Source organism: bacterium, from assembly GCA_008933615.1.
GTDB lineage: Bacteria > CLD3 > CLD3 > SB21 > SB21 > SB21.
In genome coordinates, this window is sequence record WBUR01000035.1 from 1 (window position 1) to 42,681 (window position 42,681).

At 45.1% G+C, this 42,681-nt stretch carries 42 protein-coding genes; 9 read left to right on the forward strand and 33 right to left on the reverse strand.

Annotated elements, in window-relative coordinates:
• The 4 genes from F9K33_12635 to F9K33_12650 all read right to left on the reverse strand — a co-directional run.
• On the reverse strand, positions 1–557 hold a 557-nt coding region (locus tag F9K33_12635; protein KAB2878534.1), incomplete at its 3' end, for a malate dehydrogenase.
• A gap of 206 nt (positions 558–763) precedes the next feature.
• Positions 764–1,033 (reverse strand): 50S ribosomal protein L27, encoded by a 270-nt coding sequence (locus F9K33_12640; protein ID KAB2878535.1) that lies wholly within the window; start codon positions 1,031–1,033, stop codon positions 764–766.
• A gap of 10 nt (positions 1,034–1,043) precedes the next feature.
• The gene (gene rplU, locus F9K33_12645) at positions 1,044–1,358 is read right to left on the reverse strand and encodes a 50S ribosomal protein L21 (GenBank protein KAB2878536.1); all 315 of its coding nucleotides are present in this window, start codon (positions 1,356–1,358) and stop codon (positions 1,044–1,046) included.
• A 119-nt stretch (positions 1,359–1,477) separates the two neighbouring features.
• Positions 1,478–2,584, reverse strand: a complete 1,107-nt coding sequence (locus F9K33_12650; protein ID KAB2878537.1) for a DUF2914 domain-containing protein — start codon at positions 2,582–2,584, stop codon at positions 1,478–1,480.
• Between the two features lie 220 nt (positions 2,585–2,804).
• Here F9K33_12650 and F9K33_12655 point away from each other — a divergent pair, with 220 nt between their 5' ends.
• Together F9K33_12655 and F9K33_12660 are read left to right on the forward strand one after the other, a co-directional pair.
• On the forward strand, positions 2,805–3,662 hold the full coding sequence (locus F9K33_12655; protein ID KAB2878538.1) for a hypothetical protein: 858 nt from the start codon (positions 2,805–2,807) through the stop codon (positions 3,660–3,662).
• Positions 3,663–3,739: 77 nt separating this feature from the next.
• The gene (locus tag F9K33_12660; GenBank protein ID KAB2878539.1) at positions 3,740–4,603 is read left to right on the forward strand and encodes a hypothetical protein; all 864 of its coding nucleotides are present in this window, start codon (positions 3,740–3,742) and stop codon (positions 4,601–4,603) included.
• A gap of 179 nt (positions 4,604–4,782) precedes the next feature.
• On the opposite strand, the gene F9K33_12665 is transcribed toward F9K33_12660, so the two are convergent.
• The 9 genes from F9K33_12665 to F9K33_12705 form a co-directional block, all read right to left on the reverse strand.
• Positions 4,783–5,124: a signal peptidase I gene (locus F9K33_12665; protein KAB2878540.1), complete on the reverse strand. Its 342-nt coding sequence runs from the start codon at positions 5,122–5,124 to the stop codon at positions 4,783–4,785.
• 122 nt (positions 5,125–5,246) lie between these two features.
• Positions 5,247–5,717, reverse strand: coding sequence for a hydrogenase maturation protease (locus tag F9K33_12670; protein ID KAB2878541.1), 471 nt, complete (start codon positions 5,715–5,717; stop codon positions 5,247–5,249).
• A 314-nt stretch (positions 5,718–6,031) separates the two neighbouring features.
• Entirely contained in the window at positions 6,032–6,700 is a 669-nt protein-coding gene (cybH, locus tag F9K33_12675) for a Ni/Fe-hydrogenase, b-type cytochrome subunit (GenBank protein KAB2878542.1), read from the reverse strand.
• 10 nt (positions 6,701–6,710) lie between these two features.
• Positions 6,711–8,429 (reverse strand): nickel-dependent hydrogenase large subunit, encoded by a 1,719-nt coding sequence (locus F9K33_12680; protein KAB2878543.1) that lies wholly within the window; start codon positions 8,427–8,429, stop codon positions 6,711–6,713.
• The gene (locus tag F9K33_12685; protein ID KAB2878544.1) at positions 8,429–9,541 is read right to left on the reverse strand and encodes a hydrogenase small subunit; all 1,113 of its coding nucleotides are present in this window, start codon (positions 9,539–9,541) and stop codon (positions 8,429–8,431) included. The genes F9K33_12680 and F9K33_12685 overlap by 1 nt, the downstream gene beginning before the upstream one ends.
• 208 nt (positions 9,542–9,749) lie before the next feature.
• Positions 9,750–9,980 carry a hypothetical protein gene (locus F9K33_12690; protein ID KAB2878545.1) on the reverse strand — a complete coding sequence of 77 codons (231 nt, stop codon included), beginning with the start codon at positions 9,978–9,980 and terminating at the stop codon, positions 9,750–9,752.
• Between the two features lie 672 nt (positions 9,981–10,652).
• A complete protein-coding gene (locus F9K33_12695; protein ID KAB2878546.1) occupies positions 10,653–10,970 on the reverse strand; it encodes a hypothetical protein in 318 nt (105 codons plus the stop codon).
• A 92-nt stretch (positions 10,971–11,062) separates the two neighbouring features.
• Complete coding sequence (locus tag F9K33_12700; protein KAB2878547.1) at positions 11,063–11,860, reverse strand: hypothetical protein; 798 nt, start codon at positions 11,858–11,860, stop codon at positions 11,063–11,065.
• 97 nt (positions 11,861–11,957) lie between these two features.
• Entirely contained in the window at positions 11,958–12,647 is a 690-nt protein-coding gene (locus tag F9K33_12705; GenBank protein ID KAB2878548.1) for a hypothetical protein, read from the reverse strand.
• Between the two features lie 535 nt (positions 12,648–13,182).
• Between F9K33_12705 and F9K33_12710 the strand changes: the two genes are divergently transcribed.
• Positions 13,183–13,386: a hypothetical protein gene (locus tag F9K33_12710; GenBank protein ID KAB2878549.1), complete on the forward strand. Its 204-nt coding sequence runs from the start codon at positions 13,183–13,185 to the stop codon at positions 13,384–13,386.
• Between the two features lie 87 nt (positions 13,387–13,473).
• Here F9K33_12710 and F9K33_12715 read toward each other — a convergent pair whose 3' ends face one another.
• The 12 genes from F9K33_12715 to F9K33_12770 all read right to left on the reverse strand — a co-directional run bounded on the left by F9K33_12715 (position 13,474) and on the right by F9K33_12770 (position 25,136).
• Positions 13,474–14,448 (reverse strand): sigma-54-dependent Fis family transcriptional regulator, encoded by a 975-nt coding sequence (locus F9K33_12715; GenBank protein ID KAB2878550.1) that lies wholly within the window; start codon positions 14,446–14,448, stop codon positions 13,474–13,476.
• Positions 14,449–14,674: 226 nt separating this feature from the next.
• Positions 14,675–15,724, reverse strand: coding sequence for a hydrogenase expression/formation protein HypE (gene hypE, locus F9K33_12720; GenBank protein ID KAB2878573.1), 1,050 nt, complete (start codon positions 15,722–15,724; stop codon positions 14,675–14,677).
• A gap of 172 nt (positions 15,725–15,896) precedes the next feature.
• The gene (hypD, locus tag F9K33_12725) at positions 15,897–16,994 is read right to left on the reverse strand and encodes a hydrogenase formation protein HypD (GenBank protein ID KAB2878551.1); all 1,098 of its coding nucleotides are present in this window, start codon (positions 16,992–16,994) and stop codon (positions 15,897–15,899) included.
• An 11-nt stretch (positions 16,995–17,005) separates the two neighbouring features.
• Positions 17,006–17,287, reverse strand: coding sequence for a HypC/HybG/HupF family hydrogenase formation chaperone (locus F9K33_12730; GenBank protein KAB2878552.1), 282 nt, complete (start codon positions 17,285–17,287; stop codon positions 17,006–17,008).
• 168 nt (positions 17,288–17,455) lie between these two features.
• A complete protein-coding gene (gene hypF, locus F9K33_12735; GenBank protein KAB2878553.1) occupies positions 17,456–19,768 on the reverse strand; it encodes a carbamoyltransferase HypF in 2,313 nt (770 codons plus the stop codon).
• On the reverse strand, positions 19,765–20,415 hold the full coding sequence (gene hypB / locus F9K33_12740) for a hydrogenase nickel incorporation protein HypB (GenBank protein ID KAB2878554.1): 651 nt from the start codon (positions 20,413–20,415) through the stop codon (positions 19,765–19,767). Before hypB ends, hypF begins: the two co-directional genes overlap by 4 nt.
• A gap of 9 nt (positions 20,416–20,424) precedes the next feature.
• Positions 20,425–20,784, reverse strand: coding sequence for a hydrogenase maturation nickel metallochaperone HypA (hypA, locus tag F9K33_12745; protein ID KAB2878555.1), 360 nt, complete (start codon positions 20,782–20,784; stop codon positions 20,425–20,427).
• A complete protein-coding gene (locus tag F9K33_12750; protein ID KAB2878556.1) occupies positions 20,785–21,450 on the reverse strand; it encodes a High-affinity nickel transporter in 666 nt (221 codons plus the stop codon).
• Between the two features lie 68 nt (positions 21,451–21,518).
• Positions 21,519–21,716 carry a zinc ribbon domain-containing protein gene (locus F9K33_12755; protein KAB2878557.1) on the reverse strand — a complete coding sequence of 66 codons (198 nt, stop codon included), beginning with the start codon at positions 21,714–21,716 and terminating at the stop codon, positions 21,519–21,521.
• Positions 21,717–21,821: 105 nt separating this feature from the next.
• A complete protein-coding gene (locus F9K33_12760) occupies positions 21,822–22,733 on the reverse strand; it encodes a CPBP family intramembrane metalloprotease (GenBank protein KAB2878558.1) in 912 nt (303 codons plus the stop codon).
• 154 nt (positions 22,734–22,887) lie between these two features.
• Positions 22,888–23,928, reverse strand: coding sequence for a hypothetical protein (locus F9K33_12765; GenBank protein ID KAB2878559.1), 1,041 nt, complete (start codon positions 23,926–23,928; stop codon positions 22,888–22,890).
• Positions 23,929–24,041: 113 nt separating this feature from the next.
• Entirely contained in the window at positions 24,042–25,136 is a 1,095-nt protein-coding gene (locus F9K33_12770) for a quinone-dependent dihydroorotate dehydrogenase (GenBank protein KAB2878560.1), read from the reverse strand.
• A 172-nt stretch (positions 25,137–25,308) separates the two neighbouring features.
• Here F9K33_12770 and F9K33_12775 point away from each other — a divergent pair, with 172 nt between their 5' ends.
• The 6 genes from F9K33_12775 (at position 25,309) to F9K33_12800 (ending at position 35,071) form a co-directional block, all read left to right on the forward strand.
• A complete protein-coding gene (locus F9K33_12775) occupies positions 25,309–29,484 on the forward strand; it encodes a hypothetical protein (GenBank protein ID KAB2878561.1) in 4,176 nt (1,391 codons plus the stop codon).
• Complete coding sequence (locus tag F9K33_12780; GenBank protein ID KAB2878562.1) at positions 29,484–30,260, forward strand: TatD family deoxyribonuclease; 777 nt, start codon at positions 29,484–29,486, stop codon at positions 30,258–30,260. The genes F9K33_12775 and F9K33_12780 overlap by 1 nt, the downstream gene beginning before the upstream one ends.
• A gap of 159 nt (positions 30,261–30,419) precedes the next feature.
• Positions 30,420–31,784 carry a TolC family protein gene (locus F9K33_12785; GenBank protein KAB2878563.1) on the forward strand — a complete coding sequence of 455 codons (1,365 nt, stop codon included), beginning with the start codon at positions 30,420–30,422 and terminating at the stop codon, positions 31,782–31,784.
• 40 nt (positions 31,785–31,824) lie between these two features.
• Positions 31,825–32,985 (forward strand): efflux RND transporter periplasmic adaptor subunit, encoded by a 1,161-nt coding sequence (locus F9K33_12790; GenBank protein ID KAB2878564.1) that lies wholly within the window; start codon positions 31,825–31,827, stop codon positions 32,983–32,985.
• Between the two features lie 90 nt (positions 32,986–33,075).
• Complete coding sequence (locus F9K33_12795) at positions 33,076–33,816, forward strand: ABC transporter ATP-binding protein (protein KAB2878574.1); 741 nt, start codon at positions 33,076–33,078, stop codon at positions 33,814–33,816.
• Positions 33,817–33,859: 43 nt separating this feature from the next.
• The gene (locus tag F9K33_12800) at positions 33,860–35,071 is read left to right on the forward strand and encodes an FtsX-like permease family protein (protein ID KAB2878565.1); all 1,212 of its coding nucleotides are present in this window, start codon (positions 33,860–33,862) and stop codon (positions 35,069–35,071) included.
• On the opposite strand, the gene F9K33_12805 is transcribed toward F9K33_12800, so the two are convergent.
• From F9K33_12805 to F9K33_12840, 8 genes are all read right to left on the reverse strand, one after another.
• Positions 35,062–35,355 carry a glutaredoxin family protein gene (locus F9K33_12805; protein ID KAB2878566.1) on the reverse strand — a complete coding sequence of 98 codons (294 nt, stop codon included), beginning with the start codon at positions 35,353–35,355 and terminating at the stop codon, positions 35,062–35,064. The genes F9K33_12800 and F9K33_12805 overlap by 10 nt on opposite strands.
• Before the next feature lie 7 nt (positions 35,356–35,362).
• The gene (locus tag F9K33_12810) at positions 35,363–36,754 is read right to left on the reverse strand and encodes a GWxTD domain-containing protein (protein KAB2878575.1); all 1,392 of its coding nucleotides are present in this window, start codon (positions 36,752–36,754) and stop codon (positions 35,363–35,365) included.
• Positions 36,755–37,477: 723 nt separating this feature from the next.
• Positions 37,478–37,978 carry a DUF2062 domain-containing protein gene (locus tag F9K33_12815; protein KAB2878567.1) on the reverse strand — a complete coding sequence of 167 codons (501 nt, stop codon included), beginning with the start codon at positions 37,976–37,978 and terminating at the stop codon, positions 37,478–37,480.
• 12 nt (positions 37,979–37,990) lie between these two features.
• Positions 37,991–39,253 (reverse strand): class I SAM-dependent methyltransferase, encoded by a 1,263-nt coding sequence (locus F9K33_12820; GenBank protein KAB2878568.1) that lies wholly within the window; start codon positions 39,251–39,253, stop codon positions 37,991–37,993.
• Positions 39,237–40,019 (reverse strand): DUF1365 domain-containing protein, encoded by a 783-nt coding sequence (locus F9K33_12825; GenBank protein KAB2878569.1) that lies wholly within the window; start codon positions 40,017–40,019, stop codon positions 39,237–39,239. Before F9K33_12825 ends, F9K33_12820 begins: the two co-directional genes overlap by 17 nt.
• The gene (locus tag F9K33_12830) at positions 40,010–41,275 is read right to left on the reverse strand and encodes an NAD(P)-binding protein (GenBank protein KAB2878570.1); all 1,266 of its coding nucleotides are present in this window, start codon (positions 41,273–41,275) and stop codon (positions 40,010–40,012) included. Before F9K33_12830 ends, F9K33_12825 begins: the two co-directional genes overlap by 10 nt.
• A 1-nt stretch (position 41,276) precedes the next feature.
• Positions 41,277–41,993, reverse strand: a complete 717-nt coding sequence (locus F9K33_12835; GenBank protein KAB2878571.1) for a hypothetical protein — start codon at positions 41,991–41,993, stop codon at positions 41,277–41,279.
• Between the two features lie 14 nt (positions 41,994–42,007).
• Positions 42,008–42,681 (reverse strand): methyltransferase domain-containing protein (locus F9K33_12840; GenBank protein KAB2878572.1); only part of this gene is annotated, 674 nt, incomplete at its 5' end.

Sequence of the window (42,681 nt, forward strand, 5' to 3'; positions counted from 1 at the left end):
GTGGAATAACGCGGCAGTGGAACCATGGTGTCGCCATGTCCGCCAAGTACGAATGCAGAAACATCTTTGACCGATACTCCGAGTTCCATCGCAATGAAACTGCGAAAACGCGCCGAGTCCAAAACACCAGCCATACCGATCACGCGTTCTTTGGCGAATCCGCTGACCTTCCAGGCAACATAGGTCATGACATCCAGCGGATTGGTGACCATAACGATGATCGAATTAGGTGAACGTTTAGCAATTTCCTGTGTGATACCTTGAACGATCTCGGTATTCTTCAGCAGAAGATCGTCGCGGCTCATACCGGGTTTTCGAGCCAATCCTGCGGTGATCAAAACGATATCGGATCCGGCCGTTTCATCATAGCCTTGCGTTCCGATCATATGGGAATCGAATCGTTCGACGGGGGCCGATTCATACATGTCCAAGGACTTGCCTTGCGGCATGCCCGGAACGACGTCAACTAATACGACTTCATTGGCCAATTCCTTTTCGGCTATGCGCTGTGCGGCCGTCGCGCCAACATTTCCGCCGCCTACTACTGTAATTTTCATGGGAATATCTCCTGTAACATTAAGAGGTGTAATTAATTTTTTCACGAAGGGACAAAGGGCATTATGCCAAAACCCTGGGTGATGTTGTGTTCAATAAGAGAAATATACTTTTATTTTTTTTTAAAAACAATTATAAGCGTTTTTGGGCAAAAAAAAACGGACTCAAGATTCTTGAGTCCGTTTTATGCTTTGCTGTTCCGTAATCTTTAAGCTTTTGCTTCCGGAACGGGGTACACGCTGACCTTTTTGCGTGTTTTGTCTTTGGGTTCGAACTTGACAACGCCGTCAATAAGCGAAAAGATCGTGTCATCGCTGCCGATCCCGACGTTTTTGCCGAGATGGAATTTAGTGCCGCGTTGGCGGACAATAATGTTACCGGCGAGCACTACTTCTCCGCTGTATCGTTTGACGCCGAGACGCTGGCCGTGGCTGTCACGCCCGTTCTTGGTGCTGCCTAGTCCTTTCTTATGTGCCATGGTATACTCCTTACTTTGAAATCGCGTTAACTTCAATTTCCGTAAAAGGCTGACGATGGCCTTTCTTCTTCTGGAAACCTTTTCGGCGGTATTTACGGAAGTGAATGACTTTGTCGTTCTGACCGTGGCTTAAAACGGTCGATTCTACTTTTGCACCTTTTACGGTAGGCGTGCCGATTTGGACGTCGCCATTTTCGGAAATCAAAAGGACGTTATCAAAAACGACCTTATCGCCGATTTCCGCTTCAGCAATGCGCGGGATAACGACTTTCTTTCCCGCTTCGCATTTGTACTGAAAACCTTTGATATCAACTACTGCGTACACTTTTTGCCTCCAAAACTCTGTTGGATTACAGTATTATAAATTAGGCTGCAAATATAGCGGGCGAATGCGTATAAAGCAAGGTTTTTTTTGAGTTTTTTGGAGGTATATTGTGAAGCAATTTACCGCAGAATCGTCTTCATCTTACGCTCGAGGTTGCCCTGCGCCCAAACTACATCGAAGTTCAGTTCCCCGAGCAAAATATCCTCTTCCGTTGTGATTTCAATCCGCCATTCCCCGGGCCAGATCGTCGTCTTGTAGGAAAACCCGCGATAGCCGCCTTCACGTCCGCCCTGAAGCAGGTAGCTTAGTTTTTCCTGCGAAATCCACTGCATCCGGCTTGGCTCATACCGCTGCCAGTCGTAGTAGATCGTTTTCTTCATCTCGGTTGGCGCGAAGATGGAGGTAAAACAAAACACCGTATCGCCCTGACGGTATTGATATACGCTGCTGGAATTTCGCCAAAACGCATACCATTCCGGCTTTTCAAACTGCAGCGAGTAGAGATAATCGCTTTTTGCAACGTGATGATAAATGCCGTAATGTTTCAGCGCCATCGGAACAGGGGGGATCCATCGCATAAAATAGAACACGTTGAGCAGGATATAAATGATGAGAATAACAAAAGACGATCTGAGAAATGATTTTTGCGTGACTTTTGATGTGCCGAAACAAACCACCGCCAAAACGACCAGCGTAAAAGCCAAACCCATTGCTCCACCTAAAAGAAATGTTTTCTGTCCCATTTCTTTGGTTATGATGGGGAGGAAAAAAATAAAAAACGACACGCAGGCGATAAAATACATTGCAAACTGGAGGTAAAGATAGTTAAATTTCTTTTTGTAAAATTCATTGATCAGCAGGAGAGCCATTAACCCTGCGATAAACAAAAACGATTTGAGTCCGGCGGAACTCTGGAAATAGAAATACACATGTTTACTGAAAAGCCCGCCCATAAAAAACTGGATGCCTGCCGTTATCCAATTAGCACGGCTCTCGAAAAAAGCGAAACGCAGACGGCCGCTTTCGATCAAATGCGACATGATGATCAAAATGCCCGCCAATACGACATAGGCAAGCAACTGATAGTTGTCCCGCATGACGTCAATGCGCTTAGGATTCAGATTATGCAGGATAAATCCAATAGCGAAATAGAATGGGCCGATGATGCCTTTGTGTTTTTGGTAGTATTGCCAAAGCCAACCGGCCGGCGCGAGAAACCGATGCATAGGATGTTGCTTTAGTTTTTAAATAACAGGTGATCGTACATAAAAGGCAAAAGATAAACAAGAAAATTCTTATTCAGTCCGATAAGTTGTATTGCGCCGAATGCAAAATTTGTATAAATTAATCACAGAAAATCATCGGTTACAGGGACCCCGAATGTATATACATTGTTTATACCTAATTATAATCTGGGTAACGTGTGTGAGTTTGCACGCGCAGGACATGAAGGTCGACGTGTCAACCAACCGAGACAGTCTCTCGATCGGGGAGACGCTCGTCTACTCCATAACGATAACGCACGGGCCGAAGGCAAAAATTTTAGGAGAACCCCGTGTTGATTTCAGCGAATTTGAATTAACGCAAATCAAGAAGTTAGAACCAACGGAACAAAACGGCCGGCTCATTGAAAAAACGGATTATCTTCTGACGACCTTCAATATCGACACTTATATGATCGCAGCGCCGAAAGTGCAATTTCTTTTCAATAAAGACACGCTCACGATCGAAGGCCAATCCAAACGCATCAGGGTAACCAGTTCCATTGATACCAGTTTCAAAGATATTCGCCCGGAGAAGCCGATCATTGAAGGAGAAATAAATTGGCGGCTGTTGGCGCTCTATCTGGTGTTGGCCTTAGCGTTGACCGGAGGGTTGGTTTATTTTGGAATAAAATTATACAAGAAATATCGTTATCGTAAATTACATCCTGCTCCCCGGGTTATTCCTGAAATCATTCGGTCTCCGGAGGAAATCGCACTGGAAGCATTAGACAAGCTTAAAGAAAAAGGGCTGGTTGAACAAGGGGAGTTCAAGCAATTCCACGTTGAGATATCCGATATTATCCGGGGATATGTCGAGAATAAATTTCATATTCCGGCGCTTGAGTCTACTACATCCGAACTCATAGGTGAATTTAGGAAAAAACGCGTCATTGAAGAGAACTTTGTCACGTTGCTGCGGCGATTTCTGGAAGTTTGCGATCTGGTTAAATTTGCAAAATATAAACCTTCAAACGAAGAGTGTCTGGAAGTATTTAACGAAGCACATAATTTAGTAAAGTATCGTCCGACGAAAAGTTAAAGTATGACACCATTGTTGATTTTATTTCAATACGTACGACAGTGCCGTTACTCATCCCATAATTAAGAGAGTCGATTATGACATTTGGTATTATTGTAAACGTTCAGAAAGAAAACGTGATTCCGATCCTGCCGAAATTTCTGGCATGGCTGATAGAAAAAAACTATGACTTCGTGGTGGATCAGGATGCGGAAAAAATATGTAAAGATAAAAAGCTTGCGAACAAGATCCCATTTGCAGAAGAAGAAGAATTGGCCAAGCAATCGGATTATCTTATTTCGTTCGGCGGGGACGGGACCCTGCTAATGACGGCGCGCCTGGCAGGGGATTCCGGTAAACCCATTCTTGGCGTGAATGTAGGTAAATTAGGGTTCTTGACGGAAGTAGAAACGAAGGAACTGGAACAGGCATTTGAACGCGTTAAAGCAAAGGATTATCATCTCGAACAACGCATGGTACTCGAGGCGCGTTGGGATTCCGAAGCGGCGTATGCTTTAAATGACTTTGTTCTTGTTCGCGGCGAGACAGTAAGGTTCATCAAAATCCGAACGGAGGTTGATGAGGCATTTCTCAATACATATATTGCAGATGGGTTGATTGTAGCGACGCCCACGGGTTCCACAGCCTATTCGCTTTCGGCCAACGGGCCGATATTGGCGCCAACCCTTGAAGCGATTATCATTAATCCCATCTGTCCGCACACATTGACCGCAAGACCGCTGGTGATCAATTCAGACCGAACTGTCAGGCTGACGTTGGAATCGCACGAGACCGTAAAACTAACCGCCGACGGCCATGAAGACGCGGACATTCACACTGGGACCTCAGTGACGATCAAGCAGGCCGCGCATAAAATTAACCTGATTCGATTTGGCGAACGAAATTTCTTTGAAGTTCTGCGGAATAAACTGCACTGGGGAGAAGACGTGAGGAATCAGTAACCAGTGAATAATGGATAATGTATAAGGCCAAGGGATTCCCTTCAGTATTAAACCACAGTTGTTTGTGGAGAGTGAGGAAATACATTCGCTGCTACCAGAGCCTACATAATAACAAAACAAGAAACGGGTTTTCAATTTGAAAAACCCGTTTTGTTATTGACAGTAATTGTGAGAAAATTTTAACTGCTCTTTGCCGGAGCGGTGTACGTGGCATCGCCAAAGGCCAACATCGGATAGAATACAACCCCGAGAAGAATCAATCCTACCGTGAAACCAGTACTCTTACCAAAGGACAGCGACAGGTTGTGAATAACTATTATGATAAATACAATTTGAAGAAGTGGTATGAGCATAAGCAAAAGCCACCACCAGGGCTTCCCTACAATTTCCAACAGAACGATAATGTTATAGATCGGGATAAGGCAAGCCCAGCCGGGTTTACCGGCTTTCGTGAAAATGATCCAGAGAGAAGCAATCATCAGTACGACAATCGCGAGATAAATTAATGCTATGATAACCATTTCCGTCTCCTCATTTTTATCACCTACTCATTTGGCTTTTCGGTTACGCCCCGTTATTTTTTAGTGGTATCTGGACTCCACTTTATATTTTTTAAAAACTGCTTCTTGGTTTGTAATCAAACTCACGCGACAGACGATGTTTCATCTAAGGAATGGAGAATTTCTTGAACCGATTTTGTAATTTTCGGCAAAACATTTTGTATGTCAGGTGAAAGATCAAGCTTCATCGGTTGAACCTTTTCAATGGAAACCGTGATAAGATGCACTTCAGGCATGTGGTTAAGGATTGCGGCTGACTCGACAAGGTCCTTCAGGCCGATATCGTGCGCGCTAAGGGCTTTGGGGAAATCGCTTGAAAACCGAGGCCGTATGATTCGTAAGGTTCCAGGTGGCTGTCCGTCCATCGTCGCGTCGATCATGATGATCTTTTTATAATGCTGCAGATATTCCAGCAAATGAAATCCGCCCGTTCCGCCATCCAGAAAATGAACGTTTTCAGGCCAGGTTTGTTTTTCCAGTTCACGTATAGCGTGAACCCCGGCGCCTTCATCGCCCATGAGAACATTGCCAATGCCTAATACAAGAATCTTCATAGATATTTCCACAAGGTGTGGCGCTTAGCGCGCGATGTGAAACCATGGAACCGCAATAGCGTATCGCTTGGTAAGACAGGTGTTTAAAAAGTAAGTTGTTTTGTTCGCAACCGCAATAATTAATTATTCTATGCAAAAACAGTTTGATTTATTCAAATCGATCTCCGCAGGTTCTACAAATTCACGTAGAAAGTTTTGTCTGCGTAAATCGGCGCTATCTGCGGGAAAATTTACAGTAGCTGAGTAGTTATCTCGCAGAAATTATTAAAAAAAAGGGCGAACTCTCGGTTCGCCCTATTATTTCGGCAGGATGACTACTTCTTTTCAATAAATTTCCAGCCGCCGCCCATGGAGGATAAAACGCCGCGGCCTTCGACGTAGTCATGATAAAAAACAAGATATACGTGGACCATTGAAAAAATAATAAAGAACCACATGGTCAAATGATGCCACTGGCGAACGGCAAAGTCGCCGCCCATCAGAGGAACGATCCACGCAAATAGATTAGGAAGGATAGCATCGCTCATCGCCGCATACATTCCAAAGCCGGTGATGCACTGGAACAGAAAGGCGATAAACGTTATGAAGTAGGTGAAGCTGGCGAGCGAATTATGTCCGATCGATTCGATCGGTTTGCTTTTGGCCTGGAGGATGTCGACCTTCAATACTTCCATAGCCTCCTGAAACTGTTCTTTCCTATGCAGGATGAAATTTCTCCATTGAGCGTATTTGTTGCCTGCAAAACCCCAATAGATCCTGAACATAAAATTGAAGAAGAACAGGAATGCGGCCGTGAAATGAATAAAACGCACCGTTCCAAACCAATAGCCGAAGGAAGCCTCCGAACCGCTTTGCAGAGCCGGAGGGCTGCCGATAATATATCCCGTTATGGCCAGCGCCGTCACACAGGCTCCGTTGAGCCAATGATAAAGGCGGACGGGGATCTGCCAAACGTAGACTCTGTTTAATGTTGCTGTATGCATACTTCATCTCCTAAAAGGTTTGGATTTGATGAACGTACGTACCCTTTTCATCATAGAGATGGACGGCGCATGCGATGCAAGGATCGAACGAATGAATCGTTCGTAATACCTCTAAGGGTTGTTCCGGATTCTTTATCGGCGTGCCGATCAGCGAAGATTCATACGCCGACATTTTACCTTCCGGATCCCGCGGCGAGGCATTCCATGTGCTCGGAACGACTAGCTGGTAATTATCGATCTTCTGATCTTTGATCACGATCCAATGCGCCAAAGCGCCGCGCGGCGCCTCGGTGAGACCGACGCCTTTTGCTTCTTTCGGCCAAGTGGCCGGTTCCCATTTTTCATTATTAAAGGTGCGCGTATCGCCGTTCTTGATATTGGTTAATAACTGCTGATAGAATTCCATTGACCATCCGGCAATCAGTTGCGTTTCAATTCCGCGTGCAGCCGTCCGTCCAAGCGTTGAGAATAAAGCGGCTACAGGCACATCGAGTTTCTTCAGCACAGCGCCGATGGTTTCCTGTACTTCTTTGTGTCCGGAACCGTATGCAACGAGCAGCCTTGCCAGCGGCCCGACTTCCATCGCGTTACCTTTCCATCGCGGCGTCTTCAGCCAGCTGTATTTGCTGTCCACATTCAAATAGTCGTACGGCGGTTTCGGCCCGGTATAATTGAATTTCGTTTCGCCATCCCATGGATGTTTACCCTTATCGTTGCCGTCGGAATATTCATACCATGAATGCTTGATGAACTCCTGTACCTGATCAATATTCTTTCCGTCCACTTCGTGAATTTCTGCCAGATTACGGTTGAGTATCGCGCCGCGAGGGAATTTGAATTTCGACAGATCGCCGTATCCGTTCATCGGCAGATCGCCGTACGACATATAATTTGACAATCCTCCGCCTATCGCGCCCCAATCCTTGTAGAACGAGGCCACGGCGAGCAGATCGGGGATATACACCTGTTCGACAAAAACTTTTGCATCTTCGAATAGTTTTCCGACATACGCCAGACGTTCGGCATTTAAAGCGTTTGAGTCGTCAATATTAATGGAGCACGGCGCGCCGCCGACAAGGTAATTCGGATGCGGATTTTTGCCGCCGAAGATCGTATGAACTTTTACGATCTCTTTTTGCCATTCAAGCGCTTCGAGATAATGCGCCACACCTATGAGATTCACTTCCGCCGGCAGTTTATACGCCGCATGGCCCCAGTAGCCGTTGGCAAAAATGCCGAGTTGGCCGCTGGTGACAAAAGCGGTGAGTCGTTTTTGCAGATCGGAGAAATAGGCCGGCGAACTCTTCGGCCAGTTGGAAATACTCTGCGCGATTTCCGATGTTTTTTTCGGATCGGCCTTTAATGCGCTCACGATATCCACCCAATCCAGCGCATGCAAATGATAGAAATGCACTACGTGATCCTGCAGATATTGCGCGCAGAACATAAGATTACGAATCAATTCCGCATTCGGCGGCACGGTGATTTTTAAGGCGTCTTCGACGGTTCGCACCGACGCCAGCGCGTGTACGGTGGTGCATACGCCGCACGCGCGTTCCGTAAAAGCCCACGCGTCACGCGGATCGCGGCCTTTCAGAATAAGTTCGAATCCCCGCACCATGGTGCCCGAACTGTAGGCATCCACGATTTTTCCGTCCTTCACTTCAACTTCAATACGAAGGTGTCCCTCAATGCGGGTGATGGGATCGATGACAATTCGATTTGCCATTAGGCACCTCCTTCTTTCTCTTTATGCGATTGCGCAATATGCTCTTTGATCTCTTTTCGTTTCTTGATGTTGGTCGTAACCGCATGCGCAGCCATTCCGGCTAACGTGGCGGCGCCCACGGCAACGCCGATCTTATCGGCGGTCGTTTCAATACCAAAGCCCGGGAACGAAGCCAGATGCTGATAGAACGGTCCGTTGTCCCAGAAATTAGCCTCGCTGCATCCGATACATCCGTGGCCGGACTGGATCGGATAGCTCACGCCGTTATTCCATCGCATCACGCCGCAGGCATTATAAGTAACGGGCCCGCGGCAGCCGACTTTGTACAAACAGTATCCGCGTTTTGCATTTTCATCATCAAACGATTCGACGAACAGGCCTGCGTCGTAATTTGGACGGCGGTAGCACGTGTCATGTACGCGTCTGGAATAAAACGCTTTCGGCCTGCCGAGCCCGTCGAGTTGCGGTATACGGTCAAATGCCAATAAGTGAACGATGGTTCCGGCCATGACTTCGCCGATCGGCGGACAGCCCGGAACATTGATGATCGCTTTGCCGCTAATGATTTTGTGTAATGGCGTTGCGCCGGTCGGATTCGGATTCGCTGCCTGAATACAACCGTTGGATGCGCAGCTTCCCCATGCCACGAGCGCTTTGGCGCCCTCCGCTGCCTCTTTGACGATATCGAGAGCCGTGCGGCCTCCTATACAGCAATACACGCCATTTTCTTCGGTCGGGATGGAACCCTCAACCAGCATCAGGTATTCGCCTTTGTGTTTTTTCATGGTTTCATGAAGCGCCGCTTCAGCCTGATGGCCTGCGGCCGCTTGCAGGGTCTCCGTATAATCGAGCGAAATTTTATCGAGCAGAATATCCGCCACGATCGGGTGAGAGGAACGTATAAAAGATTCGCTGCAGCAGGTGCATTCCTGGAAATGAAACCATACCACGGGAATTCGCGGTTTGGTTTCCAGAGCATGCACGACTCTGCCGAGCCCGCTGGCTTCCACTCCGATGAAAGCCGTCATCCAGCTGCAAAAGCGGATAAAATCGCGCCGAGAGTATCCTTCTTTCTGCATCTGTTCATAGATGGTGAGAGACTGGTCATTCATAGTGCCCTCGCTGTTTAGTATTAAAAAAATGTATGGAGGAATCAAAATATCAGGCAAACATTGCGAAACAGATATGATTAGGTTTCGCTCAGGTGTATATAAATTCAGCAATCGGCGTGCCGCAGATTAACAAACTGAAAAGATTCAACATAGAAAAAAACAACATTCGTCATGTACGGAAATCCGTTAAAGCTATTGCGGAATTCCGTCAGACGGGTTCTCCCCGCGTCGATGGAACAAATGGTTTAACGCTGGTTACGGAAACGGTAGCTTCTATAATGACCTTATCGCTTAGACGTGCTTCCTCATTTTCCTGAAGTACGATTTCAATGATATGGGGATCAACGCAGATTTTAGCCGCACGTTTCCCTTGTTCATCAAATGTTTCAACGACTTCGCCGGTAAACTGCAGGCTCTTTTTGGACGACTTGTCTTCCATAAGGTTGACTGTGATTGGAATTAATTACAATCAATTTATGTGCCCAAAAGTGAGCCTTGAAAAATGGAGAGATAGGTGTGGCGGCTCAGAAAAATTAACGGGAATTCGCAACTCCGGTGGCGGGAAAACGTTACGAAATGTACCGCGGAATTTCATTCCGCGACTTCGCGGATTACAAATCCGCGGTACAGAATCCCGAAGGGATTCCACCTCTATAGAAATGATTTAATGGGATTTCGTCCGACTCCGAAGGAGTCGCTGGGAATGGCTTGCAGTTTTCTTCAACCTCACCCTATCCCTCTCCTCGATCGAGGAGAGAGCACGTACTAAATGAAAAAGTACGTGCCCTTCTCCTTTGTAAGGAGAAGGGACAGGGTTGAGGTTGTATATCCACGGAGCGGAATGTCGCACCTTCGGGGCTTGAAAATTTGGTGTGACCGCAATTCTATACACATCACGCCGCGTCCCGGCTGAAATCAGCAGGAGCCTTGAATCCCGAAGGGACTCCACCTCTATAGAAATGATTTAATGGGATTTCGTCCGACTCCGAAGGAGTCGCAGGGATGATGCTCGTCTTTACTCCGTAATTTCTTCGTGTAATGAAGTTATTGTCGGATTTTGCTGATTCTTGTTCAAGCTTATAGAGTTTCATAAAGTAAGTTGAGTAGTCGCCTATTTTCTATAAACCACAAGAGACAGAATGGCGAATAGTATCATGATCACGCTTGCGCAGAACGTGAGTAAACCCCAGAGGAATTCATTTTGGGTCACGAAGACCTGGACTATACCATATCCAAGCAAAGGAAGTGCCATGATGAACAGAAGGATAGCCAGCGCCTTTAAAAAAACATCCATGCGCCGATTATGTGTATCCGAAAGCAGCCCTTGTGTGACTGTGATCAGGAGATACACGACGCCGCCGAGTACTGCGCCGAGGAACACGGTTCCGAAAATATTGCCCGCCAGGTCCTCGTTAAAATTTATTTTCAAAACAATCCAGATGAAAAAGAGGACGAGGTAAATAATAATGAGACGGGATGATGTATGAAGGAATTTATTCATTTGGTTGGTTGTTTATAAGTTTATCTTTGCCTAGAATTAACTATTTCGCCCCGGTAAAAGTTCATGCCGTTCCATGTAAAAGGAATCAGATCACCCCTCAGTTTTTTGATGTATTTGTCCGGTTCATCGAGCCACAGGCCGACCGAAAGGTCGTTCCCGTTATTTCTCAAACGGATCGGCATTTCGTACGCCGTGCCGGAAATGATTGCCTCCGCTTCCGCCGGATCACTCAGAAAATCAGACAGGGAGATCGACGGCATGACGGATGTCTTATCAATCTTTTCCATGGTGCCGTTTCGGAAAACAGAAAATTCTATTTGGTATGAGCAGAGAGGCCCGCATCCCTTTTCTACCGTTCCGATCAAAACACTGCCGTCTTCGATGTCCCAGTAACTCATGCGACGAGAGGTTTCACAATCGATACACTCAATATTCATGAGCCTTAGATTCTCGTCGATTGACGTGATCCGGAAGTGAGTTGCGACCGTTTGAAGTAGTGGAGGCATCGAAAGTTGCTTATATTCTAAAAGCATTTTTAACCCTTCTGTCATTTTTCTGAAATTGTTATTAAAAACAAAATATAATTCGATGCCCTTGAGTTCGTTTACCAATTTTCGAATCATCATCGAATCATGAGTGTCTGAGGTTTGGATAGAATGGTGAGTTGCGGTGGCCGCTTGAAGAGTCAATGCATTATATTTTTTGGTTGGTTTTTCGTCAAACCCGGCGGGCAGTCCGGTATCCTTTTGAGTAGCCCGGCTCGAAGAAATGAGGACAAAAATAATCCCTATGAGTATTATTTGCGAATTACGTTTCACGTTCTTTTTACCATACGAATAATAAAAAGCCGCCATCCTCAATACGAAATTGAGAATTGGCGGCGTAATCCTACCTATCTATATTAATGAGTAGACATTATTTTTTAGCGGCATATTTCCCAACTTCTTTTGCAACAGCCCCTTTCAGATCATCTACAACCGATTCCGGCGGAATATCTTTTGTGAATTCTTCAAAGGTACTGTAGGCCGACTTTACGGTCAGAGGTTTCGTAGCTGCTGTTGCATAAAGCGTCTTTATGGTATCGGACTTCTTTTTCCCTTTTTTCTCGATATTTTCCATGATCTTGATCTCGCACTTCATGGTCAATTTAATCGTCTTACTGCTTTGACCCAGTATTAAATCGTAGACTCCGTTTATAACGACTGAAACATACAAGCTGTAATCCGCAGCAGACCAATCGGGTTCTTTGCCAAAAACCGATGACTCTTTTGTTGGCAAACTGTCAAAAGGAACGCCGGTAAAACATGTTACACCATAACCGGTATTGAGCGATTCTATCACGTTATCAACTACAGATTTATACGCATCCGGCACGGTTTTTTGTTTAAAAAGATCCTGCGAAATAATGCTGGGCGGTCTTGTTTGTTGTCCTTTAATACCGTCCCATGTGTAAACAACATAAACTACGGGAATCGTCTTGCCTTCGGCCGCGAGTGCCGCAATTTTTTCCTTTAGAGTGGGGTCTTTGGCAAAAGATGTGCACGGCAGCATGGTATAAAACAACATGCAGCAGAATAATAAAGTAATTAAGATTCGTCTTTTCATAAAACCTCCTTATTAGTTAAGATAACAGACTCGCGTTGATTACCGGATCATAAAAATTGCATTCGTATTGTAAACCGGAATAGGATTTTTGATAATTTTAGAAACCTATTTCACTTTACAAGCAATACATTCATGTTTGTCATATTTTCTGCTGCGCGGAAATTTCCTTGCGCTCGATCTCCTTAATGAAAAATAAAAGGACTGATTCCTAGCGGGATGTTCAGATGGCGAGGTTTCTTCTCAACCTGATATAGTTATGGATACGACCGGAACCCGCTATTCAATAGAACAGTGTTCAAAGTGATGGGACTATAGATTGGTTCTAATATTGGAAGGCAAGATGTGAGCCGAATTTCATTTTTTGTAAAATAAGCGTTTACAAAACTCAGGTATTGTTCATTAGCGAAAATTCGTTATTTCTAGAGTGGAAAACCGCTTGCAGGGGGAGATATGAATGACGTTTTGATTGTTCAATAATGAAACTTCATACATCACAAATCCGTAAAATAGGTCAGTTTTTTGAAAGAAAATCCATATGGTCACGTTCCTCTTATGGTGTATCCTCCTCGTTCTTTGTTGGCCGCTGGCCATTGCTGCATTAATCGTTTATCCGTTCCTCTGGCTGATCTTTCTTCCCTTTCGAATCATCGGCATTACGCTGGACGGAGTACTGAAATTGATTTATGCTTTATTTGCACTGCCGTTTAAGATTGTCAGCGGTTCAAAGCTGAGGAACTGACAAAGTTTTTAGTGTTGCGGTAGCATTGCGTTTCGGTAAGGAGCAAATGATCTATTCCAGCGCGGAGAATTGATGCAGGCGTGAGAATCAGGAAGCGTCTATTTCAATATCGTATTTCTTCATTTTATCCCGAAACGTAGATAGGCTCATGCCGAGCGCTTTGGCGGCGATGGAACGATTACCGTCGGCTTGGCGGACTGCCTGGCGGATGAGGTTGGATTCGAGGCAGGCGGTGATCTGATCGAACGTCATGTTCCCGTCAACAAAACAACGGTTACATGCTTTCAGCAAATAATCTATCGGATTTTCTTCACGAATTTCTTTAGGTAAGTCCTGGATGCCGATTTCTTTGGTAACAAAGAGTGACATCCGTTGAATCGTGTTCCGCAATTCCCGCACATTGCCGGGCCAATGGTATTGAATCAGCGCACGCATGGCATCGGGTGAGACGGTAATCGTCTTATCGGGCGCGAACCGCTGAAGATAATGTTCGATCAACAGCGGAACGTCTTCACGCCGGTCACGTAGCGGAGGAATGGTCACCGGAACGACGTTGATCCGGTAAAAAAGATCGGCGCGGAACAGCCCGCGTTCAACCAGTTCCTTCAGATCGATCTTGGATGCCGTGATAAGGCGAACATCAATAGGAATGGATGTGTGTCCGCCGATCTTCATTAATTCACGCGACTCCAAGACGCGCAGAAGTTTGGACTGAAGATGAAGCGGAAAATCGTCAATGTCGTCGAGGAAAATACTTCCGGTATCGGCAAGTTCAAATAACCCTTTTTTCTCCGTTGATGCGCTCGTGAAGGCGCCTTTCTCATGCCCGAAGAGTTCGCTCTCCAGAAGTTCCGCCGGCAGCGCCGACAAGCCGATCTTCACAAAGGGTTGCATACTGCGCGAACTCGTGCGGTGAATGTATTCTGCAACCAGTTCTTTTCCCACACCGGTTTCTCCGATCAGCAGAATAGAACTGTCGGACGCCACCGTCTTATCGAGGTTCGCCAAGATCGAACGCATCGTATCATTTTGCGTGATCAATGTGACGGATTTACTCATCATAGTTAGACTTGTTCAGTTCTTTAACGCACAAAATAGAAGAAAATTAAAAGCATATAACAAGAGATAAATAATGAAAAAGTCGAAACACCATAGAAACGTTGGGAAGTAATACACGGATTGTCAAAAAACTTAAACATTTTTTATTTTATGTTTAGTGTTATTCATTGTATAGTCTCTTGAAACGTTCAGAGGTTATTATAATTTGACGATCCGTAGACAGTTCCATTCAGCAAATTCTCGGCAACTGTTCTCCCGACAGCATATCAACGATTCGCAGACTGCCGATGGACGTTTTCATCACTACATTTTTTGGATGTTCCGAAACTACTTTTCCGATGATCCGAGTGTCCTTTCCTAACGGATGAGCGCGCATGGCGTTCAGAACTTTCTCCGCGTCTTCCTGCGCGATTAAGGCCAGCAGTTTTCCTTCGTTGGCAATGTACAACGGGTCGAGGCCGAGAATCTCGCAGGCGCCTTTAACCTCTTCGGTGATAGAAATTTTATCTTCTTCAATATGAATACCGATATTGGCGGTCACGGCAATTTCGTTCACCGCGCTGGCAATACCGCCGCGCGTAGGATCGCGGAGAACGTGGATGTTCTTTGTAACACTAAACATCGCTTCGACCAATCCGTTGAGCGCCGCCGTATCGCTTTCAACCGTTGTTTCAAATGTCAGTCCTTCGCGCGCCGACATGATGGCGATACCATGATCGGCTATGCGGCCGTTGAGTAATATGACGTCGCCGATTTTCGCATTGAGCGGCGAAATATTTATTCCCTTATCAATAATCCCAATTCCGGAAGTATTGATAAATATCTTATCGCCTTTGCCTTTATCCACCACTTTTGTATCGCCGGTTACGATTTGAACGCCGGCTTTTTCTGCAGCACGTTTCATGGACAACACGACCTTCCAAAGATCTTCCATTGGAAAACCTTCTTCTAAAATAAAACCTGCGGACATATAAAGCGGCTTAGCGCCGCACATGGCAAGGTCATTGACGGTACCGTTGACAGCAAGATCACCGATATCGCCGCCCGGAAAGAATATCGGCTGTACTACGTACGAATCCGTTGAAAAAGCAAAACGATTTCCGCCCGCCTCAAATATTGCGCCATCATGTTCCGCATGCAATAACGGGCTGTCGAACTGCGAAAAGAACAATTTTTGTATCAATTGATGAGAGAGGGTTCCGCCGCCGCCGTGCGCGAGCAATACTTTTTCATACTCGCTGATCGGAATGGGGCAGCCTAAGCCGGAGCCGATGTCCATAGGTTCATTCATGGTTGTTCCGTTTCACAATAATTTCCAAATCTCAAAACTCAAATTCCAAATAAATATCAATTTCAAAACTCCAATTGAAGAACAATTCATGAAACTTCAGTTTGGCATTTGAAACTTATTTGGATTTTGTGATTTGTTATTTTGACCTTCACGATCCTTTCTAACCTGTTTTACTGATCTTCCCATAATGGAAATATGCCGCGCAGGCGCCCTCGGACGATACCATTGGCGCGCCGAGCGGATGTTCCGGTGTACATTCTTTTCCGAACGCGGAACAAGCAATTGGTTTTTTTAATCCCTGCAAAACCTCACCTGCTATGCATATGGAGGACTCGGGTTGAGAGATGTTTTTTACTTTAAAAATCTTCTCTGCATCGAACTCCGCGAAAGCTTCTTTTAGCTGATAGCCGCTTTTGGGGATAGTTCCAATGCCGCGCCATTTCCGGTCTACAGTATCGAATATTTCCGATAGAAGTCTTTTCGCCGGAATATTACCCTCTTTCTGAACCACGCGACTGTATTGATTTTCCACTGTATGTTTTTTTTCTTCCAATTGCTTTACTGCCAGGCATACCCCATGCAAGATATCTACCGGTTCGAATCCGGTAACGACGATCGGAATTTTGTATTTTGCCGCGAGCGGAATATATTCATCATAACCCATTACCGTACACACATGGCCCGCTGCGAGAAATCCCTGAATTTTTGTGAGAGGGGAGGACAAAAGCGCTTCGATAGCGGGCGGAACGAGCACGTGCGAACAAAGGATCGAAAAGTTTTTTATATTCCGGCGTTTTGCTTCCGCAACGGCCATCGCGTTAGGCGGCGCAGTAGTCTCAAATCCGACGGCGAAGAACACCACTTTCTTATCCGGATTTTTTTCAGCAAGGAGAACGGCGTCGAGCGGGGAGTAGAGCATTTTAACCTGAAAGCCATTGGCTTTCACGCTTAGCAGATCATTCTTGGATCCCGGAACTCTGAGCATATCGCCAAACGATGTAAATATCACGTCGTCACGGGAAGCAATCGCGATTGCTTTGTCAATCATTTCAAGCGGAGTCACGCAGACCGGACATCCGGGGCCGTGAACCAGCGTGATCGAATCGGGCAGAAGATCTTCGATACCGTATTTTAGAATCGTATGCGTCTGCCCGCCGCAAATTTCCATGATCGTCCATGGTTGCGTGGCTGTTTTTTTGATCAGTTCGGCAAAATGTTTTGCGGCTTTGGCATCGCGGTATTCGTCAATATAGCGCACGGATCACCTCGTTACGTTTTAATGGCGGTTTCGGCATTAAATTTCTTCCGTTCCTCCTCTTCCTCGATTAGTTCTCCCATTTCCGTCAGCATGCGCAAAGTTTCTTCCGCTTCTTTTTCGTCAATTTTACTTAGAGCAAAACCTACGTGCACAAGAACATAATCGCCGATCTTTGCCTCGGGCAGCCATTCGAGGCACACGTCTTTACCGACGCCGCCGAAATTAACTTTGGCCATACGAAGCGCGGCCGAATCGTCGATGGAAATTATTTTTCCGGGAACGGCAAGACACATATTTATCTCCTTCTTAATTTAAAAGACTCACCAAAAATCAAATATGAAATATCAAAACTCAAAAGTGAAAATTGGACGATGATGAAATGTTGCCCTTTAGTCTTTTTGATATGTAATTTTAATTTATGAGATTTGATTTTTTATTTGCTCCTATTAGGTAAAGTATTCCTAAACCAACGAATGTTCCATTTCAGTTTTTGACTTTCTATGCACGCTCTGAATAGCGATCGCAACTTGCCCGACTGCAATTCCTCCGTCGTTGGTCGGTATGCGCTGATGCCAGTAGACTTTGAATCCATCGGCTTTTAGGCGCTGAACCGTTTTTTCCAGCAGAACGGCATTTTGAAAACAACCGCCGCTGAGGATGACTTTTTGGTCGCCGGTCTCTTTTGCCACGGCAACGATCATTTCAGCCAAAGTATTGTGAAATTTTGCCGCTAGAATTGAGGCCGGAACTTTTCGTCTTAGTTCAATCAAAATTGCTTCGATCATCGGCTGCCAATCGAGGATTACGCGTTCTGTACGTCGGAGTTCGAAATCAAAAATTCCTGTAATCGCAGAATCTGCAGCGAATTCGAGCATCATGGCGGACTGTCCTTCATAATTTGTATGTTGGCGTAAACCGATGAGCGACGCTACGGCGTCAAATAAGCGCCCTGCGCTCGAAGTAATGGGCGAGTTGATCTTCTTTGACAACATCTGATGAATAACAATGGCTTCTTCAGATTTAAAATTACTAAGTAATCCCTGATGATCGGTGAAAAGTTGCTCGCCAAACATTTCATACAAAATTCCCACCGCGCAGCGTCGAGGTTCTTTAACCGCTTTTTCCCCGCCGGGCAATCGGAATTGCCGAAGTTGTGCAACGTGTTTAAATCCGTCGTCATTTGAAATAAAAAATTCACCGCCCCAGATCGTTCCGTCATGGCCGTATCCCGTACCGTCCCAGGAAACGCCGAGCGCTTGTCCTTCGATCTGATTTTCCAAACGGCACGCCGCTATATGCGCTTCATGATGCTGTACTTGGATGGGATATTCTGCCAAGGTTTCTGCGAATTTACTCGACAGATATTCCGGATGTTTATCACAGGCGATGGTTTTGGGTTTAACATTATACAGTTGCCGGAAATCCTGACCCACTTTGAAAAATGTGGTATAAGCTTCCTGCGTTGACAGATCGCCGATATGCTGACTTGTAAAAATATTTTTATCAATAGAAATGGCAATAGTGTTTTTTAAGTGCCCGCCAACAGCCATAACGGAAGGGCCTTCGATGCTTTCCATGTGATTAATTGTTATCGGCAACGGCGCATATCCGCGCGCGCGGCGCATGATCATTTCACGGCCCATGACAACACGAACAATAGAATCATCCACATGGCGAACAATCGGTCGGTCATGAACGAGGAAAAAATCTGCGATTTCATGTAATCGATTTACCGCTTCATCTTCGGCCGTCGCCATCGGTTCCTCTGATACATTTCCGCTGGTTGCGACGACCGGGAGTTTCAATTGGCGCAGAAGAATATGATGCAACGGTGTATAGGGAAGCATCGCGCCTAGATAAGGGTTTTCCGGGGCAACCGAAAGCGATACTTTCGAGCGACGGACATTTTCTTTTCTCCGCACTAATACGATTGGCGATTCGGCGGAATGTAACAATCGTTCCTCGAAGTTCGAAATCTCACAGTGTTGTTGAATAGATTTCATAGTGGGAAACATGACCGCGAACGGTTTTTCCTCGCGTTTTTTTCGTTCGCGTAAACGGCCGATGACCTTATCATCGTCCGCGCGGCAGATCAGTTGATAGCCTCCCAGGCCTTTCATGGCAACGATCCGGCCGTTTTTTATGGCGTCTACTATAAATTGTATCGCGGTGTCAAGGCCGGCCAGCATATTCCGATCTTTGTCCCAAACTTCTATATGCGGCCCGCAATCCGGACAAGCGATCGGCTGGGCATGAAAGCGTCGGTCTAACGGATTATCGTATTCATTCTTACATGATTCACACATTTTAAATTGTTTCATAGATGTATTCGGACGGTCATACGGCAACGATTCTATAATCGAAAACCGAGGCCCGCAGTGCGTGCAATTGATAAATGGATAAAGATACCGGCGGTTTTTCAAATCAAACATTTCCGTGAGGCATTCATCACAAACGGCCAGGTCAGGCATGATAAACGCCGATTTTTTCCCGTTTGAATCGCTTTCGCGAATCTGAAAATCGATATATCCTGCCGGATCAAGAAATGAAAATTCCATACTATAGATAATCGCATGAGGCGGCTTTTTGAATTGAATTTGTAGTACGAAACGGTCTAATATTTCTTTTTCACCTTCTGCTTCAATTAACACGCCGGTTGGTGAATTGAGCACAAAACCCGGCAAACCTACTTCATGCGCAAGTTTATAAATAAAAGGGCGAAAACCCACGCCCTGAACTGCTCCCCGGATCGTTATGTGAATACGTGTTTTCACTTTTTTATTTGTGACTCAAGCCAACTGCACCATTCGGCCATACCTTTATCTGTTGTGCATGATGTTTCAAAAATTGTCAATGACGGATTGATCGAACGAGCGTTTGTTTTCATTGTCTCAATATTGCAGGGCAAATAAGGAAGAAGATCGGTTTTGTTGATAATCAGAACGGATGCATTACGAAACATCGCAGGATATTTGAGCGGTTTGTCATCGCCTTCCGTTGTGCTGAGTACTACTACTTTTGTTGTTTCGCCCAGATCATATCCCGCAGGGCAAACGAGATTGCCTACGTTTTCAATAATTAACATCTGAGTGTCGCTTATATCCAGTTGATCGAACGCATCCCGCACGAGCGCGGCTTCAAGATGGCATGCGCCGTTGGTAACAATCTGCACAACGGGAATATCCAGCACGTTTATTCTCTGCGCATCCAGATCGGTCTGCACATCGCCTTCAATGACTGAAATTTTGACTTTGTTTTTGAGATGATATATAGTTCGTTCGACCAGGCTTGTTTTTCCTGAACCGGGAGAACTGAGCAAATTGATCGCAAAAATATTTTTTTCGCGAAGCCGATTCCTTATCGTTTGAGCAATCACGTCGTTTTTTTCCAGTACTTTTCGTTCCAAGGTAATCAGGCTCATGGTTGCTCCTTAATCGCTAATTTCGATTTCCGATACCTGCAATTCATCACCCGCAATGGTTTTGATGTCAGCGCTTCCGCAAGACGGACAGGCAAATATAAAGCCCTCGATTTCAGAAACGACTCGGCAGCCGTTACATTGTAGGGTGATGGGAATATGCTGAATATCCAATTGGGCGCCGTCAAGAGCCGTATCTTTGGTCAGCGCTTCAAAACAAAACGTAAGCGAATCCGGCAGAATATTGGTCAGTTTGCCAATCTTCAATTTTACCGCTTTTACACAATGCGTATTCCCGTCCGGTAGATTTTCCTGCACAATACCTATGATTTCCTGAGCGACCGAAAGTTCGTGCATAACGTGCGCCTTCATTTAAATAAAAAACCAAACCCCGCCGATAACGATGGAGGCGGTGCTGAATCCGATTAGCAATCGTTGATAAAATTGAATTCCATGTTGAGCGAGCCTTACGGCGATAATTCCCATAGCCGATGCAAAAGCCATCATGGCGCAAATCGTTCCTGCGCCAAACGCGGCAAGATAAATGGCCGCATCCATACGTGTGGGCAATGCCAGCGCGGGAAGAATTCCCAGAAAATGAGAACTGCCTGCAAAGCCATGAATGATGCCGACAACGAATGCCGCGTGCGAATGACGGTGGGCTTTTTCGGAATCGTGCCCGGAGATGGCATGGGTGTGTACATGAACGTGCTCCGCCCCGTCATGCGCATGATGGTGTGTGTGAATGGTTTTGGAAAGCGCTTTGTGAATGCCCCAGATGCCGATCGTGATCAGAACAAGTCCGACCAGCCGTTCGCTGTAAGATGAGATAAGGTCGATGGGAATCAGTTCACGTCCGAGTACGGCAAGCAGGCCGACGAGGCCGACGCCTGCGGTGTGGCCCAGTCCCCAACGCATACCGATAATCCATGTGGATTTTTTCCCTTCGACGGCAAGCGGTGAGATCGCGGCAAGATGATCGGGACCGGCCAATACATGTATGGAACCTGCGGCAAATCCCGCGATCGCTGAAATCATGAGTCCTCCTTATGAATCACAAAGGAGTTATTTGAAAAACCGATAACCTATCGGTTAAAAGTCTACGCTCAGGTAAAGCTCCCGCTGGAACTGCATACACTTGGTGAAGCCGCAGCTCCGTGAGAATGTTTACTTGCAAAAACAGAAATTAATTTCTCGTTATCCGCATTTCCGCATCGAGGACATTCCACGTTCTCTTTGGCAGAAAACACGAGCTGTTCGAATTTTTCATCGCACTTCTTACAGCGATATTCAAATACGGGCATGATTTACCTTTGTGTAATAACGCAGTAAAGTAACGAACTTTGATTTAGATGTCTATGACAAAAGTCATATATTCACATGATTTTATGTAATAAGCTAACTTTACCTCATCCGGATATGCGGTCTTTTGCCGAAATATTCCACAGTCCAATTATCCCGACTATTAAAAAAGCGATGCCAATGCCCACCAAAACCGGTTCAATATGTTTTTCATCGCCATACCAGATTAACGATTCCGGATCGAGATTGTTGAATACAATGACGAGGAAATTATTCATGGCGTGCATGATGATAGACGGGATGATACTGCCCGTTCGCCATACGATGACGCCAAGAAATATCGCAATAATGAAAATCTGTACGCCGCCCCAAGGATTAATGTGGATCAATGAAAAAACCAAACTTGAAATAACGACGGCCCACACGGCATTCATTTTATTTTCCATAGCTCCCTGGAACATGCCCCGAATCAGCATTTCCTCGCAAATTCCTGCAGCGAAGACCGCGGCGAGAATGAGCAACGAGCCGCTCATGAAACCGGTGATCTTGAATTCTTCCTTCATTTTTTCAAGGATTTTGTCGGACATTAATTCCGGCGACAAAGCCCCGATCGTGCTGTCGAGATAACTGTTGATCATCGGCGCGATCCAGCGGTCGATCGTGTCCGTGACCACCACCAATCCCAAAGCTAATACACATGACAAGATCAGCGTTTTTGATGAAACGGGATGAAAACGAAATATAGCTTTAATGGATTTGTTTTCCCTGCGCGTATACCAATAAGCCGGAACGACAAAACAGATGGTCCCGACCAGCAACCCTATTTTCAAAATGAGGTCTCCAACCCCCTTTCCGGTATCCATCGACGAACTCATAATACCCGCCACGGCAAAAAGCATGGTTACAATATATCCAAAAATTACGCTAGCAACCAGCAGACCGGTTGCAGTTGCGGGTAGAAACGGGGACGTGTCCGGTGTTTCCGGAGCTGTTTTACTTTGAATTTCAGTTTCTATCATTAACTCTCCTCATATATAGTTACTTTCCCTCCAGTTCATCTGCAATTCTATCCGCGTCCTACAATTTGCGGAGCGCCCTGATCATGCCACGCTATGGTCGCCGCATGTTGCAGCGAACGATTGCCTGCGTGATGTTATGTGTCGTGCACACGTTCTATTTTTTTATATTGTTTATGAAAGCACTATTAATACCCGCTTGAGACTTATCAATCAGCTCCAACCCTTCACACAATTTGGAATCATTAGTTAATAACTGGAAATCAGGAACAAATTCCAAAAACAGTGAGTCAATAATGTCGTTTTTTCTAAACTGCCGATCATTGACAAACATATTCCGCATTAGCAGAATCAGATATCTCATGATATTCTTATTAACTTTAGAAGCGGTTAATATGTAAAGTGCATTCAATTCAGCATCTAAATATTTGACTAAAAGATTATCTGAGATCAAGGGCTTAAACTCACTTCGCGTCAGTTTTTTTCTGATTCGCTTTACAAGCTTATCGTTAGCTATCCCTCGACTTAATTGGTCTATCTTTTCTTGCCTTACCTCTCCAATATCCATATCAACGATTGATACACCATTAACAACACAATGATAACTTATCATAACAACATCTAGCAGTTGCAATAGTAGATCGCGAATTGAGTGTCTTAACTTCTTTTCATCATTCGTAAGATAATAGTCAACAAGCACATTCTTGATTTGTGACTTGATCAACTTTTCATTGCCGATGATAATGCCCTCAATATTCTTTTCAAAAGTGCGGAACCTCGACTTGTCTGATTTCAAACGATTGGCATAAATGGTTGTTGCCAGAACAGCAATTGCGCCATTCATAGTGGCAGACAAAAACGCCTCCTCCATCAAGACTTTCTTTTTATAGGCATTCAAAAGAAAACTTTTGTCAAAAACCGTGTTTCGCGCATATACAAGATCCTTCGGCTTAACCAATTTGTATGAGCTTAACAACTTAATGACCGGAATTTTCCTATCGCGAATGAACGCAAGCATCCTTTTGTTATCATCACGACTGTTTTCAGAATTGGTGAAAACCTCGAGTAAACTCAACTCTGAAATATACACCTTTTGGAAGGTCTGTAATTGCAACATGCACTTTTGGCGCGATATCCTTGCGGAAGGTTTTAAGCCGCTCCAGTAGTACAGAATATTTGTATCAACTACTGCATTCATGGTCTAAACAAGCGTTGGCATATTGCATAACTATTGTATAAACGAATTACTGTACCAATTTTAGTCAATATCCGCAATAGACGGTGGGCAAAAGAAATGTCTATCACGTCTTTTCATTCTTTGCCCACAACCGCTGTAATATTTTTGAATCCGTCCCGTTTTACGAGTTCAATCAGCCTTTTATTTATTTTCTTACAAACCATTGGGCCCTCGTAGATAAAACCGGTGTAAATCTGAAGTAAAGAAGCGCCGGCTTTGATCTTTTCGAAGGCGTCATCCCCTGTGAAAATTCCTCCAACGCCGATGATAAGAATTTTACCCTGCGTCGAAGCATAAATATGACGAACGATCTCTGTAGATCTTTTCTTCAAAGGTTTTCCGCTCAGTCCACCGGCCTCTTTTGATAGATGTGGATCGGACCGCAAATTGTTTCTTTCGATCGTTGTGTTGGTGGCAACAATTCCGCTGATTTTGGTTGATTCGATAACTTGCAACACATCGTCAATCTGAGATAAATTCAGATCCGGAGCGATCTTCACGAGAATGGGTTTTGGAAGTTGTCCTGAAATTTTGCTCAGTCGGCTGTTGGATTCGGTAAGAATCTGAATGATATCGGTCAAAAACGATTTATCCTGCAGTTCGCGGAGGTTGGGCGTGTTGGGCGAACTGACATTCACTACAAAATAATCGCCATACGTCCACAACGTTTCAAATGACAACAAATAATCCTCTTTTGCTTTTTCAAGTTCGACTACCTTGGTTTTTCCAATATTGATGCCGAGGGGAATAGCGTGAAGTAAATTTTTTATTTTCCACAACTCCAGCGCCGTCGAAGTTTTCAAAGCGCCGGCATTGTTGAACCCAAACCGGTTGATCAGCGCTTGATCTTTCTTCAGTCGAAAAAGCCGGGGCCGCTCGTTACCTGATTGTTCCTGTCCCGTCACCGTGCCTATTTCAGCAAATCCAAACCCGAGATAATTCCATGCCGGTATGGCTTTGGCATATTTGTCAAAGCCTGCGGCCAGTCCGATAGGATTTGGAAAATGGCGGTTGAAGATTGACTGATTTAGAATAGGATCATTTACCTGAAATGATTTTTTAAAATAGCTAAGAAAGGCGCCGTTATGATCCAAGCGGTTCAAAATAAAATCATGTACCGATTCGGAGTCGAATTGAAATAGGAGCGGGCGGATGAGTTTTTTATACATCGGGTAATCCTGCAAGTGAAGTTTAGAAAAATAGGAAATATCTGAAGATTTCCAAGATGTTTTTATTAGCTATGGCCAGACGCAAGCGACGGAAGACGGCACTATTTATTTGAAAGTCAGGCTAAAAATGATTACTATTGTAGTTTACTAAGCTATCTCATACGATGTTGTCATGATGCAAATTTTGTCTCAAATCGCCCGCCGGGCTCTTAAAATTTTTCTATACCTTTTTATCACTCTATTCGTATTAGTGATTGTGACCCTTTTGTTTTCACAGACGGGCTTGTTCAGGAGTTTTCTTCGTAGTCAGGTTGTTTCGATTGCCAATGAACAACTTAACGCCGTATTGAGCGTCGAAGAGATCGAAGGAAACTTTTTTTCAAATTTAACACTGAAAAATGTCACATTGTCCCTGGGAGATACTTCCGTCGTTGCGTTTGAGGAACTGGGTTTGAAGTACGATGCGTTCGCTATTCTGGACGATCAGGTTTTAGTTCATGAGATCCGGCTGGTTCGACCAAAGATATACGTGGCATCGGATTCTCTGGGTAACATGAATCTGCAGCGTATTGCAAAACCCGGTGAACCCAAACCGCCCGCCCCTGTTGATTCCTTAGCGAAACCCCTGGGCGGATTTGACATTCGAATCGACGCGTTGATTATCGAGGACGGGAATATCGTTTATGATTCGGAAGCGCTTTTGGCCAACCTGTCGAAACTAAACCTTAATTTACAATTACGCGCTGCGTCTAAACTTCAAAAGATTAACATAAGCCAACTTGGTTTTCTTGTTTCCCGTATAGGCTCCAACGCCCCTGGAAAAATACAAACAGACAGTCTGCAGCTGAAGAACCTAACGCTGTTAATTGAAGCGAATATTTTTAAACCTTCACTTCATCATCAAGTTGCCCATCCCAAGGAAAAAGATTCTAATTGGATTAAAATCGATGAATTCCGTTTCTTAACAAATCGGACGGATTTATTCCTCAAAGGACAAATTGTATTACCGGACAGCGCAGATCACATCGGCATGTTTTATGACGTGAATGTCCGCGCGTTCCCGTTTCATCTCGACGATATCAGAACATTTGCGGATATCGGATTGAAAGATATTGACAAGATAGAATTGGAAGCGCACGCGCAGGGAAATGATAATCAGGTTGATCTGACCGATCTGAGCATCCGGACTCCGGCGGGAACGCTGAAGGGCACCGCCAATCTGGATTACGGCGGAGAGCCTTTGGGATACCGCGCGGACCTTAGCTTTAACGGCATCAATGCCGCCGCTTTTACCGGCCGAAAAGATTTGTATGCCAATATCAACGGGAGCATACATGCCGACGGGGTCGGGATTAAACCCGAAGATCTGATCAGCGTGGTGGAACTAAAATTATACAAGTCGCAAATTTTCGGCATTGATATAGAAAAATTTGAAATTGCGTCGGACGTTCGGGGCGGCATTGCTCAACTGAAAAAATTCGAAGGCCGGACCAGCGCGGGAAATTTTAATTGCGAGGGTTTTTATAATCTGCTGGATGAGAGTTATCATCTTGAAACGAGGTTTCGCGAAATCAATATTGCCGATGCGATCGGCGACACGTCGTTCCAGAGTTCGATCAACCTCAATATTGTCTATGACGGCAAGGGGCTAAATCCAAAAACATCCAGGAGTGTTCTGCATATTAATTCCGATTCATCGAAAATCATGGGGCGTGAGCTTGAGAACCTATCTGTGCGGGGTTCTCAAAACGGAAACCGGGTGAATATTGACGGGATCAGCGTAAAAACGCCGTTGGCCGATTTCAGCGCAAGAGGAAGCGTGGGTATGGATTCGACGTTTGATCTGAGTTACGAATTAAAGACGCGCGATTTTTCACTACTTCAAAAATATATCGGCAACGATTCATTGCTTAAAGATTCGATTGATTTGAATATTGTCTTTAAAGGGAGGACAACCGGCGGGATCAATAAATTTGAAACCAGCGGCGATATTACGTTGACTAAATTTGCTTTTTCCGATATAAAAATGGATTCCTTAAAATTTGTTTATTTTGTCAGTAATATTATTCCCTCCGATTTTGCTACTGCCTTTGATTTTAGACGCACGGACTCGACCCTGGTCGGTGACTTTTTGTTGTATTCGCATCATCTCACCATGGCCGGAACTTCCATCAAAAATTTTTCAACCTCTATCACCAAAGAAAAAGGGAAGACCCACTTTGATATATCGGCAGAAGAAGACAACATAGGCGCCTACGCGCAGGTCAAAGGAATACTGGAACTTGAAAATGAAAAAAAAGGGCGCGTTTTCCTGGAAAATCTGGTTTTGAATGTCACCGGGCGAACATTAAAAACGCGTGAAGTTAAGGTAAGGCTGGGCGGTGATCCCGTCATAGATTCGACGTACGAGAAGTGGAACGAAAACTGGCAGAATAGTAAGCCGATTGACATAGTTTTTGATATTGAAAAAAATATTTATGATTTTCGTTCTTTCAATATGGATATCGGACGAGGCTCTATTTCTGCATTCGGTACTCTGGATATTACCGGCGACCAGAACTTAGATATTAAGATTAAAGATCTCGACCTGTCGCGCGCTAATGCCTTGATCGGATCCAAAGAATCCGTCGTGGAAGGTATCCTAAATATGAACGGAAGCCTCAAGGGCAGTTTCGAAAAACCCATTCTGTTGGCGGATTGGAATATTTCTGACGGCAAGGCGTCGGAATTTGTCTACAACAATTTTCTTGGCAACATGCAATACCTGAACAGGAAAATTCAGGTCAATATGACGCTCAATCAAAATAAAGACAAGACGCTGACCATCGGCGGATATTTACCGATTGATCTTTCTTTTAAGGATGTACCGAACCGTTTTACAACCAGGCCGATGAATTTCAAGATACATTCGGAAGGTATCGACCTTCGTTTCTTACAGGCTTTTTTTGGAAAAGGACTCAGTTTAAATCGCGGAGAATTGATGATCGATCTCAAAGTTACGGGCAACAAGGAAAAACCAAGCCTGGAAGGCGAAATGAAAGTGGAAGACGCCACCGTTACATTTCCGCGCACAAGCTTAGGGCAGACTTTTCGTAACGGCCGCATGTTCGTTCGTCTGACGCCGGAAAAAATATTTTTAGATACGTTGTCACTCCAATCGGGCAAAGACGTCAACTCCAATTTATTTGCCAGCGGACAGGTTGATCTGTCGCCAATTTTGAAAAATTTTGATTTTACGAATATTGACAAGATCGGATACGATTTTGATTTGCTGTTTAATGAGTTTGTTCCGATCAATACCAAGTCGGAAACGTCATATCTGCATACGGCAAAGATCACGGGCGCGATGAAAGTTTCCGCGCCGGCATTGGCGTACACGGTGGTCAAAGGGGATATTCAGATCCGCAACTCGCAAATTTGGGTGGTCGATGCCGCCAAAGCAAGATCCGTAGCCACCGTTTCCGCTAAACCCACCAAAGCCGATGCTGCGAAAGAGATAGATTATTACAAAAACCTTGACCTCGATATTGCGATCACGTTACCTGAAAATTCTGATAACGTAATCCGCAGTAATGAAATGATGTTAGGTTTGTTCGGAGGCATTATCGTTACAAAACCTCCTGAGTCGGAAGATTTTTTTATCAGCGGTAATGTGAACACCAAAAAAGGCGGGAAGTATGCGTACCTCAGCATTGCATTCAATATCGAAAGAGGAGAAATTGTCTTCAGCGGTGCACCGGGCATTAATCCCGATCTGGATATCTTAGCTGTCAAACGGTTTACCTACAAGATTGACCAGGAAGAAATTCAGTCCGAAGCGCAGATCAAAGTAAGCGGGAAGCTGATGAAACCGGAGATAGCGGTCACGGCGGTGGAACGAGGAACGGATAGCCCGTTGCCGGACCTTACCGAGCCGGCAGATATATTATCGTACCTGGTACTGGGCGTAAAAACCAAAGACCTTGGAAAACTCGACGCAAGCCAGGCTGGAGACTTCGCAAAACAAGTCGCAATCAATCAGGTTCTCAACGTCATAGCCAACCAGGCCGGATTGTCAAAACTGGAATTCACACCTTCTGCAACCGGACAAGGCGCGACAATTGAAGTGGGCAAACGTATCAGCGAAAATATTTCCGTCAGTTTTGCCGGCGGCAGTGATCCATCCACGGGAACCAGCCTGACGCTGGAAATGTCGGTTGACAGCTGGGTCGATAGCCTACGACTGTTTAAAAAGGCGGCAAGGTCGTGGAAAAAAACAGTGGAATTCGAATACAAGCAGCCGGCGCAGACTGAAACGAATAAACAGGACGTATTCAATATTTTCTTTTACTTCAAAAAGGAATATTGATGTTCATTGATACGCATGCTCATCTCGATCATGAGCTATTTGACGAAGATCGCGATGCGATGATCCGGCGCGCATTGGACGGCGGCGTGGAAAAGATCATTACAATTGGTACGGATCCGGAATCGTGGCGGCGTGCCATTCGCTTATCGGAGGAGTATGAACAAGTTTATGCCGTTATCGGACCGCATCCGACGGACGGTTTACAATTCGAGGATTCAATGATCGATGTGATTAGCAAAATGGCCGTGCATGAAAAAGTTGTAGGTATCGGCGAGATCGGATTGGATTATTACTGGAAAGAGACTCCGCCACACATACAGCATGAAGTATTTAAGAAAATGATACGGCTGGCATGCGAACTCGATCTGCCGATGGTTATTCACAATCGTGAAGCCGATTCGGATCTGTTACGCATCGTAAAGGAAGAAAAAGACAACCATCATCTGAATAATCTGCGCGGTATTATGCATTGTTTTTCCGGCGACGAGTCTATGCTCAGAGAGTCATTAGATTTGAATTTTTATATATCCTTTGCCGGGAATGTAACCTATAAGAAGTCCCATCTGCCCGAATTGGTGTCTATGGTTCCGGATAATAGGTTATTGATCGAAACCGATGCGCCTTATTTGACGCCGGCGCCGTTTCGCGGCAAACGCAATGAACCCGGATACGTAAAATTTACAGTAAAAAAAATTTCAGAAATTCTTAATAAAGACGAGGAAATAGTAGCACGGCAAACGTGTCTTAACGCTTGCGCAATTTTTGGATTAGTGTGAATGTGTATGTGAATAAAGACGACGGTTTTGCCGAAGCATTAAACACATTCATTAAAATTAATGGTTTAAGAAATGCGAGTATGTTGTATTCAGCGGCATGATTAATGCTTCACTTCAACGGATAAAAAAATTGATTTTGATTTGTATGAAAGGAATAATATGAAAATCGGTTTGTTCTTAATAACGTTCGTTTTTTCATCGTTTAGTGTTTGTGCGCAGGATGTCGTGGAAAAAACCATAACGATTGATAACATGGACACCTTGACGCTGGACGAATGCGTGAAGATCGCGTTGGAAAATCAGCCCGCGCTCGGCGCATCGCAGGGAGCGATCATAACGGCGGAATCTGAATATACACAGGTTTTGTCCTCGCGTTTTCCTCAAATTCAATTAGAAGCGGGTGCCCACCTGACGAATTCGCCTCTGCAGTCAGGAAGTGTTTTTGGGCCCGATCAAACACTTGAGACGACAAAGAAATGGAATTTTATCCCGAGCGTGCGCATGACCATGAAGCAACCGATCTATGATTTTGGAAGAACAGAAAAAGCGTTGGATTCAAAAAGAAAACTTATCAAAGCGTCGGAAATGGCATTGGAATCCACCGAGGAAGACGTTATATTAAACGTGCATACGGCCTACTACAATTATGTTTTGGCGAAGCAGATTGTCCGCATCAATGAAGACCGGGTCAAGCAATCCAATAAACATCTCGAACGCGCCAAAGGGTTTTTTTCTGTCGGAAAAATTGCCGAATCTGAAGTTTCCAAAGCGGAACTGGAAGTGGCAAACTCGGAATTGCAATTGATCGATGCGAAGGGTAAAGCGCGGTTAGCGAAAGTATCATTGAATAGCGCGATGGGTATTACCGAAATCGATGACGATCCGACCGATTATGTAACGACGTATGACGTTACTTACGAACCATTTCATGCCAATTTGAAAGATGCTATCAATAATGCACTGGAATCCCGAAAAGAGGTGAAAGTATCCGAACTGAAAATTCAAGCATGGCGTTCGGCGCTGAGCGCAGCCAAAAGTCAGTATTTTCCAATTATTAGCGCTTCAGGCGGGACAGCACCTTACATCATTCAGACCGTTAACAATGACGGGCTGACCACTGACAAATTCAAATTGGGTTGGAATGTCGGGTTGAATTTTGCATTTCCGATTTTCCAGGGCTTGACCGTTCGGGCGGATATTGCAGAGTCGCTCGGAGGCATTCGTAGCGCTACTTCGCAATCGAATGTGACCAAACAAAGGATCGTTCAGGATGTTCAGGAAAAGTTTTTTGGCGCTAAAGTTGCGGAAGAACGATATAAGGCAAGTGAAAAAATAATTATTCAAAGCGAAAAAAACTTGAAATTGGCAGAAGGCCGGTTTGATACCGGCGTTGGCTCTGCGATTGAAGTTACTGATGCAAATTTCTCACTGGCCAATGCAAAGATCGACCGTACGACGGCGCTGTATAATTACCAGATTGAGCTGTCCCGATTTCAACGTTCGACAGGGACTATTAAGAAATAATATCAAGCATTAAATAGGATTTGAAGAGCAGGAGTTGTCCATGAAGAGGAAATGGGTTATCATTTTAGTTGCCGCCGCCGGCGTTTTGATACTGATCGGCGCAGTCTATTTCGGAACTTCCAATTCCGGAACCGTTTATAAGTACGAAGCGGTTCAGACAGGCGACATTTCGGTTATCATCACCGCCACAGGCAAAGTGAATCCGATGACACGTGTGCAGGTTGGAACACAGGTTACCGGCACGATCTCCAAAATATACGCTGATTTTAATCAGAAGGTGAGTAAGGGACAGGTTATTGCTCAGATCGACCCGACCTTTCTGAAGGCGCAGTTACTGGAGGCGGAAGCTACCATGGAAAGAGCCAGCGCCCAGGCGGATCAGATGAAAAAAACGTTGGAGCGTGCATCGGAATTGTTTGACAGAAAACTAATCTCCCAAGCTGAGAAAGACGAGGCTTCGACGAATTATGACCTGGCTGTAGCGCAGCTCAAACAGACCACCGCTGCGTATCACAGGGCGGAAGTTTCGCTGGAATATACCAATATCGTATCTCCGATTGACGGTGTGGTCATCTCACGGAATGTCGATGTCGGGCAGACCGTTGCGGCAAGTTTGCAAGCGCCTATTTTGTTTCTGATCGCTAATGATCTCTCCAAAATCCATGTGGAAGCGACTATTGACGAAGTGGATATTGGAAAAGTCAAAGTTGACCACGAAGCTGTTTTTTTCGTTGATGCTTATCCGGACGAAAAATTTCAGGGTGTCGTAAAGCAAGTTCGATTACAGCCCATAACGACGCAGAATCTTGTGAGTTACGAGGTTATTATTGATGTAACCAACAAGGAGAACAAACTGCTTCCCGGTATGACAGCTAATTTATCGATCATCGTTGACACGAAAAAGAATGTACTCAAAGTTCCAAATATGGCCTTACGATTTCAGCCGGCGTTAACTCAGGAAGAATACAAGAAATTCGTCCTTCAATACGGCGATAAATTTGACCTGAAAAATAATTCTATGGTCTGGACTACGGCAAACGGCGAAGGGCTAATGCCTATTATCGTCGAGACTGGAATCACAGACGGATTGTTTACCGAAATTAAAAATTCAACTCTCTTGCCCAACGCTGAAGTCGTTGTTGGAGTAAGCAACAGTTCAACCACTTCCGGCGCGGCTAAAGGATTTAGGTCGACAAAATAACACGGCCTGCAATACTACGGAGTAACTAGAAACATGTCGATACAAACCGAATTACATACCGGGATAGAAACCCGTCTTGACGGCAGCGCTTTGATTTCTGCAAAAAATTTGAAGAAGACGTACCGGATGGGAGACGTTGATGTGCAAGCGTTGCGGGGCGTTTCCCTGGACATTCGTTCAGGTGAATTTGTTGCTATCATGGGCGCGTCTGGATCTGGGAAATCGACTTTCATGAACATTCTCGGTTGTCTGGATGCGCCTTCGTCCGGAGAGTATTTTCTGGACGGCATTTCGGTCGCTCATATGACAAGGAAGGAACAGGCTAGTATTCGAAGCCGTAAAATCGGATTTGTTTTTCAGGGTTTTAACCTATTATCACGAACCAGCGCCCTGGAAAATGTTGAATTGCCATTGCTGTATCAGGGCCTTCCTTCGAACCGGCGCAGGGAACTTGCGTTGGAAGCGCTCAATGCCGTTGGCCTGGATAAACGCTTTGACCACAAGCCGAATGAATTATCCGGCGGTCAGCAGCAGCGCGTTGCGATCGCGCGGGCGTTGGCGACGCACCCGTCTATGATCCTGGCTGACGAGCCTACGGGAAATCTCGACAGCAAGACCAGTATTGAAATCATGGCGATTTTTCAAAAATTGAATAATAAAGGCATCACGATTATTTTGGTGACGCATGAAAATGATATTGCACAATACGGCCGGCGCAATGTGGTATTTCGGGACGGCAGGATTATCAAAGATTTCATGGTTGAAACACGCTTGAACCCTGAAGAAGAAATGAAACGCGTTTTAGCCACGTCGATTGTAGATAATGCATAACAGATAAAAATTTTCTAAAAACGGTTGATAATAGGTTCTCCGTATGAATTACATGAACATTTTCAAAGTTGCCTATAACGCGTTGAAACGCAACAAAATGCGCTCTGCATTGACCATGTTGGGAATTGTGATCGGCGTAGGTTCTATCATCGCCATGACCGGAGTGGGCGCAGGCGCGCAGCAGGAGATTGACAACCAAACCGCCGCATTCGGCACCAATATGATTACGATCCGCCCCGGCGGCGTCACGGCGGGTGGAATCCGTATTCGGTCGGCGACGGAACTGTCCGCATCGGACGGCGATGCGATTTTGCGTGAGTGCGATCTCGTTACAGCGCAAACGCCGGTAATCAGAGTTGTGACCAGCGTGGTAACGGCAGAGAGAAACTGGGGAAGCCAGATTTATGGGGTCAACACCAGCTTTACAACGATTCGCAACTGGGGGCTCAAATACGGTTCAATGTTTACCGATCAGGATTACCGGTCAGGCAATAAAATGTGCGTGCTGGGATCCACAGTCGCTTCTAATTTATTTGGCCCTTACGATCCGACCGGAGAGATTGTTAGAATTCAGAATATTCCATTTCGAATTGCCGGCGTACTGGAATCCAAAGGACAGCTGGCATCGGGACAGGACCAAGACGATATGATCATCATACCGTATACGACCTTTCAGAAGAGAATCATTGGGAATCAGGATATCGATTACATATATGTGTCCGTGCGAACCAGTCAGGACATGGCTGCGGCAATAGAAGAAATTCGACAGATCATAAGGACGGCGCACCGAATTCCGGACTACGGCGACGATGATTTTCAGATCAGAACTCAGGATCAGGTCAATGAAATTGCAAAATCCATTTCTAAAACCGTATCGCTCCTCATGATCATCGTTGCATCCATCTCTCTCGTGGTCGGGGGAATAGGGATTATGAATATCATGCTGGTCTCGGTGACGGAGCGAACCCGCGAAATCGGTATTCGAATGGCGATTGGCGCAACGGAACAGGATATTCTGCTTCAATTTCTGGTGGAAGCGATCGTATTAAGCCTTATGGGCGGTTTGATCGGATTAACGCTGGGGGTCATAACAGGGCAGATGGTCGAAACCTTCACCAGTTGGTCAGTTTCCATCAGCGCGTCATCTATATTTATTTCAATGGGGTTTGCGGCGGCTATTGGTATTTTTTTCGGATTTTATCCGGCAAGAAAAGCCGCGTCACTCAACCCGATCGAGGCATTGCGTTACGAATGACCGTTTGAGACGACCTGATTTTCTTTCTCCAACCGCATTTTCAGTAGCGCCGCATCGAGCTTATGTTTAAAAGCTTTTCTGCCGTTGATCCAGATAACAGGAATATCGTATCGGTACTTTTCGAAATACTCTTGGTTCTCTTCGATATTAATCTCAATAATCTCCAAATTAAAATACTTCTTTGCTTTTATAAGCACTTCCTTTGCTTCATCGCACAAGTGGCATTCAGGTTTTGAAAAAATATTTATTACAATTTTGTTTGAATAATTAGAGGGCTCCTTCATACAACCGCTATTCGTTAATGGTTATGGGCAATACCCGTTCAATGGACTCGTGCGCAATCATGTCGGTAACCTGCAAATATAGATCATATGTACCGGCGGGAATATCGTTCAGATTGACACCGAAATAATAACGTTCATCGCGCGCATAACTTGTGACTTCAAATGAAGAACCGATCTGCCCCTGCTTCTCAGCGAGTAGATATTTGATCGCGCCGACAATTCCAGATTTACCTCGATGCTGAATTCGTGTGCTGACTTTATACCGGCCGCGTGATTCATTATTCAGTAAAAGATTATATACTTCAAAGTACAAGTAGAGGTTGTCGCTTCTTAAAAACGTATTGGTGAAATTGGGGATGATCTTTACGTCGCGCTGTTCGGTAATATGGGATGCGACGATAACATCACTCAGCAACAATCGGTCACCCGTATAGTCCGTGATCCGGGCGTTGTCACGGGAAACAGCGCTGCGCCGGTCTCCCAAAGTCATAATCTCAAAAGAGTACCGTTGCGCGGCTGCCTTCGTTGGCAATTGATTCAGCTCGATATAGCTTATGAAGGATTGTTCCGTAATATCCTGGCGTCCAAGCCTGAGCCGCTTGCGCGATTCGTGGACAATATTTGCCCGTGAATCCAGAAAGAACAATCCGCATTCTGCTTCCACATCCATTGCAAGCACGTCAAATTCCGGTTCAATGCCCTTAATATAAGTCTGAAAATAAGCTCTGGCGCGAGTACTCCCATTTGCTCCTTTGAATTGATACAATCGGCTTTGCATCTCAAAAGTTTTTTCACGCGGCAGGGCATACAATTCCTCGTGTACGTTATAGGCGGAACGGGAAACAATAAAGGATTTCTGATCCATTAAGAATTGTCCGCTGGCATATTCATCGTCAAAATTAAATGAAAATTCCGGATAAACCCATATTTCAGCGCCGCCGAGTTTTCTCTCATCAGGCTGGGTTTTGTAGGACAGCACGGGCTTGCCGTAGCGTATGTAGATCATACCCCGGTCGGTTTTCCAACCGGCTATGTTCATTCGAGGGATGCTAAATCGTAAATTTGTATACGTCATGCGATTATAATGCTCCAAAAGCCTTTCATTAAAAGCGGTGAGATACAGAGGATCTTTATTATTCCAAAACGATTTTTGAAATTGTGCAGCTTCAGAAGGAACAACAGCGCCGTTCAGATACTGTTTTAGATCTTTGGGCAAAACGATATAACCAATATGATTAAATGCAGACAATTCCTCCTCGGACATAAAATTCATCGCCATTTGATAATATCCCTGCGATTTTTCGTACTGCGCAGAATAGTAGCAGGCCAACGCCGCGAAAGCATAGGCATCCTTGTCGCGCGGATTCATCTCGATTATCTTTTCAAACAGTCGCGACATCTTATCAAAACTGCGTATTTCATAATACAAAAGGCCGAGATGAAAAAGAGCGTCCCGATGCGACGACTGGAATTCCAGCGCTTTTTCATAGCAGTATGCGGAATACCGAAGATCGTCTTCTCCAAAATGGGCAAGTGAGATAAAATTGTCATCGCTGACAACGCTGATCATGTCCCTGTATTTTAATGCAAATCGTTCTGCAACAAGGCCTTTATAATAATACGCTTCGGCATACTGCGTATTGTAAGACTGACGAGGATTAAGGGGCGCGGACAATAATCGGTCGCAGGACTCGTTTGCCGTACGATAAAATCCTTGTTCAAACAACACTCGAATATTGGTAATTATGAAATCGATGTTATCCGGTTGATTCAGCATAGCCTTCTCAATATGTTCCTTTGCCTTCTTACGCGCCCGGACCGTGTTTTTTGAAAGGTATAATTCCGCCAATCGCTGCTGGGCAAACGAATAATAAAATGAGGACGCAGGTACTTTATTTAACGAATCAATGGTTGCGTCATAGATGTCGGTATAATGAGAACGCGGCGCGGCACACAACGATTTTTCTGTTAAGAACAGCGGGAAAAAAATAAGCAGCAATGTTCGTATACATGTTTTCATCGTCATGATGATTCAGTTAAACCGATAAAGAATATAAAGGCGCTAAGATGGTTTTTTTGCTAAGATTTGCTGTTGTAAATATAGAGCAGGAAATTTCGAAAGTCAAGCGGAGGGGGTTGGTGCGAATCGCGCGAAAACCGGCGTTAATATACGATAGAAAGCAAATGATAATATAGGCCCGACAAGCAGCCAGGCAACCACGGCCCTGGCGTTGGCCAGCCACAAAGCCTCAATGGTTCCAAGTGTATCCTTGGCCAGCATCGTGAATATCTGTTCAACGGAAAACGGCAATGGCTCGGTCTGAAACAGCCATGCGCCGAGATGGAAAAAAGGTATGAACAGAATCAGTTGCAGAGGATACGCAAAATAATTTACCAACTGAATGGCGACCTGATTGACGCGGAAGAGAAATCCGAAAGCAGTACATAAAATGGTCGTAGCGCCGATCACGGGAAATATACCAAGGCTTACGCCCAATCCTACGCTCAATGCAAGTTTATCAGGTGTAATTCCCTGTTTGAGAAGGTTGAGCAAAGGGCTAACTAGACTCTTCTTAAAAAAATTGATCAGGATCATTAACAACCGGCCTTGAATTATCCGCATAGAATGAAAAATCTAATACGCAATATTATTTGGGCGCGTATAGATCATTTGCACGACGCTAATATTACGCATATAAAAGGCTGCTTCGCAATAGCTGAAATAATAATTCCATTTGCGTATAAAACGGCTGTCGAAGCCGAGTTTTTTAACATGATCTTTGTTGCGGTTAAAATTCTCACGCCATATTGCAAGGGTTCGCGCATAGTGATGGCCCATATTCTTGAGATCTATCAAATTCAGTTCGCCGGTTCTATTGATCGCTTGATTCAGCGCAGCAATAGAAGGCAGCAACGACCCCGGGAAAATGTGTTTCTGGATCCAGTCCACATTCTTTCTAAGACTGTCATAACGGGTGTCGGGACAGGTAATCACCTGAAGTCCGAGGATACCGTCCGCCTTTAACAGCGCGTGGCATTGAGCAAAGTATGATTCCAAATATTTATGGCCTACAGCCTCAAGCATTTCAATCGAAACAATCTTATCGAATTGTCCCGTCAGCTTACGGTAATCTGTGAGCAGGATCGTGATCTTGTCCGATAATCCTTCTTTTTCAAATCGGTCCTTGGCGTATTGGAATTGTTGTTCGGAAATAGTGATCGTGGTGATCTTACAGCCGTAGTTCTTGACGACATGAACGGCAAATCCTCCCCATCCGCTTCCGATCTCCAAAACATGATCCGTCGCCTTGATCTGCAATTGACGGCAAAGCCGGTCGTATTTTTCTGATTGCGCTTCTTCTAGTGATTGATCCGGCCTGTTGAAATGGCCGCTGGAATAGGTCATGCCGGGATCAAGAAATAGTCTGAAAAAATCATTACTCAGGTCATAATGTTCGGAAATATTCCGACGGGCGATCTTAAGCGTATTCTCACGGGACCGGTGATACCAGCGGTTGATACTTTTAAGAATGTTTAGAGGCGCAAACCGGCGTCGTGAGCCTGATATGGTAGGGCTGTTGTCGATATTCAAAATGAACCAGTTGATCACCCGTGTAATGTCGTCCGTTTCCCAATCCCCGTCCACGTAAGATTCCCCGAATCCCACATCGCCGTAAAAAACACATTTGTTGAAAAAAGCCGGATTGAGAATACGAATCCGCGCTTTGTGACCGGACAACGGATCTCCGATCCTGATCAATTCTCCGTCGGTCAAAGAGATTTCCAGGTAACCCTTCTGCATTTGTTTCAGCATCCGGAGCACCAGCCATTGTTGCCACTTAAACTTATTGCCCGCAGTTCTTGAACACAGCATGTCCGTGCTAAGCGTGCCTTCCATGATATACCTCGCGTTGTAATTCCAATTGGTCGTTTTTCTTATGGTAATTCAGTTTTTTCAGAAACAGTTTTAGCGCTTGCCAATGTATCAGCGTAATGATCTGAAGCGTGATGAATGGAAATCGCAGAAAGTTTCGGATTAATGCCGCATCCGATATGGCTTTTCTTCTTCCAATTAAGGCGCTAATGAAGAATTTTTTTCCGTGCTGAAAATCATTTATCTTTATGTCCAATTCCTCGCCCGGCACGGTCAACTGAAAATCAAATTCCGTATCCATGTCGATAAAAGGAGAGACGTAAAAATATTTTGTTGTTCTTTTACTGAACGTCTTATTCTCCAATTGTTCACCGTTAAAGAAATACGGTTTGAGTTCACCAAAGGTATTGCCCACTTCGGCAACGGCGCAAACAGGATTGTTGCTGCGGTCAAAGCAGAAATAAAACGAGACCGGATTGAAAACATAGCCGAACGTAGCCAGGTTGGTCAGCAGGCCGATCCTCAATTCCGCCCCGTCAATGCCTTTGCCTGAAAGATAAGCGAGAATATTGTCTTTCACCGTAGCACCCGATACTTGCAAATGATCGCGGTCGCGAAAGCTGAAAATGTTGAACCGATTTCGGCTAAGTAAACGGAATCTTTCTGTCAGCATGTCCACCTCGTCAAGATCGATGTAGAACATGAATACACGGTATACAAACCGGTGTTGTTTAGGTTCCAGCCGGTGATGCATCACAGTGCAGTCATATAAACAAGATTTCATGACCATATTTCCTTACCGGAAAGCCGGCGGCTTAATTCGAGCGCCGAAGTAAACGCGTCTTCATGGAAACCGTACCGGAAATAACTGCCGCAAAAATAGACCGGCCCTTCGGCGTTCAACTTAGGAAGATCCTTCTGTGCTTCGACGGCGCCGACAGAAAATAAAGGATGTTCATAGTCGATCTGCTTGAGTATATTTCCTGGGTCAATATTTTCGGCGCCGTTAATGGATACAAAATAGTCCCGCTTATCGGAAACGTGCTGCAGGCTGTTCATGTAATATATTGTTGAAGGTGTCAATGAGCCCGACGTATCCGAATCCAAACGGTAATTCCACGACGCCCATGCGCGTTTTGTACTCGGCATAAAAGAGACATCCGTATGAAGTGTTGCAATATTCTTCTGATAGCGGAACTCCTTCAACAACCGAGACTCCAAATCCGTCGGCCTTTCCAGAAGTCTTAGTGCCTGATCGCCATGACAAGCAAGAATAACGGAATCGTAAATCGCCTTGTTTCCTTGCGCATCGGTTACCGCAGCTTTACCGCTTTCTTTGACAATCTTCACGGCGGCACGTTTCGTATGAATGCGATCCCTGAAAGGCGCAATAAGTTTGTCACGATAAGACCGGCTTCCGTCCACAAGAGTTTTCCACTGATGCTGCGTATTCAGTCCTAAAAAACCGTGGGTGTGAAAGAAACGTACGAGCGCCGCGACAGGGAAATGTGTCATCTTGTCCGGCGCAGTGGACCACACGGCGGAACTCATAGGAATGATATATTTGTACAGAAAATCTCTGTCGAATTGTTTCTCCGCAACGTATTCTTCAAGCGTGTAAGTACTGTATTTGTTTTCAGTCAGCACCTCCACACATTCTTTATTAAATCGGTTGATATTAGTAAGCATTTTTATGAATCCGATATTGAAAATATTTTTTCTCTGCGCGAACAGCCCGTTGAGGCCTGAACCGCTATATTCAAGGCCCGTCGGCACATGCTGGACGCTGAATGACATGGACGTGTTCTTTTCTTTAACGCCTAATTCCTTGAAAAGACGGATTAGGTTCGGATAGGTCACGTCATTGTATACCATAAATCCGGTGTCAATGTAGATCGGCTTGCCGTTCTCATCCACGGTGACCGTATTGGTGTGGCCGCCGATATAGTTTTCCTGTTCATACACTGTAAGGTCGTATTCCTTGTGCAGGAAATGTGCGCACCCCATGCCGGCTATGCCCGTACCGATGATCGCGAGAGATTTCATTCTATTTTACTGCTTGGTAGTTGAATTCCATCCTGACTTTGTGGCTTTTCCCGTCGTCGTTATAAATATTGGATATGCCGTCGTACACCACGAGTTTGCGTGACTCTGTATCGTATGTCAGATGAATCGCTTCTACGAAAAGTCGGAGAAAAAAATTATCGATATCCATGTTCAGCATCACCGCCGGCCGGTTTTCGTGCACTATGTTGCGTTTCTTATATACGCGAAATGAAAAATAATCCAATTGACTTGGCGCAACAAAATTGAATGTGAGTAATTCGCCCTTCATCAGTTTTACCCAATTCTTTTCAACAAAAAAATTGAACCCCGCGTCGATGATCGCCGGTTCAGGGACGCTCAGTATTTTTTCCTGATACGGATCGTCCGGGGAACCTCCTGTGAAAACACGTATCATAGAACCGGTGACTTCCGCTCCTTCCGCATATCCGGTGCGCAGATCGTCCAGCCTGAAATCGGGTTTTATCGGATCGCGTTCGAAATTGACATGACGTTTAACGATCGTTTCCCCTTGGGCGTTTTTGTATGTGAAATTCCATATGCCCGGCCTGTCCGGCTGATCAGTCTGTTTACGTTCTTCCGTGTAAAGCAAAACACGGGTGCCTCGGTCGAAAGCACGCGTGACCAGGGTCGTGACGGTGGAATTGTTGTTCACCGTAAAGCCGGCGGAAACCAATGCTAAAAAAATAATGAAAATCATTCGCCCGGCCATCATCAGCGCCTTTCAAAAAGATAATGACTGACGAACCATTCTTTCCCTTTGCGATAGCCCCATAATTCAGCGCACGCCATGAAAAAGATACGCCAATATACCCACCATTTTACGGCCTCAGCATCACCGTAGGTTGCTTTAAATAGATGCAAGATCTCGCTTTTGTTCCGATCCATATTCTTCAGCCACGCTTCGGAGGTTTTTGCGTAATGGATACCGGATACCCTCCAGTGCTGGCGTATTTTTAAATGGTCGGAGAAATACAGCAAGAGATGATCGCTGGGCATGATGCCGCCGGTGAAGAAATATTTGGCCATCCAATCGCTGTCATCACGAACTTCGAAAGGATATGCGAATTCACGGTGTGTAAAGATATGGACGAACAGTTGTCCTTCAGGCCTTAAGAAGCCGGCAACTTTTTCGAGCAGCTTTTGATAGTTACGCATGTGTTCGAACATTTCAACCGAAACGACCCGGTCAAATTTATCTTTAATAGTAAATTCATTCATATCTGCAGTAATGACTGTAAGATTATTCAAACCGCGTGTCCGAGATTGTTCGTCGATAAATGATTTTTGCGTTTTTGAATTGGATACCGCCGTGATAACGCTGTTCGGAAATGTTTTGGCCATGAAGAGGGCAAGCGAACCCCAACCGCAGCCGAGTTCCAGTATTC

Excerpts from the sequence above, each read along its gene's own strand:
- F9K33_12810 (KAB2878575.1), bottom strand. The coding sequence starts at position 36,754 with ATGTCGCGACTGTTTGAAAAGATAATCGAGATGAATCCGCGCGACAAG.
- F9K33_12715 (KAB2878550.1), bottom strand. The coding sequence starts at position 14,448 with ATGATGAGTAAATCCGTCACATTGATCACGCAAAATGATACGATGCGT.
- F9K33_12800 (KAB2878565.1), top strand. The coding sequence starts at position 33,860 with ATGAATTACATGAACATTTTCAAAGTTGCCTATAACGCGTTGAAACGC.
- F9K33_12730 (KAB2878552.1), bottom strand. The coding sequence starts at position 17,287 with ATGTGTCTTGCCGTTCCCGGAAAAATAATTTCCATCGACGATTCGGCC.
- F9K33_12805 (KAB2878566.1), bottom strand. The coding sequence starts at position 35,355 with ATGAAGGAGCCCTCTAATTATTCAAACAAAATTGTAATAAATATTTTT.
- cybH (KAB2878542.1), bottom strand. The coding sequence starts at position 6,700 with ATGCATACAGCAACATTAAACAGAGTCTACGTTTGGCAGATCCCCGTC.
- F9K33_12710 (KAB2878549.1), top strand. The coding sequence starts at position 13,183 with ATGGTCACGTTCCTCTTATGGTGTATCCTCCTCGTTCTTTGTTGGCCG.
- F9K33_12815 (KAB2878567.1), bottom strand. The coding sequence starts at position 37,978 with ATGCGGATAATTCAAGGCCGGTTGTTAATGATCCTGATCAATTTTTTT.
- F9K33_12780 (KAB2878562.1), top strand. The coding sequence starts at position 29,484 with ATGTTCATTGATACGCATGCTCATCTCGATCATGAGCTATTTGACGAA.
- F9K33_12790 (KAB2878564.1), top strand. The coding sequence starts at position 31,825 with ATGAAGAGGAAATGGGTTATCATTTTAGTTGCCGCCGCCGGCGTTTTG.
- F9K33_12760 (KAB2878558.1), bottom strand. The coding sequence starts at position 22,733 with ATGATAGAAACTGAAATTCAAAGTAAAACAGCTCCGGAAACACCGGAC.
- F9K33_12785 (KAB2878563.1), top strand. The coding sequence starts at position 30,420 with ATGAAAATCGGTTTGTTCTTAATAACGTTCGTTTTTTCATCGTTTAGT.
- F9K33_12665 (KAB2878540.1), bottom strand. The coding sequence starts at position 5,124 with ATGGTTATCATAGCATTAATTTATCTCGCGATTGTCGTACTGATGATT.
- F9K33_12755 (KAB2878557.1), bottom strand. The coding sequence starts at position 21,716 with ATGCCCGTATTTGAATATCGCTGTAAGAAGTGCGATGAAAAATTCGAA.
- F9K33_12765 (KAB2878559.1), bottom strand. The coding sequence starts at position 23,928 with ATGAATGCAGTAGTTGATACAAATATTCTGTACTACTGGAGCGGCTTA.
- F9K33_12705 (KAB2878548.1), bottom strand. The coding sequence starts at position 12,647 with ATGAAAAGACGAATCTTAATTACTTTATTATTCTGCTGCATGTTGTTT.
- F9K33_12685 (KAB2878544.1), bottom strand. The coding sequence starts at position 9,541 with ATGAATGACCAGTCTCTCACCATCTATGAACAGATGCAGAAAGAAGGA.
- hypB (KAB2878554.1), bottom strand. The coding sequence starts at position 20,415 with ATGAGCCTGATTACCTTGGAACGAAAAGTACTGGAAAAAAACGACGTG.
- F9K33_12660 (KAB2878539.1), top strand. The coding sequence starts at position 3,740 with ATGACATTTGGTATTATTGTAAACGTTCAGAAAGAAAACGTGATTCCG.
- F9K33_12830 (KAB2878570.1), bottom strand. The coding sequence starts at position 41,275 with ATGAAATCTCTCGCGATCATCGGTACGGGCATAGCCGGCATGGGGTGC.
- F9K33_12775 (KAB2878561.1), top strand. The coding sequence starts at position 25,309 with ATGATGCAAATTTTGTCTCAAATCGCCCGCCGGGCTCTTAAAATTTTT.
- F9K33_12825 (KAB2878569.1), bottom strand. The coding sequence starts at position 40,019 with ATGGTCATGAAATCTTGTTTATATGACTGCACTGTGATGCATCACCGG.
- hypE (KAB2878573.1), bottom strand. The coding sequence starts at position 15,724 with ATGGACATCGGCTCCGGCTTAGGCTGCCCCATTCCGATCAGCGAGTAT.
- F9K33_12655 (KAB2878538.1), top strand. The coding sequence starts at position 2,805 with ATGAAGGTCGACGTGTCAACCAACCGAGACAGTCTCTCGATCGGGGAG.
- F9K33_12770 (KAB2878560.1), bottom strand. The coding sequence starts at position 25,136 with ATGTATAAAAAACTCATCCGCCCGCTCCTATTTCAATTCGACTCCGAA.
- F9K33_12650 (KAB2878537.1), bottom strand. The coding sequence starts at position 2,584 with ATGCATCGGTTTCTCGCGCCGGCCGGTTGGCTTTGGCAATACTACCAA.
- F9K33_12690 (KAB2878545.1), bottom strand. The coding sequence starts at position 9,980 with ATGGAAGACAAGTCGTCCAAAAAGAGCCTGCAGTTTACCGGCGAAGTC.
- hypA (KAB2878555.1), bottom strand. The coding sequence starts at position 20,784 with ATGAAGGCGCACGTTATGCACGAACTTTCGGTCGCTCAGGAAATCATA.
- F9K33_12750 (KAB2878556.1), bottom strand. The coding sequence starts at position 21,450 with ATGATTTCAGCGATCGCGGGATTTGCCGCAGGTTCCATACATGTATTG.
- F9K33_12680 (KAB2878543.1), bottom strand. The coding sequence starts at position 8,429 with ATGGCAAATCGAATTGTCATCGATCCCATCACCCGCATTGAGGGACAC.
- F9K33_12640 (KAB2878535.1), bottom strand. The coding sequence starts at position 1,033 with ATGGCACATAAGAAAGGACTAGGCAGCACCAAGAACGGGCGTGACAGC.
- F9K33_12670 (KAB2878541.1), bottom strand. The coding sequence starts at position 5,717 with ATGAAGATTCTTGTATTAGGCATTGGCAATGTTCTCATGGGCGATGAA.
- F9K33_12835 (KAB2878571.1), bottom strand. The coding sequence starts at position 41,993 with ATGATTTTCATTATTTTTTTAGCATTGGTTTCCGCCGGCTTTACGGTG.
- F9K33_12820 (KAB2878568.1), bottom strand. The coding sequence starts at position 39,253 with ATGGAAGGCACGCTTAGCACGGACATGCTGTGTTCAAGAACTGCGGGC.